Here is a 57,671-nt window from a genome sequence, read left to right on the forward strand (position 1 = left end):
TGTTTGCTTCAATTCTTTGCTGTAGTGAATATTCTTCTTGGCTTCTTCCAGGCCTTCAAGACCATCTCTTCGATAACGTATCATCCATCTTTTAATTGTAGCTTGATCGATTCCGTGCTGTCTTGCATAAGTAGCTCTGGAAAGACCTGACTGCTGGTAATTCTCAAGTAGGTTAAGCTTCTCAAGAGCCGTGAACTTAGATTTGGACATATAAAAATCCCTCCATAATCATCAAATGAATTATTGTATTTCATTTGACAACCATAAAGGGATTATCGCAAAATGGAGGACTTTTTTTAATATTTACAGAAAATGAAGAAAAAGTACCATCAAAATACTTTGACATCTAATACAAAAGTCATTGGCGGCTCGTTTTAGCTGACCCGATTTCGCAAGGGGTCGACTAGTTAATTAAGTATGAGATATGGTAGAATATAAAGGACGTAGAAAGAACGAAAGTACATGGGGGACAACTATTTTCTAGCTTAATTTAGGCTAGTTAATAGTGATTTGAAGACAAATCTGCAAACTAAAGTTGTAAAGAAGAGGAAGTTTATGAAAAAAAAGTTTATCGCAAGATTCGGTGTAATGCCGGAAATCTTTAAAAATGAACACTCCCGGTTGGTGGCTCTGTTATTGATCGCAATGGCAGTTGTTAGTGATGCCTTAGCTTTTACTTTTAACTGGATCTTCGGTATTGTTTTCTTGCTGATCTTAGTGTTAGTGATCATCGGAGCTTTTATTAGTTTAGCGGAAATTAAGGCGCAAACGAGCGACTATATTTCTGATCTGACCTACCGTATTCAGCGAGAAGAACAGGATGCCTTGATCCGGATGCCAATTGGGATCTTGTTGTTCAATAATGAGAAAGAAATTGCTTGGGTCAATCCTTACTTACAAAGTTATTTTGGTAAGGCTGATATTTTAGGACGCCCATTGGCTGAAGTTGACCCAGAGCTAACTCAACTGATTCAAGATAATTTGGAGAATAAGAAGAGTGTTGAAGTGCAATGGCACGAAAAATACTTCAATCTGTTGATCCAAAAGGAAATGAAGGCTGTTTACTTACTCGATATTACCCGTTACGCTGAGATCCAAAAGCAATTTGAAGATTCCCAGCTGGTTTTGGGACAGGTCTTTTTGGACAACTACGATGAGGTGACCAAGTCGTTAAACGATACGGAAATCTCTAATTTGGATAATTTTGTGGCCAATACTCTTTCAAACTGGGCCCAAAAATTTGGGATGTTTTTAAAGAAAGTCGATGAAGATCGCTACTTCATCCTGGCTTATACCGGGAGCCTAGCCGAAATCGAAAAAGAGAAGTTTAAGATCTTAGACGTGATCCGCGAAAAGACATCAAAGGGGAATTCACCACTGACTTTAAGTGTGGGGATCGCCTATGGTGACAGTGATTTGGCAGAACTTTCTGACCAGTCGCAAAATAACTTGGACCTAGCGTTAGGCCGAGGCGGCGACCAGGTCGTGGTCCGGCAAATCGACGGTCAGGCTCGTTTTTATGGCGGGACGACTGACCCGATGGCTAAACGTACCAGAGTTCGGGCTCGGATGATCTCGCAGGCTTTGCGCGATTTAATGGGACAATCCAAGCAGGTCTTTGTGATGGGGCACCAACGTCCAGATATGGATTCAATCGGAGCTTGTCTGGGGATCAGGCGAATTGCAGCCATGAATAAAAAGCAGTGCTGGATCGTGATCGATCAAGAAAATCTGCACTCTGACGTGGCTCGTTTGATGGAAGAATTGAAAAAAGACGACACCATTAGTGCAACGATCATTAGCTCAGAAGAGGCTGTGGCTAAGGCGACTCAAGAAGACCTCTTGATCATGGCAGACCATTCCAAACGGTCAATGGCAGCTAGTCCAGACTTATATGATCAGTTAGAGAATCGTTTGATGGTGATCGATCATCACCGGCGCGGAGAAGAATTCCCAGAAAATCCGATGTTGGTGTACATTGAACCTTATGCCAGTTCAACTTGTGAGCTGATCACCGAAATGTTTGAATACCAATCACGTGAAAGTGAACCGATCAACCGTGTGGAAGCTACAGCGATGTTGACAGGGATCGTGGTCGATACTCAATCATTCTCACAACACACAGGGACGCGGACATTTGATGCCGCTAGTTATTTGCGGGCCTTAGGTGCTGATCAATCCCTTTCCAGCTACTTTATGAAAGAAAATGTTGCTAGTTATATGAACCGGAGTCATTTGATCGACCGGGTCGAATTTATGGACGATGGCAATGCCATTTGTGCCGGAGAAAACGACCGGGATTATGATCCAGTCACGGCGGCTCAAGCAGCAGATTCGCTCTTGGATGTAAGCGGTGTTGAGGCCTCGTATGCAATCACACGGCGGTCTGAAGGAGTAGTTGGGATTTCTGCCCGGAGCAGCGGCAAACGTAACGTCCAGCTGATTATGGAACAGATGGGCGGAGGCGGTCATTTGGCAGTGGCAGCGACCCAGATCAAGGATACGACCGTTTCTGAAGTACGCAAACAGCTGCTGGAGCTCTTACAAGCTAAGACTGCAGAACGAGCAGAAGAAGAAAAAACAGAGTAAAATAACAAGTTAAGCTAGCTGCTTTCTCAAGACTAAATCTTGTGGTAAAGTGGTGGGTGAAGTGTCAGCAAAAAACGGCTGCAAACTTAACTTGTGGGGTGCTGGTAGAATTTAGCACCGCTAAAAACACTAAAGCGAAGTGAGACGTTTAATAGCTGGACGAAAGCTCTTATCTCACGCAGCTTAACTAACAATTTTCAGGAGGTAGAAATCGATGAAGGTTATTTTTACACAAGATGTTCGTAATAAAGGAAAACGTGGGGAAGTTAAAGAAATTCCTGATGGTTACGCCAACTTTTTAATTAAGAATAATAAGGCTAAGCAGGCCAATGCTGCGGCCATGAGCAAGCTTAAGGGTCAGCAACAGGCTGAAGCTAAAAAAGAAGCTGAAGAAGTCGCTGAAGCCAAGGTCCTCAAAGAAAAATTAGAGTCTGGCAAATATGTGGTAGAATTAAAAGCCAAGGCGGGCCAAGATGGCCGTTTATTTGGTTCGATCACATCTAAACAAATTGCCCAGGGCTTAGAAAAACAGTATGAGATCAAGATCGACAAGCGTAAAATGGAACTTAAAGAACCAATTCGCTCGATGGGCTATGTCAATGTGCCAGTTAAGCTGCACAATGATGTTTCGTCTAAGATCCGGGTGCATATTTCTGAAAAATAAAGACCAAGCTATAACTAGCTGGGAAGTTTGACGAGGAGGACTTAAGAGCGCAGTAATTTCTTAGGTCCTTTCTTTTCGTTTGAAAAAGTAAAGTGTTAGTAACAAGGAGCAGTAGAAAGGATCACAGTCATGGAAAATGACGCTTTGATGGATAATTTACCACCACAAAATATTGAGGCTGAACAAGCAGTGTTAGGGTCAGTTTTTTTAAGTGCGGATGCACTGGCTGATGCCATGGAATATGTTGAGCCGGATGATTTTTACCGACGGGCTCATCAGATCATGTTTCAAGCAATGATCGAACTTAATGATGCCAGTGAAGGAATCGATGTGGTGACGGTCAAAAACCGGCTAGAACAGGATAACCAGCTGGATGATGTTGGCGGCGTGGCTTATATTGCCGAACTTGCCTCGTCAGTGCCGACCGCAGCGAATGCCTCGTATTATGCACGCATCGTGGAAGAAAAGGCGATGTTACGGCGGTTGATTGCGGCAGCCACCAATATTATGACGGCGGCACAAAATCAGGAAGATGAAGTGCCAACGTTGTTGGATGATGCTGAACGGCAAATCATGGGTGTGTCCGAACGCCGGAATCGCAGCGGTTTTAAGCCGATCGACCAGGTGCTAAAAAATGCCTTAGAAGAAGTCGACAAACTCTCGCAAGAACATGAAGATATTACTGGTCTGCCAACTGGTTACCGTGATTTTGACCTGATGACTGCGGGATTACAGCCAGATAACTTGATTATTTTAGCGGCTCGGCCTGCCGTGGGGAAGACCGCTTTTGCGTTAAACATTGCGCAAAATGTTGGGACGGCGACAGACTCAAATGTGGCGATCTTTTCGTTGGAAATGAGTGCAGAATCGTTAGTTAACCGGATGTTGTGTGCGGAAGGCTCGATCAACGCCAATAACTTGCGGAACGGACAGTTAACGGATGAAGAATGGCAGAATCTGATCGTTGCGATGGGAGCTTTATCCAAGACTAATATCTATATTGATGACACACCGGGGATCAAAATGAGCGAGATCCGGGCGAAGTGTCGACGGTTAGCCAAGGAAAAAGACGGCTTGGATTTGATCGTGGTCGATTACTTGCAGCTGATTGAAGGCTCGAATAAAGAAAGTCGGCAACAAGAAGTGTCTGAAATTTCCCGGCAATTGAAGAAATTAGCCAAGGAATTATCAGTGCCGATCATTGCCTTGTCGCAGTTATCACGTGGCGTGGAACAGCGGCAAGATAAACGACCAGTGTTGTCTGATATTCGTGAATCAGGCTCAATTGAACAGGATGCTGATATCGTAATGTTCCTATACCGGGATGATTACTATGAACGGGAAGGCGACGATGATGACGATGGCGGCCAAGATGAAGAGAATCAAGATGTTGGGGAAGTTGAACTGATTATTGAAAAAAACCGTGCTGGTGCGCGTGGAACGGTTAAGTTAGTCTTTATCAAGTCCTACAACAAGTTTTCCAATATCGCTTATCAAGAAGAACAATAATAACAGAGCGGAGTGAAACGGTTAAGAGACGAGCATTATCGTGACCTGGCCTTTAATGCGTTTTAGGCATTGAAGGTTGGGTTGGGATAAGCGGAATCTCTTGTTTCACGCAGCTCGACTAAAAATCACAGAGTGGAGTGAAACGGGAGAAAGCGAGCACTATCGGAACCTGGGAGTTAATGCGATTTTGGCATTGACCCCAGGTTGGGATAGGCGGAACTTTCTGTTTCACGCAGCTCGACTAAGAAGAGGTCTCTCAAACTGAGGGCCTCTTTTTTTAATTCAGAATTGTGAGGGCTTGATTGATATTAAGGAGGAGTAAGTTCTTAGATTCTGTAGACACAGGTTTGGGAAAGTAACGTGTACAGGAAGTTCTGTAGACACAGGTTTGGAAAAGTAATGCGTACAGCGAGATCTGTAGACACAGGTTTGGAAAAGTAATGCGTACAGCGAGATCTGTAGACATAGGTTTGAGGAAGTAATGCGTACAGCGAGATCTGTACACATAAGTCTGAGAAAGTAACGTGTACAGGAAGTTCTGTACATAGTCTATCGAAGGGGCTGATAGTTATAATTGCTTTTAAAACACGAATAAGCAGTGGTAAAGCAGAATACGCGAGAATGTCTTTTGTTTCACAAAATCAGGACAATTTCACAAGAAAAGGATTACATTTGAACTAGTTTGCAAAAATTAGGAACTATCACTAGAAAAAAGTTTAAAAACATTCGTCTTTATTCTTGCAACAAGACTTACTTTTTGTTTATAATATGTCTTGGAGCTAGGAGGCTCTGGTACCATACCATATAAAACGGAGGGATTTAGTAATGAAGTTTTCTAAAAAAGCTGCGATCGTTGCTTCCAGTCTACTGTGCGCCATTAGTTTAGCTGCATGTGGAAATTCTAAGAGTTCTAAAGAATCAGATACATATACACCCAAGGAATTAACTGTCCAGTTTGTACCTTCATCAAACGCAACAACAATTGAAGCCAAGGCTAAACCATTGGAAGGTTTGCTGAAAAAGGAATTGGGTATTCCGGTTAAAGTTAGTGTTTCAACTGACTACAATACAATCGTTGAAGCGATGGGCTCTAAGAAAGTTGATGTTGGTTTCTTACCACCAGATGCTTACGTTTTAGCTCACAAACAAAACAATGCGAAGGTTATCTTACAAGCTCAACGTAACAACATGCTGGGTGACGATGATCATTATGGTAACAAGAAGGTTGACTTCTACCGTTCTCAAATCATTGTACGTAAAGATAGTGGTATCAAGAGCTTGAAAGATTTAAAGGGTAAGAAGATCGCTGTTCAAGATACAACTTCAACAGCCGGCTGGATCTACCCAGTAGTTGAAATGTACAAGAAGGGCGTTAATATTAACAAAGACGGTATTAAGACTGTCCAAGTTAAGGGTCATGACCAAGGTGTCTTGTCTGTTTACAACAAGAACACAGATGCTGCTTTCACTTTCCAAGGTGCCCGTAATTTAGTTAAAGGTGATGCACCTGATGTTAATGATAAAGTGATTTCAATTTACAAGACGAAAAAGATTCCAAATGACACGATCACAGTTCGTGGCGACATGAGTCCTAAGTGGCAAAAGAAGATTGCGACAGCGTTCAAGAAGATCGCTAAGACTAAGAAGGGTCACGACATTGTTTCGAAAGTCTACTCACATGAAGGCTACACAGATTCAAAAGACAGCAACTTTGATGTCATTCGTGAATACGACAAGACAGCAGAAAAACTGGATAAATAACACAGAGCGGAGCAAAGCGTTTAGCTCCCGAGCATATCGGAGCCTGGCCTTTAATGCGGTTTAGGCATTGAAGGTTGGGTTTGGATAGGCGCAAGGAGCTGCTTTGCGGAGCTCGACTAATAATCACAGAGCGGAGTGAAACGGTTAGAAAGTGAGCAGTATCGGAACGCAGGAGCTAATGCGGTTTCGGCATTAGTCCTGGGTTTGGATAGGCAGAGCTTTCTGTTTCATGGAGCTCGACTAAGAATCACAGCGGTTTAGAAGACGAACAATACCGTCGTTAAAACCAGCTTACTGCTAGTTTTTCCAGTACTTTTTTCTGAAGGTTTACAATAAAATTAAGGGGGCAGAAACAAGTAATTGTTGTTTCTGCTCTTAGTTATATCTAGCCACAAAAGGTGTGGTGAGAAGGGTGGATTTAAAATGAGCGACGAATCAGTTCTGATTGAGTTTGATAATGTACAAAAGGTGTATCCAAATGGGACCGTGGGGTTAAAGGATATTAATTTGAAAATTCATGAGGGGGAATTTGTAGCTGTGGTCGGTTTGTCTGGTGCAGGGAAGAGTACCTTGTTACGGACAATTAACCGGATGCATGATATTACTGGGGGAGACTTGAAAATCGATGGTGCTTCAATTACCGGCTATAAAGGGAAAGAATTACGGAACTTGCGCCGGAGTGTTGGGATGATCTTCCAGGACTTTAACCTGGTCAATCGTTCTAGTGTTCGTAGAAACGTGTTGTCAGGGCGGGTTGGTTATTACTCAACCTGGAAGAGTTCACTAGGCTTATTTTCTGCTGAAGACAAGCAACGGGCAGTTGACGCACTGAAACGGGTCAACATGTTAGAAAAACTGTATACTCGTGTCGACGAGCTGTCTGGTGGACAACAACAACGGGTCGCAATTGCTCGGGCACTAATGCAAGAACCCAAGATCATGTTAGCGGATGAACCGATTGCTTCGCTTGATCCATTGACCACTACCGCTGTGATGGATGATTTGTTAGGTTTGAATCAGGAACTGGGCATCACCGTGTTGGCTAACTTGCATTCAGTTTCATTAGCAATGAAATATGCGGACCGAATCATTGGTTTACGCGGTGGTCAGCTGGTCTATGACAAGCCGATTGCTGAAGTTTCAGCCGATGACTTTGACGGAATTTACAGTGAACAAGCTGAGATTAAGGGGGGCGCTGTTAATGGATAAGCAACAACTGCCACAGCGTCCATTTGCACAAAAATACCATGTGAAGGGAATTGGCGGGGCCTTGGTCTTCTTGGCCTTGTTATGGGGTTCTTCAGTGATGACTGGTGTTAACTGGGGCGAATTTTTTACTAACCTGGACCAGTTTTTCGATCTTTTAAGTCGAATGGCTCATCCGGCATGGGAATACACTAACATTGTGATCCAACCCATTTTAGAGACTATTCAAATGGCGCTGATCGGGACCACGATCGGGACTGTAATCGCTATCCCATTTTCAATTTTAGCTGCACGAAATTTGATCAAAAACTCAGTTGTGCGAGGCGTGATCCGGTTTATTTTAAACTTAGTCCGGACCTTACCAGATTTGCTGCTGGCCGCTTTATTTGTGGCGGTGGTCGGAATTGGTGCAACTGCCGGTGTTTGGACTTTAGCAGTCTTTTCTTTTGGGATGATCTCCAAGCTTTTTTACGAAACAATTGAAACGATCGACGAACGACCACTGGAAGCTTTACGGGCTGCCGGTGCGAATAACACACAAGTCGTGATCTTTGCGGTGGTCCCACAAGTGTTAAACAGTTTTGTGAGTTATTTTCTGTACACATTTGAAATTAATGTGCGTGCTTCAACCGTCCTCGGGTATTTAGGTGCCGGTGGGATCGGTGTGTACTTGCAACGCTCCTTGTCTTCATTTAGATATGACCAAACGGCTGTGATCGTGCTTGCCATCTTAGTGGTAGTGATCGTGATCGATGCAGTCAGCAACAATTTGAGGGAGAGATTGCAATGACAGAAAATGTGAAAAAACAAAATTTTTGGGCACGTTATAGTTGGATCATGTGGGCTGTGATCGTACTGGCCTTTTACGTCTGGTCGATCAATGGCCTACAGTTTAGCGGCTTGCAAGAATCAGCTGCTGAAGTCTCGAAGTCGATCATGCATGGCTTGTTTCACCCGGAATGGTCGTACTTTTACGATGGCAGCGGGGAAGATTTATTTAGTTTGATTTTTCAAACACTTGCGATTGCTTTTTTGGGGACGTTTGTTTCCGCAATTTTAAGTATTCCGTTTGCTTTTTGGGCAGCACGGGCACCACGTGAAAATAAATTCCACCTGCGCTCAACTAGTGGAAAGTTTATTTTAGTGTTTATTCGGACTTTCCCTGAATTAGTGTTAGCGATCATGTTTATAAAAGCAGTGGGACCCGGCTCTTTTGCGGGGGTCTTGGCGGTCTCGATCCATTCGATCGGGATGTTAGGGAAACTCTTTAGCGAGGCACTCGAAAATATGGACCGCGGTTCAGAAGAAGCAATTCAATCTGCGGGTGGTAGTAAGGCGGATATGTGGGTCTTAGCGACGATGCCGACAATCATGCCGGAATTTTTATCCTACACACTTTACCGGTTTGAAATTGCGGTACGTTCCGCTTCAATTCTAGGAATGGTTGGTGCCGGCGGGATCGGTACACCACTATTATTTGCCATTCAAACTAGAAACTGGTCTCGAGTTGGAATTATTCTGTTGGGAATCATTGTGATGGTCACGGCGATTGACTTTATCTCAGGCACAATCAGAAAGAAGTTGGTCTAATGAAAATTAGGATCTTATCAACTAGTGATGTGCACGGCTATTTTTATCCAACGGACTTCAGCAGTATTGACGACCGCCATGAACTAGGGTACCTGAAAGCTGCTAGTTTGATCAGAAAAATCAAAGCTCAGGAAGCTGCCGATGAAATCGTGCTCTACGTAGAAAATGGCGACATCATTGAGGGTTCGCCGATGGATGCCTATGCATATAACACCCGGGAAATAACTGACTATTCGCAAAAAATAACTGCGCTGGTTAATCAGCTTAGCCCGGATGCAGCAGTTTTGGGAAATCACGAGTTTAACTATGGCTTAGACTACTTGGCACAAACTTTGGCAGGCAGAAACTATCCGATCTTAGGTGCCAATATTAGTGGACCAGCTGCTAAAAAAATCGTGGATGCACCATATGAAATCCTGGAGAAAAAGGGCGTTAAGATTGGAATCGTGGGCTTAACGACACAGTTTATTCCACATTGGGAAGACCCAGCCAATATTGCAGGCTTACGTTTCCATTCAGTGGTAGAATCACTAAAACTACAAGTCGCTCAGTTACGCTCGCAAGTTGACGTTTTGATTGCTGCCTACCATGGCGGGTTCGAAGCAGACTTACAAACTGATCAGCCAACTGAAAAGCTAACTGGTGAAAATGAAGGCTCAGCGATTTTACGAGAAATTCCAGAAATTGATGCCTTGATCACTGGGCACCAACACCGGACAGAAGCTGCTATGGTCCATGGTACTCCGACGACGCAACCGGGTTATCGGGGCAGTCATGTGGGTGAAATTGTCTTGGAATTAGATGCCAAAAAGAAAGTGCAGCATTCATCAGCCCAACTACTGTCAGTGGCGGACCAGCCTTTACCAGACGATTTGCAAGCAATTGCTGAACCATGGCTGAAAGCGACACAGAAGTGGCTAGATCAGCCAGTAGCGATGATTAATGGGGACATGCGAATTACAGACCATATGGCTGCGCGTGCGCAGGGACATGCCTATTTGGCCCTAGTTAACCAGGTTCAAATGTCCGCAACTAGTGCGCCAATTTCAGGGACATCTCTCTTTAATGATGATGTCCAAGGCTTTGGGCATGAAGTTACGGTTCGGAATGTGATGAACAGCTATGTTTACCCCAATACTTTGGTCGTTGAAAAGGTTAGCGGAGCTGATTTGCGAGCAGCACTGGAACGCTGTGCATCATTTTTTGCGGTGAATAGCGATGGTTCCTTGGCAGTCTCGGCAGAATTTAGCCAGCCCAAAGTAGAATTGTATAACTATGATTATTACAGCGGAATCGACTATTCATTCGACTTAACGCAGCCAATCGGTCACCGAGTAGGACCAATTTATTTTGCGGGAGCACCTTTAGCGGAAGACCAGGAAGTGGAAGTTGTCTTAAACCAGTACCGTGGTGTTGGCGGTGGCGATTATCCAATGTTTTCTGCTGACAAAGTCGTGCGTGAGTATGCCGATGATATGCCAAAACTTATTATGGAATACTTACAGGATCATCCGGAAGTTGAAGCAAAACAACCGGAGAATCTGACGATTATCAAATAAGAAATAAAATAGCCGCTGTCATTGACGCGTATGGGTACGTCAATGACAGCGGCTATTTGTGTAGGAAAGTTGTTTCGAAGGGGAAAAGTTCAGTTGTCTATGGTAATGTTATTAAGTGAGTACTAGTAAAGCAAGCAGTTAGAATTGAGGTAAAAGTATGCGATTATATTTTGTGCGACACGGTGAAACAATTAACAATAAAAAACATGTTTTTAACGGTGGCTCGGTTGATCCAGTTTTAACTGAAGAAGGCCAGCAAGAGGCTAGACGACTTGGAAACTATTTATCTGAAATTAAGTTTGATGCCTGTTTTTCTTCACCATTAAAGAGGGCATATGAAACTGCACAAGCTGTGTTAGAAGAAAATGTCATGTCAACTCCTGAAATTAAAGTCATGCAAGATTTAACAGAAATGAATCTTGGTGATTGGGATGGAAAAGCAATTGCAGAATTACACGATGAAGAACAGATAAAAAACTATTTTGAAGAGCCGGCATATTTTGATGCAGCTACGATCCATGCAGAAAGCTATCGGGAAGTACAGCAAAGAGGGAACCAGGCTGTGAAAAAAATCTGTCAGCTGTCTGCCGGTCAGGAAAATATTTTGATTGCAAGTCACGGACTGTTTTTAAATACAGTTTTAAAGACTCTAGCCGGTGTTCCTTTAAATGAGATTAGAAGGGACGGACTACTTCCTACATCAAGTGTGACGATTTTTGACGTTAACGATCGGTGTGATTTTCAATTAGTTGAATGGGGAATAAAACCTGAATAGCGGTAATATGATAAGTAAATGTAGTTGTTTCAGTATTTTAATATTTGTTACGAACATGGAGTACATTGATAACTATGTTTGGACATGCAATTATAATTAGAAAAAGGCTAATACAGCGGGGGATGTTCCACACTGTATTAGCCTTTTTTAAACGAGTCTGTTTGACTATTTTTTGGAGTAATAGATGGTAGCTTGAATATCTTGGGGATGATTACCAAAATGTTGACCAAACAGAGTGACCCCACCATAAGTGTCCTTTTCTAGAGGCAAAACTGCTATTTTAAGCGAGATTCTTTTTTGTTTCTCTAAATTTAAATCACTGATTTTAACATTAGAGATACTGACACTATCAACTGCAGTATCTAGTTTACCAACACGAATGTGTTTTAATAAACCATACTGACTAAAGTCATCCGGCCACCATTCTGGGGTATAAGCTCCGCGGACATCTGAATAATTACCAGGAAGCTCAAAGGCACCGATAAAGATATCATTGAGCCAAAAGCCAAGTTTTGAATGCCAGTTGTTATTAGATAAAGGAAATTCACTGGAGAGCTCTAAATCAAATTCGAGTAGTTCAACTTTGCCATCGTCTGGCAAATCGTTGGGGATGATATATTCGATTGTTCCTCGGGTAAGCCACAGAAGTTGAGCTTTAAACCGTTCAGAAGAAAAGAAAACATTAGTATCATCCATGGTACCAATGACTTCATGTTTAGTAGCTAGCCCACATGATGGTTCAATGTTATCAATCGAAAAATAACTGCCAACAGGAATTGAGTAAGTGTGCTTGTAATATTGCGGAAAAATTTTCTTAGGAAAGTTAATAAAAATTTGTTCGACGTTCATCGTTGGAACAATAGCACGACCATCTTGGCCTTTTTCAAGACTAATGATATTAGCATTTTCTAAAATATGTAAATTTTTTGAAATAGCTGCTTTACTAACATTCATTTTTTTCGCGAGTTCTGTGGCAGTGATGGTTTCGTTAGAAATAATCTGGACGATTTCTAACCGGACGGCCGAGTCTAAAGCTTGAAAAATAGCAAGAGAGTTTTTACTGATATCGAGATCCATAGTTTTCGCTCCTTTTTAGTTAACTTATTAATTAACAATAATAGAACCTTTTAAGTAAAAAAGCAAGATGTTACTAAATAAGCCGAACTATGCATAACGCTTTGATAAAAGCGTTGACAGCGTTTTCTTTAAGAAGTATCATTTACTTTGTTAGAAAGACTGGCTAAAACAGTTAGCTAGATAGTGAACTATATCCTTAAGGAGGAGGATCTTTATGAAAAAGCTACACATTTTTTTAGTAATAGCTGCGACATTTTTCCTGTCTTTTTTTGTTACAGATGCATTTAATTCGCCGGTTCAAGCAAAATCGACCAAGGAAATTGTATTTTGGAATCCGTTTACGGGTCCTGATGGAACTAACATGCAAAAGTTGGTTAATCAGTACAACAAAACTAATCCAGAATATAAGGTTAAAAATGTGTCACTACAAGAAACAGAAATGTATTCGAAGATTCCAACTATTGTTAATTCAAGAAAGGGAATCCCAGATTTGCAGATCGTCCACGTCGAACGGATCAAAGACTACGTTCATAATGGCTTGTTAGACAGCTATAATCCATATCTCAGCAAGTTTCCTAAAATTAAAGGTGGAAACTATGTGGCTGAGGCTTGGAAAGATGGATATTATCAGGATAAGAGATATGGTATTCCACTAGATATCCATACTACATTTATGTATTACAACAAAGACTTACTTAAAAAGTACAGTCCACACGCTTTGGATGATAACATTGTAACTTTCAAAGAAATCGAAGAAGCTGGATTGAAGTCTAAAAAAGATGGAGTTGTTAGTCTAGGTTTAACATGGTGGAAACCTAACTTCTTATCTCTGTATGGTCAATTAGGTGGTAAGTTGACTAAGAATGGTAAAGATCCTTATTTTGACAATAAGACTTCTAAAAAAGCCATTAAGATTTATAAAGATTTACACGACGAAGGCGTAACTTCTCAAGATGGACAAGATCCAATGCAATTGTTCTTAACCAATAAAGAAATCTTCCATCCAGAAGGGATTTGGATGAACAACCAAATTAAAGAAGGAAATATTAATTATGGGGTTACTAACGCTCCACAACTTTCATCTGATCCAAAGAAAATGGTTAACTGGTCTTCAAGTCATCAGTTCGTTTTGTTAAAACAACCTAAGCGTGATAAAGCTAAAACAGTTGCTACTCTGAAATTTATCAACTGGGTCAGAACACATTCAGTTGAATGGGCTAAGGCTGGACAGAACCCAGCATCACTTGCTATTACTAAGAACAAGCAATACAACAAGATGCAACAGTCATTCTTACTTAAGAGTAAGACAGAACAAAATTCATTGAGGATTTTTGATTATCGTTACAATGGTTACTTAGCTGACTACTTGGACCGTTATGCTTACGATTCAATTTTTGGTAAGACAACTACTAAGAAGTACTTGCAGAAGATGCAAAAAACTGCCCAAGATCAAGTTAATGAACAAATGGACGATTAAAAATTCGTAGCTTTACGTAATAAATTGATGGGAGTGACATACTAATGGAAGACGTTCTTCAAAAGAATATGGATTTAAAGCCAAAAGAAATCATCAGTAAGAGCAAAAATACTAAAAGTCATCCAATACTTTATTTATTGCCTCACTTGATTATTTTTACGATTTTCTTCTTGATACCGTTAGTTTTCGGGATATATATATTGCATTTACTAAATGGGATTTAGTCAGAACACCAAGGTTTGTTGGTTTCGACAACTTTAAGACCTTACTATTTTCAAATTCCATTTTTCATGATCAGTTAGTTAGTGGGTTAGGACATACTTTTCTGTTTGTTTTGATCTCAGTTCCATTTTGTATTTTGGTACCACTGATTTTAGCGGTTGCACTGAATACAAAACCTGTTTTAGGCAAATTCTTCCAAGGATTATTTTATTTACCAAGTTTGTTTTCAATTTCTGCCGTAGTTATTGTGTGGTCATTGATCTTTAACCCTAACTATGGTCCTTTAAACACACTCTTCCACTTGAACCAAGTGTGGACAGGGACACAACCATGGGCATGGATGACAATTGTGATCTTGACTGTTTGGTGGACAATTGGTGGAAACATGATTATTTACCAAGCTGCCTTAAATGGAATTTCTAAGGATTATTACGAAGCTGCTGATATTGATGGAGCTTCTTCATGGCAAAAGTTTATCCACATTACTTTGCCAAGCATCCGAGGACAACTGTTATATACAATCGTTACTACAACAATTGCACAGTTTAACATTTACGGACAACCTTTGATGTTAACAAACGGTGGACCTAACGGATCAACTACTGTTTTGATGATGAACATTCAGCAAAATGCCTTTGGTTCAGGCCAATCATTAGCTGGTTTGTCATCAGCGATGGCCGTTATTTTGGGAATTTGTATCACGATTGTTTCGATGATTCAACTATTCCTATTACGTAGTAAAGATTAGATAAAGGAGTGAAGATTTGATGAAAAAGCAAAAGCAAGGCGTTTCACAATGGATTTCATTAGTTTTTCTGACAGTCTTGGGAATTATCTGGATAGTTCCATTACTGTATGGCGTAATGTCCTCCTTTAAGAGTAACATCGAAATGCAATCGGTTGGTTTTCGATTTTTACCAATTAACTGGATTTTAACTAATTACACACGCTTACTGCAAAACACAGCTAATACCCCAGTGTTCCGTTGGTTCTGGAACTCAATCGTGATTTCAGGTGGATCAACAATTTTAGTCTTAGTTGTAACTTCATTGTCAGCGTTCGCATTTTCAAGATTACGTTTCAAAGGCAAGGAACCATTATTTATTTTCTTGTTATCAACGATGATGTTCCCAGCAGTAATGAACATTATTCCGCTGTACAAGATTATGACTTTCTTAGGTTGGGCCAACACACCTTGGGCAATGATTTTCCCAGCTGCAACTGGTGCCTTTAACATTTTCTTAGTTCGACAATTTATGGACAATATTCCGATTGCTTATGATGAAGCAGCCCGAATCGATGGGGCTAGCGATTGGCAAATCTTTAGAATTGTGATTCTACCATTGATCAAGCCAGTCTTGTATGTGGTTGCACTGTTTACGTTTACAGCTACATGGAACGATTTCTTGTGGCCATCAATCGTATTCTCAGATATCAATAAGATGCCAATTACACCAGGTTTGAAATTATTACAAGGAATGTATGTTGCAGATATTCCAACGTTAATGGCCGGAGCAATTATTGCTATCATCCCAACATTTATTTTGTATTTAGTAGCACAAAAGTATTTCCTACAATCAATGTCACTATCAGTAGGTGTGAAAGGATAATGTATCATGCTAAACAAGAAGTGGGAGAAAGTTTTGTTAATTATCTGTGCTTCTTGGCAGTTTATTGACGGATTTTTAACAATCGCCTTAGGATTTATTAACTCAAGTAAGATTGCGGAACTAGACGCTTATTCAAAGATGGTTCCGATTAGCTCCTTCAATGGACTGATTGGTACGTTATTTATCTTAGCAGGAATGGTTAACTTGTTAATTGCTTTTTACTTTATGGGGCATGGAGAAATTAACCGGTGGATTATGCCAATCCTGATTATAGAAGCAATCTTCGCATACTTCTGTATGGACATTGTTGCTGTGGCTACTTTAGTCCCAGCTGCAATAATAATTAGTTTAAAGAAAAAGAAACAAAAACTGGCAAAGACAGAATAGAGAAAGCAGGGAAGATATATGTATAGAACGGAGTACCCTGAACCACAATTTCAGCGACAAAATTGGATAAATCTAAATGGATCATGGGATTTTTCTTTTGATGATCAGAATAGTGGAGTAAAAGAAAGTTGGTTTGCAAAACACGAGTGGGACCAAAAAATTGAAGTTCCATTCGCATATCAGACTAAGTTAAGTGGAATTGATGACCAGAGTGAACATGGAGTTGTCTGGTATCAACGCAAGTTTACTACGGAAATTTCTGATAGTGAAACAACTATTTTACATTTTGGTGCGGTTGATTTTACAACCGATGTTTGGCTAGATGGGCAGCATATTGGCAGTCATTCAGGTGGACATACTAGTTTTTCATTTGATATTAGTGAATATCTAGACCAGAAAGAGGAGCACGTTTTAACCGTTCGCGCTGAAGATCCTGTTCGTGACGAAGAGTTAACTCGGGGAAAACAGAACTGGACTGGCGAAAGTGCTGGAATCTGGTATACAAATACTACTGGGATTTGGCAAACGGTTTGGTTAGAAAGAAAACCAGTGACGAGATTAGCAAATGTTAAATATTTCCCAGATGTTGATCATGGTAGTATCAAGATTACTGGGGAAATTGATAACTTTGTTGCAGGTACTGAAGTTACAGCCACAATTAAGTTTGAAGGTAAACAAGTCGCTAAGCTTTCTGTTTATCCTGAAGAAAAATCTTTTGAAATAGGAGTTAATCTTTTAGGCAAGCATATCTTCCGGATTGGTTATCACAATGAAGGATGGTTGTGGTCACCAGAACATCCACACCTGTTTACAGTTGATTTTACGACAACTGCACCTGATGCAACACCAGATCAGGTCTCATCTTACTTTGGGATGCGTAAAATCCATACTGCTAAGGGAATGGTTTATTTAAATAACCGTCCATACTATCAAAAACTGGTCTTAGACCAGGGCTACTGGCCAGATAGTTTGTTAACGGCGCCAGAAGATGAAGCATTTAAAAAGGATATCAAATTAGCTAAGGAAATGGGCTTTAACGGTGCTAGATTGCATCAAAAAGTCGAAGATCCACGTTTCTTATACTGGGCTGATCAATTAGGGTTCATTACTTGGGGTGAATGTGCAGCAGCACCTGTCTTTACCAATAAAGCAGAAATCACCTTATATAAGGAATGGACAGAGATTGTTGAACGAGATTTTAATCACCCATCAATCGTAACTTGGGTACCAGTTAATGAAAGTTGGGGTGTACCACAGGTCCAAATCGACCGACAACAACAACACTTTACTCAAGCTTTGTATCATTTAGTTCATTCACTAGATCCAACTAGACTAGTACAGTCTAACGATGGTTGGGCACAGACAGAAACAGATATTTGTGCCGTTCATAATTATGCCCATGGGGCTAAGGACGACAAGGATACCTACGATTACTACACTGAGACATTGAGTTCTTGGGAGAAAATCATTCGTAATCCACCAGTTTGGGACATCTTTGCTGAAGGATTTTCATATCAAGGACAACCAATTCTCTTAACTGAATTTGGCGGCATTGGTTACAATAAGCAAGATGCAACTAAAGGCTGGGGATATACTGGGGCCCAAAGTGATGAAGAATACGTTAGTGAGTATCAAAGAATTATGGACGCAGTCAGTCAATCACATTGTTTGAACGGCATTGTCTATACCCAACTAGCTGATACTGAACAAGAAGTAAATGGTTTGTTAACTGTTGACCATGAACCTAAGGTTGATCCAAAACTGATTAAAAAGGCTAATGAGTTCTTTATCCGTTCATTTGTTGAAACACCTCAAAAAGACGTTGAAATTGAGGATATTTTGGATAACGAATTGGACCGATAATTTAAACACTTCAGAGATAAAAAATAGAAAGAACAGGGTGATTTTAAATGGCTGAAATTGAATTAAATCACATGTATAAACAATACGAAAACGCTACTGATTTTAATTTACATGTTAAAGATCGTGAATTTATTGTGTTTGTTGGTCCTTCTGGTTGTGGGAAATCAACTACTTTACGGATGATTGCCGGACTAGAAGACATTACTAAAGGTGAATTAAAAATCAATAACCAAGTAGTTAATGATACTTCTCCAAAAGATCGTGATATCGCCATGGTTTTCCAGAACTATGCGCTCTATCCACATATGTCAGTTTACGATAACATGGCATTTGGTTTGAAGTTGCGTAAATATGACAGTAATGAAATCGACAAAAAAGTTAAAGAAGCTGCCGAAATTCTAGGCTTAACTGAATACTTAAAACGTAAGCCAGCTGCTTTATCTGGTGGTCAAAGACAGCGTGTTGCCTTGGGACGTGCAATTGTGCGTGATGCACCAATTTTCTTAATGGATGAACCATTATCTAACTTGGATGCCAAGTTACGTGTTTCCATGCGTGCTGAAATTGCTAAACTTCACCAAAGATTAAAAACAACTACAATTTACGTTACCCATGATCAGACTGAAGCGATGACTATGGCTGACAGAATTGTTATTATGAAAGATGGTAAAGTTCAACAGATTGGTACACCACAAGAAGTTTATGATAACCCCGCAAATGTATTCGTTGGTGGATTCATTGGTTCTCCAGCTATGAACTTCTTTAAGGTAACATTGAATGGAAATTCAATCAAAGATGTTGATGGTGATTTTGATCTTGAAGTACCGGAAGGTTGCTTAAAGGTCTTGAATGACAAAGGCTATCAAGGAAAGCAACTTGTCTTTGGTATTCGCCCAGAAGATCTGCATATTGAAAATGCCTTCTTAGAAACATTCCCTAACGCTGTAGTTCCAGCAACAGTTGTTGTTTCAGAATTGTTGGGTGCTGATTCTCAATTATATAGTAAAATCGGCAGTACTGAAGTTGTTGCTCGAGTTGATGCGCGTGACTTTGCAGAAACAGGTGCGAAGGTCCAACTTGGCTTTGATCTGAACAATGCTCACTTCTTTGATTCAGAAACTGAATTGTCTGTGTACTAATTTATATTAAAAAACGTGTCTACCCTAAATTGTGAAATAAGGGAGACACGTTTTTTGCACTTACTAGTTTAGTGGTTTTAGTTCGATCAACTCACCAGAAACGCCGATTTGGGCGCCTTGTTCGATTTTGTCTGTGCGTGATTCATGTACGACTTGGAACTTGTTTTTCTTAACGATTCTTGGGTTAGTTGAGTGGAAGTTTTCTGGTAGCTCAGTATTGGAACCAGCTGGCAACATTACGATGATACTAAAGCCAGAATTATCAACCTTAATTGGACTGTAATGCAAGGTATCACTATAAAATTCAACTACTGTTCCACGTGGAACAAAGAATAATTCAGCTTCTTCTTTGGCATTAAAAGTTCCGTTTTCTTCCAGAACACTTCTTTTTCCGAGAACCATGATGACATCAGTTATCATTACGTTTAGTTCACTGCCTTGATGATATTCAACAGCAGTGAAGTTTGATGATTGACCAGTACATTCGCCGGCTTCAAAAGGCATACCAGCATAGATGTCTGTTCCAATTGTTTGCATCGAAGGAACTTGTTCTAAGGCATAGTTTGAAGGAACGTAGATATTACTATCTTTATCAATTTTAATTTGTTCGTCCATGTATTTAATAGCGTCGGTAACATCGTAGTTTGTATAGATCTTACCGTACTTGGTAAATGCTGGATCAGTAGTTTCTTTGATAGTGTAGGTGGGGTTTAACTGACACATTTCTTCGTATTTAGTCAAAATTATTCTTCTTTCTCTAAACTTAGTTTAATTTTTCAACTGAGACCTTAGCAAAATATTCATCAAACAATTCTGGGTCGATATGACCAGTTTCTTTTTCCATAGTGTTTAACATTCCAGTAGTCATAGCTGTCTTCAAAACATCAGGAATACTTTCGTGACGGTTGATGCCGACTGCTAAACCAGCAACGGTTGAGTCGCCAGAACCAACTGGGTTAACGACCTTGATCTTAGGAATGGCAACACGGTAAATTTCTTGACCGACTTTGGCTAAAGCACCATCTTTACCTAGCGAAACCACGATCCAGTCTAAGCCGTTAAAGACATCTTCATTTAGCAGAACATCTTGTAAATCAGCGAGGTCTGTTAATTCACGACCGGCTAATTGAGCAATTTCTTCCTGGTTAGGCTTGATCAAGAGCGGTTTAGCTTCACCAGAAATACCAGCAACTAATGAATCACCAGATGAATCTAAAATGACTTTAACATCTTTTTTTGCGGCTGCTTCAATCATTTGGGCATATAAGTCAGTTGTAAAGCCTTGTGGTAGACTGCCTGAAATTGTGACCAAACTAACTTCATCTAATAGGGAAGTAAAATGTTGCATGAATTCTGTTTGTTGTGTAGCAGTTAAGACAGGACCGCCTTCTAAGACTTCCGTTTGTTGGCCGTTATCATGCAAGATTGCGATACAGTTCCGTGATTCCTGTGGGATGTGTAAAAATTGTTCTTGTAAACCAACCGTATTTAGTTGTTGAGAAATAAAAGTACCGATCGTACCGCCTAAGACACCGCTGGTAGAGACTGGTTCATCAAGTTGATGGATAACGCGAGCAACATTCAATCCCTTGCCGCCAGCAGTTTTTGTGACGTTCGAGACACGGTTAACAGTGTCGATTTTTAGATGCTCAATTGGGTAAGAAATATCAACTGAAGGGTTCATTGTGATTGCTAAAATTTTATTTGACATGGAAACCATCCTTGTTTGTTAATGTTTTTAATTGTTTATTCACAGCTAAAACTATCATTATCACATAAATAAGTCAAGGTTAAATAGAAAAGTGAAAAATATTAATTACATAAATATAATTTAATGTAGTCGATTTCATCTTATTGGTATCAACATTTATACTTACTTTTGAGAACCGATAAAAAAAGCAATAAAAAAATTTTTTTGAAATTGTTTAATACTAATAAATGTTTTTTCTTGGGTGAAAAAAACCTTTATTTAAGCGGATTTCGTGACTATTTGTGGGAAAATTGTACACAACACAGTTGGAACCCTTTACAATTAGTGGTTGACATTCTACATTAAGCGCTTTAATATAAGCTTGTAAACATTATTGAACAAAAATAAACAAGAAGGGAGATCTAGACAAGTGCAGACAGAGAAAGAGGAGCCACTTTTTGTGGAGGACACCGTCTATATTTCTTCGAAGACAACGGCAGAAGAGGTCATCCAAGAAATTTCAGACAAACTGCTCGAAAAAGGACTAGTTAAACCTGATTTTTATCAAAATGTGATTGGTCGCGAAAAAGATTATCCAACAGGAATTGATTTGGGTGTTGTTAATGAAGCATTACCTAACATTGCAATTCCACATACAGAAGGAGAATTTGTGAATGTTCGTCGAGTAATTCCAGTTCACTTGGAAGAACCCGTTACATTTAAGAACATGATCGACCCAGACTCTAGTATGGAAGTTAAATTCTTGTTCATGATCTTAAACAATGATCCAGAAGGACAATCCAACATTTTGGCACAAATCATGAACTTTTGTACGACAACTTCAGTCAATGATCTTGAAGCATTTTTTAAGAGTACTGACAAGAGCGCGATTTATGAGTTTTTAAACCGGTCATTCGCTGACCAGGAATTATAAAAAAGTAAACAAATTTAAGGAGGAACTTATTATGATTAAAATTTTAGCAGCATGTGGTGCAGGCGTTAACTCAAGTCATCAGATCAAGGATGCATTGGAAAGAGAAATGGGCGATCGCGGTTACGATGTTAAATGTGACGCAGTGATGGTTAAAGACATTACAGAAGATATGATCAGCAAATATGATATCTTTACACCAATCGCAAAGACTGACTTAGGTTTCACACCTTCAATCCCAGTTGTTGACGCTGGCCCTATCTTGTATCGGATCGCAGCAATGGCAAAACCTGTTTATGACAAAGTTGAAGAAACAATCAAGTCAAACGGTTTGAAATAAGCCAGCGCTATTAAAATTTGGCATTAAAGCTTAACAGCAATAATAGTTTTTATTTATAAAAAGGAGTGAAAATTTAATGCATGCTATAATTGATATAGCTAACAAAGTGTTTAATCCAATTATTAACTTGGGGGCAGCCCCAATCATGTTGATTGTTTTGACATTGTTGGCTTTGCTTTTTGGAGTTAAATTCTCCCGTGCTTTGGAAGGTGGTATTCGTTTAGCTATCGCTTTGACAGCTATTGGCGATATCATCAACATGCTGACATCAGCATATCAAAAACCCCTGAATGACTTTGTTAAGTCAACTGGGATCCATCTTTCAATCACTGACGTTGGTTGGGCTCCATTGGGTACAATTACTTGGGGTTCTCCATATACCTTGTTCTTCTTAGTAATCATGATTTTACTGAACATCGTGATGTTAGTGTTGAACAAGACTAATACGTTGGATGTTGATATTTTCGATATTTGGCATATTTCCTTTACAGCATTGATGGCAATGTACTTCGGTGCTAACCTCTTTGTTGCTACGCTTTTGATCTTATACATTGGGGCTTTGAAGATCGTTAACTCTGATTTGATGAAGCCAACTTTCAATGATTTGTTAGATGCACCGGATGAAAACCCGATGACTACAACTCACTTGAACTATATGATGAACCCAATTATCATGGTGTTTGACAAGATTTTTGATAAACTTTTCCCTTGGTTGGACAAGTATGACTTTGACTCCGCTGAATTGAACAAAAAAATCGGTTTCTGGGGTAGTCATTTCGCCATTGGTGTTTACCTAGGTATCTTTATCGGTTTACTTTCAAAACAAGATGTACAAACAATCTTAACTTTGGCCTTCACAGGTGGTACATGTTTGGAACTGTTCAGTTTGATCGGTTCATGGTTTATCGCCGCTGTTGAACCATTGTCACAAGGTATTTCTGATTTTGCTACTAAGAGATTCCAAGGCCGTACATTTAACATCGGTCTTGACTGGCCATTTATCGCCGGCCGTGCCGAAGTTTGGGCTGCTGCTAACGTTTTAGCTCCAATCATGTTAGTTGAAGCATTGGTACTTCCTGGTAACCACATTATGCCTTTAGGTTCTATCATCGCCATGGGTGTTACACCTGCTTTGTTAGTTGTTACACGTGGTAAGATTATTCGGATGATCGTTATTGGTGCAATTGAAATGCCAATCTTCTTATGGGCTGGTACATTGTCAGCACCATTTATCACAAGTGTTGCCAAAAATGTTGGTGCATTCCCTGCTGGTGTTGGTTCCGGTACACAAATTGCCGAAGCTACAAAAGAAGGACCTATCGAACAATTCTTGGCTTACTTAGTTGGTAAGGCTTCAGAAGGACAAATTGAATTTATTATCTATGCTGCTTTGGCATTGATCGCATACGGTTTGATCTTCTGGTGGTACGCAAAACAAATGAAGAAACGTAATGCTGAATATGCAGCTGCTAAAGAAAGCAACTAATTATTAAGTAACTTACAATATGAATTAAGAGGTGAAAATCATGAAAAAAGCAACCGATGCAAAGTCTAAACGTACGCAGTTAATTTTCTGGGCAACACTTGTTATTATTTCAAGTATTCTAGCTAAGGCGTTTCCAAACGCGATCGTTGAAACAGCAGCAACTATTACTGCTCTGTATGCCCTGTATAAGACTGTGGGAGTACCTAAGTCTTATTACCGCCGGGTAGAACGTCGTAAAAAAGAACGTGAAGAATATAAGCAACAACAACAAGAAAATTAATGTTATCGGTCAATGCATTTTCCATGATTTTTTACTAAATCAGGTCATATGAATGGCTGATAAAGACACTACTGATCATTGGTAGTGTCTTTTTTGTTTACTAATTTGCGGTAAAATGAGCGTAAATGTTTATTTAATAAAAGCTTAAGATGAATCTGTTGGTAAATTGGTACAGCTAATTTCAATAGAAATCCTTGAATATACAACAAATGTGGGACATTTAAAGAAAAATAAAGAGAAAATAAAACTTTAAAATAAACAAACAAAAATACACAAAAGTCGTTGACTATGAGTTGATTAAGTGATATTTTATACATGTAAGGAACATTAACAAACAAAAACAACCATTAAAGGAGCTGTTGGCATGTTAAAAAGAGAACGGCTGATGTTGCTGCTGGACATGGTTAACCAAAACGGGATTATGACCGTTAAAGATCTGATCGAACAGCTTGGTGTTTCTGATATGACGATTCGTCGTGATTTAGACGAGTTGGCGGACAGCGGAAAGCTGGTTCGGATCCATGGCGGAGCCCAAAGTGTTGCGAGTAGTGATGCGACTGAGTTATCTCACGTTGAAAAAAAGGAGCTGCATCTTGAACAGAAACAACAAATTGCTCGACGTGCAGCTAAAATGATCAGCGAAGGCGATACGATTTATATCGGGCCAGGGACAACCCAGGAATTGATAGTTCATTACGTTGACGATATTGCTGATTTGAGAGTTGTCACTAATAGTTTGCCAGTCTTTGAAAGCTGGCAAAACAAGAATGTTGATTTAGTTCTAGTTGGTGGAAACTTTCGTGAACGGTCTGGTGCCTTTATTGGCGGTCTAGCCAGTGATACCTTAGGGGACTTAAAGTTTAACAAGTCTTTTGTGGGTGTCAATGGAATCCACAATGAAAGCATGATGACAGCTAATACTGAAGAAGGCAGTGCGCAAGCTGTTGCCATCAATAATAGTTTAACTAAGATCGTTTTGGCTGACCGTTTTAAGATAAATCGTGATGATTTTTATCAGTTTTATAACTTATATGACGTTGATTATTTGATTACTAACGTCGAATTGAGTGAAGAAACGATCACGCATTATCAGCAGTACACAAAGGTTATTTTAGCAGAGGATTAAATCGGGTGTGGGTAACGCGAAATTTCGCAATGCTCCCCCACTAAAAACAAGAGCGGGGCGACCTGCTTAAAAAATAAAGGAGATTTTATCATGAAAATTGCATTGGCATCTGACAAAGGCGGCTTTGATTTAAAGGAATACATCAAGAGTTATTTAGAAGGTTTGAACTACGATGTTGTTGACTTAACTGAAGAACCAGCAGCTGATTTTGTTGATTCTGCTGTCGCAGTTTCACGTGCAGTTTTGGATGGCAAAGCTGATCGTGGCGTAATGTTTGATGAATATGGTACAGGCTCAGCTATGGCTTCTAACAAGATCCATGGCATGGTTACAGCTAACGTTGCTGAAGAAAACACTTCACATATGACAACAGAACATAACGGTGCGAAAGCAATTGCTATTGGTGCAGGAATCGTTGGACCAAAGAAGGCTGAATCATTGGTTAACGAATATTTGGGTGTTAACTATGCCGGCGGTCGTCACCAGATTCGTTTGGATATGCTAGAGAAGTTATCTTAATAACTGATTAAAACTAAAAAGTTACTAGCTTGTTAAAAAGAGAATGTCTATTTTGAGGAGGAAATGCAATGATTATCGCATTAGGAAATGATCACATTGTTACAGGAACAAAAATTCAGATTTCAGACTTTATCAAGTCTTTAGGCCATGAAGTAATTGATGTCGGAACATACGACAATACTAGAACTCACTACCCAATTTATGGTTTGAAAGTTGCTGACTTAGTTCGTGATGGCAAAGCTGATTTAGGTGTTGTTTTATGTGGGACAGGTGTTGGGATCTCAACTGCTGCTGACAAAAACACTGGCATCAGAGCTGCTTTGGTTAACGATGTAACAACTGCTAAATATGCTAAAGAAGAATTAAACGCTAATGTGATCGGCTTTGGTGGTTCAGTTGTTGGGGAACATTTGGCTGAAGAAATCGTTAAGATCTTCTTGAACACCGAATATAAAGAAACTCCAGAAAACAAAAAGTTGATCGAAAAAATCGATGGGATCGAAAAAGACAACCCTGCTCAACATGATAACCCACACTTCTACGACGACGAAATGAAGTTATGGAACGAAGGCTACTACCACGATTAAGCAGTAATTATCACTGTTTAAGCGTTAAAAATCGGCACTGATGTTACTTTAAGACTGAAAAAGAGGAGAACAAACAGTATGTCCAATAAAATTGAAGCTTTAAAACGTATGTCCAACAAAGACGGTGTGATCGCCGCTTTAGCAATCGACCAACGCGGTTCTTTGAAGAAGATGTTAGCAGCTGCTGCTAACAAACCTGCTAACGAAGAAGATATTGTTGAATTCAAGAAAGTTATTTCTTCAGAATTAACAAAATATGCTTCAGCAATTTTACTTGACCCTGAATATGGTTTGCCAGCTGCTGCAGAACGCGATGCTAACTGTGGTTTGTTGACAGCTTATGAAAAGACAGGCTATGACACAACAGCTCCTGGCCGCATGCCAGACTTGTTAGCTGACTGGTCAGTTCGTCGCTTGAAAGAAGCAGGCGCAGACTCAATCAAGTTTATGCTGTACTATGATGTTGATGAAGGCGAAGAAATCAACCGTAAGAAACAAGCTTTTGTTGAACGGATCGGTGACGAATGTGTTGCTGAAGACATGCCATTCTTCTTGGAATTAATGTCATACGATGCCAACATTGATGACACTAAGAGTGCTGAATATGCCAAGGTAAAACCTCACAAGGTTAACACAATGGTCGAAGAATTTGCTAAAGACCGTTACAATGTTGACGTTTTGAAGGTTGAAGTTCCAGTTAACATGGACTATGTTGAAGGCTACAATGGCGACAACGAAGTGATCTTCAGTAAAGACGAAGCATTGAACTTCTTCAAGGAACAAGACAAAGCAACTGCTGGCGTACCATTTATCTTCTTGAGTGCCGGTGTTTCTGCTGAACTCTTCCAAGAAACTTTGAAGTTTGCTCATGAAGCAGGTTCAACCTTTAATGGTGTTCTGTGTGGCCGTGCCACATGGCGTCATTCAATCGAACCATTTGCTAAAGATGGTGAAGAAGCAGGCCGTGAATGGATGCGGACAACTGGCCGCAAGAACATCGAAGACTTAAACGAAGTTCTTGCAGTTACAGCTACATCTTGGGAAAGCAAAGTTAAATAAACAGTGATCAGAGTAAGTCGGTGTGACCTAAAAAGGCCCACCGGCTTATTTTTTTCGATTTTTGTGGCTTAAAAAACACTTACTGGAAAAATATTTAGATTGGTCAACCAGGACAGACCAATTTTAGTTAAATACGTTAAGTAGGCTTGAGGACAAAGGAGCGAGTTCAGCAGGTCTACCCGAACCAATTGTTTTTAATTGTTTGACTATGTTTAATTCTGATAAAAAATCGCTTTTTTTGTAAAAAAACCGTTTACAAGTTCTGTGAAAACGGTTATACTAACTATGGATACGAAATGGATTGTTACTATTTAATTAGGCATGACCATAGGAATCGGAGGGAGCCCAGTTGGACTGCCGGCTGTTCTTGTGGTCTTTTTTGTTCCAAATGTACGAAGGGGGGTATTTTCTTGCTAGGAATCGTCCAAGTTTTAAATAACAATTGTGCGATTGTAGATTTAGGGAAAGGTCGACAGGCATTAGTCAAAGGCCGGGGGGTTGCTTACCAGAAAAGGAAAGGCGACTTACTTGATTCTGAAAGGATCGAAAAGGTCATGTACCTGGCGACCAAGGAGTCTCAACAAAATTTGGCATTCTTGTTAAAGGATATTCCAATTAATATTGTGACAACGACGTATGAAATAATTGATAATGCGAAAAGCAAGTATAGTTACCAATTGGCTGACTTTGTGTACGTCACATTAGCCGATCATATCAACGGAATGTATAAACACCTGCAAAATAACACTTATCAACGTACACCGGTGCCAGATATGCAAGAACAGTACCCAACGGAGTACCAGATTGCTGCCGATGGTTTGAAGATAATCAATGCGAATTTAAAGGTTTATTTTCCAAAAGATGAGATCAAGAGTGTCGCGCTTCACTTTATCAACGGCCGTAGTGATAGCGAAGAAAACTCATCTGGAAATGAAACGTCGCAAATTACTTCTGACTTAAATGCGCTAGTTCAAAGCATCTTGCAAAAAAATATGTTGCTAAGAAACGGTGCCAATCAGAATTTTTATGACAGACTAATGATCCACTTAGGTTATCTAGCGGAACGTTTGTCGCAGCATCAATCGAGTAATGAGCGAACCATTAGTAAGATCGAAGAAGAAATGAAAGTTTCTTACCCACAGTCTTACGCAATCGCTCATGAAATCTATACTGCAATTTGTCAGGAATTAGATGCTGATTTAGGTGTAAATGAAGAATTATATTTATTGATCCACATTCAACGGATCACAAATGAAGAAGAGAAGAAAGCCGAATAAACAGGCTTAAAAGAGTTTGAGAAAATTGGAGGAATTACTAATGGCTACAAAAAATGATATTTCAATGGTTGGATTCGCAATTGTTGCTTACGCTGGAGACGCAAAATCAGATTTGATCGAAGCTTTAAACCAAGCACGTGACAAGAACTTTGCTAAGGCACGTGAATTAGTTGAATCTGCTAACAAAAACATCGTTGAAGCCCATAACGAACAAACTGGCCTCTTGACTCAAGAAGCTGGCGGCGCAGATATGGACGTAACCTTTATCATGGTCCATGGCCAAGATACTTTGATGACAACAATGATGTTGAAAGATCAAGTTGAGTACTTTATTAACGAATATGAAAGATTAGCAAAAATCGAGGAACGCTTAGATAAGGCAGGTCTTTAATTTATGAGCTTACTAAATAGAGTAAAAAGTTTACCACAAGGTTTTATCTGGGGTGGTGCTACAGCTGCTTATCAGGTAGAAGGTAGTACTAAGGTTGCTGGCAAAGGCAAGACGATGTGGGACGATTACTTGAAAGCTCAAGGTCGTTTTTCACCCGATCCTGCGAGTGATTTTTACAACCGTTATCCTGAAGATTTAGCATTATCTAAGAAATATGGTTTGAATTCGATTCGTGTTTCCATTGCGTGGACACGGATCTTCCCGAACGGCACTGAACAAGAACCCAACCAAGAAGGGGTTGCTTATTATCATCGTTTGTTCAAGGAATGCTTGGACCAAGGGATTGAACCATATGTCAGCTTGCATCATTTTGATAGTCCGCAGACCTTGTTTGAAGATGGTGACTGGTTGAACCGCAAGAACAGCGATTACTTTGTTGCTTATGCAGAATTTTGTTTCAAAGAATTTACGGAAGTTAAGAACTGGTTCACGATCAATGAACTGATCTCGTTAGCTTACTCCCAGTATATTCAAGGAAACTTCCCGCCAAACCATCATTTCGATGTAACTAGCGGAATTCAGGCTCAACACAATGAATTAGTGGCACATGCCCGCGTTGTGAACTTGTACAAGAAGTTGGGCTTGCCTGGACGAATCGGTTTGATCCATGTGATCCAACCAATTTATCCAATCGATGATGCTCCAGAAAATATCCATGCTGCTAAGCTGCAAGATGCCTTTATGAATAAGTTCTTGTTAGATGGAACTTTCTTAGGGTATTACTCAGATGACACCATGGAATCCATCAATGAAATCTTGCGTTTAAATGATGCACATTTGGAAATTGAAGACGGCGACTTAGACATTCTAGCTGAAGCTGCCCCACAAAATGATTTCTTTGGGATGAACTATTACCAAAACCAATTCATTAAAGCTTACAAGGGCGAAAGTACTAACAGCTTTAATGGAACTGGTGATAAGGGGACTTCATCTTTCAAGTTCAAGGGTGTTGGTGAAGCCGTGAAAAAGGAAGGCGTTCCAACGACCGATTGGGACTGGAACATTTATCCAGAAGGTCTCTATGATTCCTTGAAACGTGTTGCAGCAGATTATCCGAACTGTAAGACGATTTATATTACTGAGAATGGTTTGGGCTTGAAAGAAGACCAACCAGCTGAAAATGAGATTTTAGCAGATGACAAACGGATCGACTACATTGACCAACATATCGAAGCCATTTTACGGGCTAGAGATGAAGGCGTTGATGTTCAAGGTTACTTCGTTTGGTCATTACAAGACCAGTTCTCGTGGGCAAATGGTTATAACAAGCGCTATGGCCTGTTCTTCATTGATTTTGCTACACAAAAGCGGTACATCAAGAAGAGTGCTCTCTGGTTTAAAGAATTAGCAGACACAATGAAGTAAAGCAATTGAAAGCGAGCCTTAGCTGGCTTTCATAGCTTTCTGCAGCAGGGATGTGTTGCAGAGTGCTATGAAGGTTAGCTGAGCATAAGCTTACTAAGCTTTACTTGAAATGCTTAAATCACTGTGGTCTGCCGCCGCTTGATTTAAATGTTTTGCTTAATATACATCCCCTTTTGGCGGATCGTTACTATTCAATTAGGCGTGACCGTAGTTGGGAAGGTGCTGGAGCTTAAGAAAATTTTTTTCTTAAGACAGTGCTTTTTCGGTTACGGTTTTTAATTTGGCTTTAAACTTTAAAAACAATATTTTAAAAGGAGTGAAGATCTTTGAACGGTATTATCAAAGCAATAGAAAAGCACCAATCGACGTTTGAAAAGATTTCTCGCAATATCTATTTGCAAGCGATCAAAGATGGCTTTTTAGCAGCAATGCCTGTCATCTTGTTCTCAAGTATTTTCCTGTTGTGTTCCTCATTACCGAGCGTCTTTGGCGTAGATCTACCAGCTGGTTTGAACGACTGGCTTAACAAAATTTATAACTTTACGATGGGGATCGTTGGTTTACTAGTTTCTGCCACAACAGCTCGTTGTTTAGCGGGTTCGATGAACAGAAGTAAAATGCCAGCGGGCAAGGCAATCAGTGAAGTTTCTGTCATGATCGCTGCAGTCTGTGGTTTCTTATTACTAGCTGTTACTCAACAAAAAGACGGTTCATTCATTACTGGTAACATGGGAACAAACGGGATTTTGTCATCATTTGTTTCTGCTTTCTTAACAGTTAATGTTTATCGTTTCTGTATCATCAAAGATATTACGATCCATATGCCAAAAGAAGTTCCTGGGACTATCGCACAGAACTTCCGTGATATCTTCGCATATTCATTCTCAGTTTTAGGTTGTGCACTTATTGATTTTCTATCTCGTCAGTTTGTTAAAGTACCATTTGCTGAAGTTATTGCTAAGTTATTCCAGCCAATCTTCAACGGCGCCGAATCATACCTTGGAATGGCCTTTATCTGGTTCTTAATTCCATTGTTCTGGTTCGTTGGGGTCCATGGTCCTTCAGTTGTTAAACCAGCGATCGAAGCACCCTTGTTTGGTAACACAACTTTGAACTTGGCCTTACAAAAAGCTGGAGAGCATCCTTCTCATGCTTTGACAGAAAACTTTGGTAACTTTGTTGGTGAACTTGGTGGGACAGGTGCTACATTTGTTGTTCCATTCATCTTTATGATTGCCATGCATTCTAAGCAGTTACGTGCTGTGGGTAAGGCTTCATTTATTCCGGTCATGTTTGCGGTCAACGAACCACTCTTGTTCGCTGCTCCAATGATCTTGAACCCATACATGTTTGTGCCATTCCTCTTAGCTCCAGTAGCTAACGTGTTAATTGGTAAAGCATTCATTCAATTCCTTGGAATGAACGGGTTTATGTACGTCTTGCCATGGGCGACACCAGGTCCAATTGGGACGTTCCTGGCCACCGGCTTCCAGCCAATTTCACTGCTGTTCGTCGTAGTCTTATTGGCAGTCGATGTTTTGATTTACTTCCCATTCTGTCGTGCATACGATAAAGAACTATGTGATCAAGAAGCTGCTAAAATGGCAGAAGAAGGTCTTGCAACAGCCGGGCCTGCAGTTGAAACAGCTACAGCAGCACCAGAAGTTGCCGTAACAGAAGAAGTTCCAGCAGAACCAGAAACAACTATTGAAAATGTTAACAAAGATTCTGACGATCCAACTCGAGTTTTAGTTCTGTGCGCAGGTGCCGGAACTAGTGAATTATTAGCGAATGCCTTGAAAGAAGGGGCAGAAGAATACAACGTTAATTTGACGGCCAGAGCGGGTGCCTATGGCTCTCACTATGACATTTTGCCAAACTTCGATGTTGTTGTTTTAGCACCACAGGTTAAGACTTACTATAATGATCTTAAGAAAGATACTGACAAACTTGGTATCAAGCTGATCAAGACCCAAGGTAAGCAATATATTGATTTAACTCGTGCTCCTAAAGAAGCAATCAACTTCGTGATGAGCCAGTTAAACGAAGACGACGCAGAAGCCTAATACAAACTAAGCTTCGTTAAGCGTAGCAAAAAGCCAGCAGTAAGTGTGAAAAATCACTCGCTGCTGGCTTTTTGTGGATGGAGCAGTTAGTCACTGCTTTCACGATAGTTAATTTTTGTGCCGATAATCAGGCGTTCTGGAACTGAGAGACTGCCTTGGTTAATAATTCGGAGAATCATTTCTACCCCACGTTTGGCCATTAACGGGAGGTCAACCTTGACGGAAGTTAGTGGTGGCTCGGCATTTTCGGCGAGAACGGAGTCGTTGAAACTAACCAAGGAAACTCGCTCTGGTACGGCTAAATTGTGCTCTTTTAAGAAGTCTAAGGCACCTAAGGCTAAGATGTCACTGGCGGCAAATAAAGCAGTCGGAAAGTCTGTTTGAAGCTCATGATAGGCTTCCTGAGTCGCAAGGTAGCCGGCTTGACGGGAAACTTCACTTGTTACAAAAACATGATCTGCCTGATATAAGTGCTTAGAGCGCAGGTAGTGACGGTAGTCGACCAGACGCCGGTCATAGATTTTTTCAGTATCATCACTGGTGCGTCCCTCTGCGATTAAAATCCCAATATTTTGACGGTCGTGGGCAATAAAATCTTGTAAGACGCGTTGAACACCGACCTCATTATCACTGGCAACACAGCTAATATCGTTTTCAAGTGAATTATCACCAATAATCACGAGTTTAGGATTAAGCAACTGGAGTTGTTGTCTTTGAGCGGTGCTAAAACGTCCAATGGCAATCACACCGACACAACGCCTGACGTTAGTCCAAGCAGAGTCGCCAAAAATACGGGTGATTTTATAACCAGCAGCCTCAATTTCTGCTTCAACGGCTAGGCGCAAGGTTTGGTAATAAGGATCGTTTTGTTCTTGTTGTTCGGTGACCCAGGTGACAACACCTAATGTAGCATTGCGTGATTTGCGTTTACTGGGCCGATAGTTTAACTCTGTTGCAATTTTTTCAACACGTTCGCGCGTGTCAGCGCCAACAGAGAGGGTACTATCATGATTTAGAATGCGCGAAACAGTGGTGATCGAAACCCCTGCTTTGGTGGCAATATCTTTTAAACTCACTGGCGTAGTCTCCTTTATAACAGAGTAGAGTGAAACAGTAGGTAAGTCTCGCTATTTGAGGTAGCCTGTCTCAGATAATCGGGTGTGAACCACCCTTCGAATAGTTGGATAAAGTCAGGTGAAATTTGCTTGCTCTGATAATTATTTTGAATAATTTTTCAAGTAAAGTCAAATAATCTTTAGTTACTAAGCTACTGCTAAAAGCTACTTGGCACACAATATGAAAGCGATTGTTTTCCGATAAAAGTTGTCCTATAATAGAACTACAGTTCGAAATAGTGAGTAGCTCTCATTGTCTCAAACTTAGCAGGCAGCGTGACGTACCACTCCTCAACAATTCTTGACTATGGAGGTGAAGGTCATGCGACTAAGGATCAGACTGGAGGCGGGGATATCAACCTAGCGTTGATTATTATCGCGGCTGGGCAATTTGTGATTGCAATTGCCAAAGCTTACGCGCTAATAAAAAAAGCTAACCATGATTATGATTAGCTTACCCTCTAGTCACCTTGACTGTGTTTGGAGTTAGCGAGTCGCATTCGCTAGCTCCTTTTCACATTTAATAATAGCTTTTTTTGAAAATAATTTCAAGCAAAACTATCGGATACTAAACACATGGTAGCTTAACTAAAACATGGCAGACAAGGGTGGATGAACACTACTTGCCTGCCATGTTTTGATTGGTTAGTAATTTTAAGGGAAAAGGATGAAGACTAGTTTAATTCGCGACTTTCAGTGAGTTCCTTGAACCAATAAGCACTCTTTTTGGGAAGTCGTTCTTGTGTTTCGAAGTCAACGAAGAACAAACCATACCGCTTGGAGTAACCGTTAGTCCAGGAGAACATATCTTGTAAGGACCAAACGAAGTAGCCTTTAACGTTAATTCCGTCTTCGATTGCACGTAAGACTGCTTGTAAGTGCAACTTGATGTAATCGATCCGTTTTTGGTCGTCTAAGACTTCACCATCAGCTGGACGATTTTCCTTGAGACCTAAGCCATTTTCAGTGATATAAATGTCGTTCACTAATGGGTAGTTAGTATGGATCCGTTCAAGTTGGTCGTAGAGCCCCTGGGGATTGATTGGCCAATCCCAGTCAGTCATTTCGATGCCATCTGGCACACCTGATTCACCGATCCCTTGGAGACGGGAGATCGAAGAACCTTTTTTACCAGTACCATTATGGATCGTTTCAGAAATACCATGATATTCCTTCATGTATTTACTGAAGTAATAGTTAACACCGACAAAATCTAGTTGTTGAGCGGCTTGTTTCAGTTCAGCTAGTTCACTATCTTTGATCTCGATAGTTTCTTGTGAATTAGCAGCTAAGATTTCGTTCATCAAATTTAAAGTTTCCTGGCTATATTCACCACCTAAAGTTCCATCTAGGAAGAGGCGGTTGTCTAAGGTGTCTTGCAGTTTAGCGGCATGGACATCACCAGGCTTAGTTGGGTCAAAAGGATAAACCGTCTGTAAGGCATGAACAACGCCGATTTGACCACTGATTTTTAAGGTTCTAAAGGCATTGACGACCCGGGCATGAGCAAGGTTTAAGTTATGCTCAGCTTGGAAAGTCTTGTTAAAGTGATACTTTTCGCCAGGAGGGAAGGTCCCGGTGGTGTATTGTTGGACAGCCATAGAAGTTGGTTCGTTAATGGTGATCCAATAGTTGATCTCACTGAATTCTTGGAAACAGAATTTGGCGTAGTCAACATATTTAGTAATATTTTCAGGATTTAGCCAGTCACCAGTTTGATGCAGGGCTTCTGGTGTGTCAAAGTGATGCAAGGTAACAAAGGGTTCGACCCCTTGTTTGAAGCATTCCGCAAACATTTGATGGTAATAATCTACCCCAGCTTGTTCCGGCTCGCCACTGCCAGTTGGGAAGATCCGTGCCCAAGCAATGGAGATCCGGATTGAATTCAAACCGAAGTCGCTGGAAAGCTGAATGTCTTCTGGGTAGCGATGGTAGAAGTCACAGGCTGGTTCTGGGTTAAAACGCCCTTGTTTCTTTAAGAAGGGTTCCCATAAAACCTCGCCTTTGTTGCCTTCTTTAACTGCGCCTTCTGTTTGAAAAGCTGCAGTGGCACCGCCAAAATAAAAGTCTGTTGGAAATTTCATCATGAATCTTCCTCCTAATAATTCTTTCTCTGGTTAATTAAACTGTTCTTCTTATGCTTGTGCTCTTTCTGCTAGATGTTCGCTGACAAAGGCGAGAGCTTTATCGCCGTCACGAGTTAATTCAATATATTGTTTACCAGTTGTAGAAACCATGGTTACTCCATACTTGTCAGTGATCTTCTTTAGATTATCTTTCATACTGTCCATTTGTGGTGCTAAGATCACTAGATCCATGTCTTGAATTAAGTCCATGTCTTGACCATAAGCACGTGCAGCAGCTGAAAGACTTAAATCTCTTTCTTTAGCTAATTTGTTAAGTGCGTTTGCCAAGATCCCACTAGTTCCGCCGCCCGCACATAAGACGAGGACAGTACTATTTTCAGGGATAGCATTGTTGCCAGTTTGTAAGTTGTGATCTGCATCAGCAGTTACTACGACACCGTCGTTAGCTGTAGCAGGTGTTTCATCACCATTTTGTTCGATCACTGCTTCTTTAGCAATTTCATCTTCTAGCAAGGTCTTATCGTAAGCCTTAAAGAATGGCCAGTAAACTAAGATGTCCAAGACGATGATCAAAGCAACGTAAACAAATGATAATGGTGCGAAACCAGTTGAAACAGGAATTCCGATAAAGCCAGGCAATGTCCATGGCATGGTGTACATAATTGAATTCATACCTAAAACTTCAACGAAGAACTTGAACATGCAGACGTTCACGATTGGTGTCAAAATGAATGGTACAAGGAACATTGGGTTCATGATAATTGGAGTACCAAACAAGATCGGTTCGTTAACTGAGAAAGTTCCTGGAATAAAGGAAGCTGACCCAACAGCTTTTAACTGTTTAGACTTAGCGAAGATCATAAAGATGTAAGCTAAGACCAAAGTTGAACCTGTCCCACCAAAGTTCATAACGTAATCCATAGTGTTCATGGCTAAAACGTGGGAAGCTTGGTGGCCATTCTGGTACATTTGTAAGTTGGCAGCAGTGTTGGCAATCATAATTGGTACAACGGCTGGTTGCACGATTGAAGGTCCTTGAACCCCACAGAACCAGAAGAAAGCCATGGCACCGGCGATGATCGATAAACCAAGATAAGATTCACTCGCACTAAAGAGTGGTGAAAGCAATTTAATGATAAATGCTGGTAAGTTAGTACCAGTAAATTGTCTGAAGGCTAAGTCAACGGCCCAGAAAATTGTGACGGTTGAAGCCATTGGAATCACATCTTTAAAAGTTTGGGCGATGTTTTGTGGGACCTGTGGCGGTAACTTGATCGTCACATTGTTTTTGATGCAGACATAGTAGATATTCGGAGTGATCAAGCCGACGATATAAGCGGCAATCAAACCTTGAGTACCCATATAGGTGAAATCAACGCCAGCTTTCAGTGGAACGATGGCCAGAATGATGAAGGAAATTTCTGCGGCCATGATAACTGAGATCGGGTTGATCTGGTTAGTCTTTGGCAAATTCAAATTTTTTGAATCTGTCAGGTTTTTAGCAGTTGTTCCCGTAACGAACAAGGCTAAGAGACCCATAGAATAATTATAGGCTGTCAGTAAATTATTGGTGACACTGTCAGGCCAATAAAAACCCCAGGCGTTTGGAACGTAAGCAATCATTAAGAAGATACTTGAAAACAAAATGATTGGCATTGCAGCGATAAATCCATCACGGATCGCTGCAATATATTGATTAGAAGCAATTTTTTCGAATAATGGTTTAAACTTTTCCATTTTCTTGGCAATTCCAGCACTCATAATATAAAACCCTCCTTGAGAATAAACAAAGCGAAGTGAATTAGACCAGCGGGAGTCTGCATTCACGGAGCCTAACTAAAAATAACAAAATAAATCATTTTAAAACAGAATGCGTTTTCATCTAACAACCTTATTATATTTTTTATTTAGTAAAAGTCAACTACTTTTTTACTTTATTTTACCCATAAAAGTTTGTTTTAACGGTGATTAAAAATTATTTTTATCAAAAAATAGTCAAGTATTTATTATAATTAGTTGTGTGAGATTAAACTAAATAGGATAGATATTATGTATGGTAGAACATTTTCGAACTTTTTAAAGAATTAGGATTTCACACAAAAAATTAGATAAACAGGTTGAGAAATCGCAAAAGGCACAGGAGTGAGTATAAGTAGAATTAAGTAAAAAGATACATATTAAAAATACTTGACAGATTGAAGTTTAGTTCTTCGTCTGTCAAGTATTTTTAATATGTTTAGTTTTGATAGTCATCTAAAAGCTTGACCATAGAGAAATCCTCCTTGTAAAATTTATTCTTAAAGTTTTGATATACTAATATATTATTATCATTGACTATAATGTAACCGCATTCCAGCGGGATGTCAAGTACTGTAGGAAATGAAATTATACATTCTGAAGGTTTTGTTAGGCTATATTTACGAAACAAAGAGATTTCTGCTCAGTGAGATTAGTCGTTTCTCTTTTCAAAAAGGAATATAATGTACTTGATAACGCTTTAAAAACAGTTAGATATCACTGTACGGATATCATTGTGTTGGCTAAATAGAGATTAGATGCTAAGGTAACAGTATAGTCAGTTTATTTTAAATTTAAGAAGTTAGGTGGTTAAAAAGATGGCAGTTATTTCCACAATGAAAGATCAAATTTATCAAATTATCTTAAATAGAATTATCGGAATGGAATATTTACCGGGTGAGAAGATTTCAGAAAAAGAATTAGTTGAAGAATTGGAAGTAGGTAGGACCCCAATTAGAGAAGCACTTTTGCAACTTAGGCAAGAAGGCTTAATTAATGCTATTCCACAGTCTGGTACCTATATTTCAAAAATTAACTTACAGTTGGCCAAAGATGCCAGATTTGTCAGAGAGAGTATAGAAATGCGAGTGGTCAAAGAAGCGATTGATAAGTTAACGACTTATGACTATGTAATGCTGCAACAGATCATTGATAGACAAGGATTAATAGAAAAAGGGACCAATAAGAATCTGGAATTTTTTAAAGAGGATGAGGCATTTCATCATTACTTTTATAGTATTACAGATCATGAACAAGTTTGGATATGGTTGCAGTCTGTTAATATGCATCTGAATAGGTTCCGTTTTTTACGTTTGCAAAGTAAAAATCTGTCATGGAACTCACTAATCGATGAGCATAGACAATTATTAGAGTCTATTAAAAATAAAGATGCAGAAAAATCAGTAGATTGGGTCAAAGAACATCTACACAGAATGCTAGATGAGGAACCAACCTTATTACAGGCTTTTCCAGAATATTTTGAATAAAAGAATTATAACCCCCTTACTATAAAAAATGGTGAGGGGGGTTTGTTGTTAGAAGAAAATTAACAATGTTACTCGTCTTTGTGAAAAAAATTCAAAAAAGTGAAAAATAGCAGATTTTACTAAATGATTACTAAAAAATAAAAAACTTGTGATTGACTAGGCTTTGTTTTTAGTATATTATGTAAACGATTCATATACTAGTATATCAATTTTTAAAAAATAAAAAGTTTTAGAGGAAATCTCGCATATTTTTTTAAGATTTTTAGGTAGCGCTTTATCTTGAAAAGTGAATTTTTTCTTAAGAACAAGGTATTTGATTTTTTTACGAAACTGGAGGGATCAGAGTGGTTGAAAATTTTTTGATAAATGTAAATACAAAAGTTCATACAGATTTTACAAATGATGTTTTACGTAAGGCGGCTGAAATTTTACAAAGAGATATTCTGAAGAAAGTTACAGGTCAAGGCCCCGATAACGGCATTACTTTAAAATTGAATAATGATGATGACGGTAAAGACGAGTCATTTATAGTTACTCTTTTAGATGAGCTACACGTAGAAATTCAAGCAAATTCAGTACTTGGACTGATGTATGGCGCATTATCCGTTTCACGAGAAGTTTTACACATAGATAATTTTTGGTTTTGGCTTGATCAACAGATTGGCAAGGTTGATAGCATTACTTGGAATGATTTTAAAAAGGTTCGAATGCCGGAGTTCCATGTTAAGTACCGTGGTTGGTTTATTAATGATGAAGTGTTAATCAATGACTGGAAATACAATGAATCAAATGAGTATGTTTGGGAAATGATTTTTGAAACATTGCTACGTTGTGGTGGAAACATTGTTATTCCCGGAACAGATACAAATGCTCATACACATAGAGGATTAGCGGATAAGTTTGGTTTAATGATTGCTCATCACCATGCAGAACCTCTTGGAGCAGAAATGTTTTCACGTGTTTATCCGGAATTAAAGGCTTCTTATTTGCTTCATCCGGATTTGTTTAAAAAACTTTGGCAAGATAGCATTGATGAACAAAAGGATATGCATGTTCTTTGGAATTTAGGCTTTCGTGGCCAGGGTGATAGACCTTTCTGGGCGGATGATGACCATGAATATACTCAACAGGATAAAGCTGACGTCATTAATTCTGTATTACGAATACAATACGATATGGTTAAGAGAGTTGATCCAGAAGCAATGTGTTCAATGAATATATATGGGGAATTACCAGCTCTGTATAATGAGGGATTACTTGATATTCCTGAAGATGTTGTTCAAATCTGGGCAGATAATGGATACGGTAAAATGCTGTCACGTCGTCAAGGAATTGAGGATCCGCGAACTGAAGTATTGCAGAATGGTGATTCCAAATTGAAGCAAGGAATATATTATCATGTTGCTTTCCATGACTTACAAGCTTCAAATTTCTTAACTTTGTTGCAAATTGATCCACATGCAGTTGCTGAGGAAATTCAAAAGGTTCGCCAAGCCACGTTAGACGATTTGGTAATGGTGAATACAGGTAGTATTAAACCTCATATTTTTTATTTAAGATTACTAGCTGAATCTTGGAGAAGTGATTTTGAAGTTAAATCAAGTCTTGATTATATTAATCAGTATGTTGAAACATACTATGGTTCGTATCAAAAAGAAATAGCACAAGTATATCACAATTATTTTGAAGCTACTTTTAACTATAGAAGCTTTGTTGATCAGAAAGCTGGAGACGAGTTTTATATGTATGTGCTACGTAAGTTTGTTACTACTTGGCTAGCTAATAGGGATAAAATGCCTGAAATGGAATGGGTTACTGATAGTACTAGTTTGGAGGACCAAGCTAGAGATATTGTTAATTTATTGGTTAATAACGTTAAGCCTCTTGAAAAATTAAATTTAGAAGCTGATGAGGTTTTGGCTAAATTACCAGAGGAAGATGCGAAGAGATTTTATAATGATATCTGGAATAGTTGTAGTATTCATGGTCATTCGATTAAAGCTTTGAAGGAAACTTTTGACGCATATGACAAATGTAAAACTAATGATTTTCTGGGTGCGTTCTTAATGATTGATGATGCTAAAAAAGAATTAGAAAAGGTGATTGCTGCTTGGAATAATAATCCGGCTGAGAAATGGCGTGACTTTTATGATAATGATTGTTATACGAACATTTCCCTTTCAGTTCAGACTTTAGCAACTTTACAAAATGTACTTAGAATGGTTGGAGATGGTCCAGATGAGGACCAGTGGGAACGAGAATATTTAATGCAAGCCAGTGATGCTAAAGTCATGTTGCTATCAAATCTGCACAAAGCATATACAGATGATGAATTCTCAAGAAAGATAAGAGCAAAAGGATTTAAGTAGTTATGTAATATTATTTCAGTAAAGGAGCAACTTATGATGATGGATACAAATGATACTGGATCTGAGCGTGATAACGAATTTCAAGCTACAAATTTACACGATGGTTGGGACGAATATCAATCAAAGAAAATTTACCAACCTAGAAAAATAGGAGTGTTTAGATCACTTGGATTTGGAGTTTTTTCTTTTTTTAGTATTTCAATGCAGGGGTTAGTTGGAGCCTGGTTGCTATTCTTTTACACCACATTTTGTGGGTTAAGCGCAGGACAAGGGGCAACGATATTTTTAATTGGTCGTGTTGCTGATGCAATTGCTTCATTATTTATGGGTAACATGTCTGACAACATTTATAAATATAAGCTAGGTAGAATATTTGGTAGACGACATATTTTTATTTTGGCGGCTGCACCTGCAGTATTGTTTGCAATTACTCTGTGGGTCACAGGCATGAATTATTGGTACTACTTGATTACTTATTTAATTACCACGGTTCTTATGTCAGTTTTACAGATTCCTTGGGAAACATTGCCTAACGAAATGACAAAAGACTACAATTCACGCACTTTACTTTCTACTACAAGAATGGTAATTGCAGGTTTAGGTAATATGTTAGCTCAATTTGTACCTGCGCAATTGTTTAAATTTTATCCTCAAACGTCACCAATGCCATATCTGATCATGCAAGTTATGTTTTCTGTTGTAACATTTGTTTTAATCTTGGTTACTTACCATACAACCTGGGACATTTCGTGACAAAAGCAGAGGCTAAAAAATTAGAGGAAGAAGCTCTATTAGAAAATAATGGTAAAAGAAGTTCACTGAAATCACAATTAAAAAATTATTTTTCGACGTTTAAAATTAAAACCTTTAGAACTCATATGGGAATTTATTTGAGCTCATATTTTGGAACAATTTTGTTTTCAACAGTATTTGTGTATTATATTGTCTTTGCTTTAGGAAAAACGACAAGTGTTTCAGGCTTCCTACAATCTTTGAGTATCGTTTCTGTTCCAGTAACGATTATAGCTGGATGGTTAGTAACTAAGATTTCACCACGAACATTGTATGTTTTAGGTTACTCAATGATTTTGGTAAGTTGTGTTGACTGGGCTTTTGTTGCCTTGGTTAAGCCTAGTGCAATAATGGTATGGTTAACTGTTGGGATGATATTCTATGAAGTTGGCTTGTATATTTTGTATTTTCTACCATGGAACGTCTTTCCTTTTATTCCCGATGTGGATACATTAGTAACTGGTAAAAATCGTTCAGGATTATTTGCTTCGGTAATGGTCTTTATTAACCAAATTAGTCAAGGACTTGCTTCCGTAGTTGCAGGATATCTGCTTGATTTTGCTCACTTTAAGCAATCAGCAGGTGGAGCTGTAGCTCAACCTGATAGTGCGATCCATATGATTATTTTTATTGTTTCTGGTGGTGTGGGTATTATGATGTTACTTGCAATTTATTTTGCTTGTCACTTCCACTTGAGTAAAAAGACCATGGGCGTTTTGACAGAAGAGTTAAATCGCTTACAGAACGGTGGGAAGATGAGCGATGCTAACCCTGAGACAAAGAAAACTTGTGAACTATTAACAGGCGTTGATTATGATTCAATTGATTTTTGGAAAAAGAATGATGGAAAACCATTAGGTGCAGAGATTACTCAAAACTAAATATGGATTAATCATAGGAAAAAGTGATTCTAATTAGAATTAGTAGGCTTGTAAATAGTATAAAGTAAGTGGTTAAAAGTAATTACTATGATTATTTTTGACCACTTATTTGTTAGTAACGGTTAGGTGAAGAAAGGAGTAACAAAATGACTTTACTAAATAGAAACTTTTTATTAACTAATGACCCTGCAAAGAAGTTGTTTCATGAATTTACTGATAAGATGCCGATCATCGACTTTCATTGTCATTTAAGTCCACAGGAAATTTATGAGAATAAAAATTATCCTAATTTGACTAGAATTTGGATCAATGATGGTAGTATTGGTGATCATTATAAGTGGCGCTTGATGCGTGCTAATGGCGTTCCTGAAGACCTGATCACGGGTGATGGTGATGATTATCAAAAGATGGTTGCTTGGTCTAAAACAATTGAAAAAGCAATTGGTAATCCTTTGTATGAATGGACACACTTGGAATTACAACGTTTCTTTGGAATAACAGAAACATTTAGTAGTAAAAGTGTCAAAGAAATCTGGGATAAAGCAAATGAAATGCTGGCAACCGATGATTTTAAGCCACGTAGTTTGATTAAGAATTCTAATGTAAAAGTTGTTTGCACGACTGATGATCCAGCTTCTGATTTACATTATCACGAGCTATTAGCACAGGAAGAACAAGAAAACGGTTTTCAAGTTTTACCAGCAATGCGTCCAGACAAGGCTTTTGCACTTGAAGAAGAAACCTATGGTAGTTACTTAAAAGAACTTGGTTCAGCAGCTAATGTTGATATCGTCGATTTTGATAGCTTAGTTGTAGCATTTGAACAAAGATTTAAATTCTTCAAGGAACATGGTGGTCGTTTATCTGATCACGGGTTAAATACCTTCCATTTTGTCAAAACTGATGCTATTGAATTGAACCAAATTGTTTCTAAAGCAATCGCTAACAAAGAATTAACGCAACGCGAAGTTGATGCTTATAGTACAGGTTTGGTCGAGGCCTTGATGAAACTTAACAAGAAATTTAATTGGACAATGCAGTATCATATCAATGCTATTCGCAATGCTAATAAGCCAATGCTTGCTAAAGTTGGAGCCGATGCAGGATTTGATTCGATGGGAACCCAACCTGATATAGCTGGACAAATAATGAGTCTACTGACAGATGCACAAAATGACGACATTATTCCAAAGACAATCTTGTATTCTTTGAATCCTAATGACTGGATGCAATTGGCAACTGGGATGGGTGATTTTTACCAAGGTAGCGTTCAAAAAATGCAATTAGGCTGTGGCTGGTGGTTTAATGACACGAGAGAAGGCATGATTAATCAGTTGACTACAATGGCACAACAAAGTCTTTTAGCAAACTTTGTTGGAATGCTGACAGATTCACGTAGTTTCTTGTCTTATCCACGTCATGAGTATTTCCGGAGAGTACTATGTAACTTAATTGGCGAATGGGTAGAACGCGGGCAAGTTCCAGAAGATTATGAGTTTCTTGGTCAAATTGTAGAGGATATTTCCTACAATAATGCAAAAAACTATTTTGGATTTTTAAAGTGATAGTATTTATTGTTGTGGTCAAGTAATCATTGCATTAATACTGTAAGTAGTATGTAAGAACACTAAATTAAAATAAGGCTTAGCCATAATGAGACCTATTTTCGGTATTTAACCGGAGATGGGTCTTTTGTTTTGTCTACGTTTAAAAAGTGGGTAAATGATACTAATGAAGTGTGTTTATGACATTGCGAAAGCCCTTACTTAACACTTAAAATAACAAGTGAGATAAAGTAATCGTTTACAAAAAAGTAAACGGTGAGATTTAAGGGGATGAGAGAATGTCAAAGACATACGTTGCGGTAGATATCGGTGCTTCCAGTGGACGACTGATGTTGGGCTATTCAACAGAAGGCAAACTACAGTTAAAAGAAGTCCATCGCTTCAAAAATGGTTTTGCTAAAAAAGAGGGCTATGATTGTTGGGATATTGACCACATCTTACAAGAGATTTTTACAGGACTTGAAAAAGTCAAAAAATTAGGTTTCCAAGATGTTGTACTAGGTATTGATACCTGTGCAGTTGACTATGTCTTAGTTGGTAAAGATGGTCAGCGTTTGAAGGATCCAGTTTCATATCGTGATGCACGGACGAAGGATTCAATAGCTAAGTTAACATCTGATTTATCCAAAGATTACATTTATGAAAAAACGGGGATCCAATTTTTGGATTTCAACACATTGTATCAGTTGTTTGAAGAAGATAAAGATTTATTGGCGAAAACAGACAAAATTTTGATGATTCCAGATTATATTGGGTATGTTTTGACTGGAAAGGCAGTGACAGAAGTTACTAACGCATCAACCACCCAGATGTTAAGTCTGCGTGAAGGCCTGTTTGACCAGCATTTGTTAGATAAGGTCAATGTAACCCATGACCAGTTTCCAAAGCTTGTTGATCCTGGTACCAATTTGGGAGCAGTGAGTGATCAATGGTATGAAAAATATGATTTACCAAGAAAAGTGAATGTAATTACGGTGGCAACACATGATACAGCTTCAGCTGTTGTTGGAACTCCTGCTACTGGCCAACGTTGGGCTTACTTGAGCTCAGGAACTTGGTCATTGATTGGAACGGAGCTAAACGTTCCAGAAAATGGTGAGAAAGCTTTTAAACATAATTATACCAATGAATGGGGTGCATATGGCACCTATCGTTTCTTGAAAAATATTATGGGACTATGGATCATTCAAAATGTTAAAGAAGAGTTGGATGATGACTATAGTTTTGCCGAGCTAGCAGAACTTGCAAGCCATGAGGAACCGTTCCAGCAATTGATCGATGTCAATGATGATCGTTTCCAAAATCCAGCTAATATGATTCAAGAAATTCAGGCGTATTGCCAGGAAACAAACCAAGAGATTCCACAGACACCTGGAGAAATCGCAATGGCCGTTTATTCTAATTTGTCCCTATACTATGCCAATGAACTGGCAGTGTTAGGGGATATTCTAGGCTATAAGATCGACGATTTGAATATTGTTGGCGGTGGTTCAAACGTTGCTTTGATGAATCAATTAACGGCAACAATCGCTGGAGTAAATGTCTACGCAGGACCTTCAGAAGCGACAGCAATTGGTAATATCATTGTCCAAATGATTGCTCAGGGAGATATTTTGAATGTTTACTTGGCTAGAAGAATCATTGCTGATTCATTCCCAATTAAAAAGTACACTCCAGGACAAGAACCATTCGCGGCTAAATTAACTGAGTATCAGGATTTTTTAAAGAAAACTAAGGAAAAAACTGTTGAAGGAGGAATGTTAGCATGACAGTTAGACTAGCACAACTGATGCATGTTTATCCGGATCAATATGATGAATACGAACGGCGTCATAATAACTTGTTCCCAGAGATGCGCCAGGCTTTGAAAGATGCAGGTGCACATAATTATTCGATTTATTTGGACAAAAAAACTGGTAATTTATTTGCCTATCTCGAAGTAGATGACTTGGAAAAGTACAACCAAATTTCTGAAATGGATGCTTGTAAAAAATGGTAGGCATACATGGAACCAATTATGGATACTAACCCGGATCAAAGTCCAGTTGCAATTGATTTGCACGAAGTATTTCACTTAGATTAAAAATTCAAGGAGATGTTTTTGTATTATGGTTAAATCTGAAACAGTTGAAAAAGCATATGAAGCAGCTAAAGAACGTTACGCTGAATTAGGTGTTGATACAGAACAAGCAATGGAACAATTAAAGAAAGTTAAACTTTCAGTTCATTGCTGGCAAGGAGACGATATTCATGGTTTCGTTAATCCTGAAGCTGAATTAACTGGTGGAATTGGTGTTAGTGGTGATTATCCTGGGATGGCTCGGATACCTGATGAATTAACAGGTGATTTGCATGAAGCTTTGTCATTGATTCCTGGTAGCCATAAAGTTGCTTTGCATACATTGTATGCTGTAACTAACAAGAAGAAGGACTTCGATGAAATTGGACCAGAAGACTTCAAATATTGGGTTGACTGGGCTAAACAAGAAGGCATTGGTTTGGATATGAACCCAACTTTCTTCTCACATCCGAAGCTCAAACAAAACTTTACCTTGGCTAGTCCAGAAAAAGATATTCGTGATTTCTGGGTTCGTGTGGGTAAACAATCACGTGCAATTGCCAACTACTTTGGTGAAGAATTAGGCCAACAGTCAGTCAATAACTTTTGGATGCCAGATGGCTTTAAAGACAATCCAATTGATAAATTGACACCTCGTTTGCGGATGATCGATGCTTTGGACGAAATCATCAATGATGGCGAATATGACGAAAAGAACACGATTGAAGCTTTTGAAGGTAAGTTATTTGGAACCGGAGTAGAATCCTACACAGTTGGTTCCCATGAATTTTATGATAACTATGCTTTAACACGTAACAAGTTATGGACAATTGATGCTGGGCACTTCCATCCAACAGAGGATGTTTCTGACAAATTTACAGCCTTCTTACCATTTGGTGGTAAAGGTTTGATGTTACACGTTTCTCGTCCAGTTCGTTGGGATAGTGATCACGTTGTTATTTTTGACGAAGCATTGCAACGAATCACTCGTTCATTGGTTCGTGACAATCTCTTAGACAAGACTAATATTGGACTAGATTTCTTCGATGCAACAATCAACCGGACATCTGCTTGGGTCGTTGGGGCTCGTGCAACGCAAAAGGCCTTATTACAAGCAATGTTGGCACCAATTGATGATTTGAAAGAAGCCGAATTACACTATGACTTTACTAAACGTTTGGCAGTTACTGAAGAATTGAAATCATATCCATTTGGTGCTGTTTGGGATGAATTCTGTCTTAGAAATGATGTACCAGTTGGTACTGATTGGTTAGGCAACATTCGTCAATACGAAAAAGACGTGCAATTTAAGCGAATTTAAGTCATAGATTATCCTGAAAATTTATAGGAGGAACAGAGAATATGAGTAGTTTCAAAGATTCAAAGTATGTTAAAAAGGTTTGCAGTATTACACAGGCATCATATCAGCATGGCTGGGATGAACGAAACGGCGGCAACGTTTCTCTTCGATTAACCGATGAAGATTTAACTGACTTCGACGATATTTCAGAAGTTAAGCGCACCATTGATTTAGGTTTTGATGCGTCAACATTAGCTGGCAACTATTTCTTGGTTACAGCAACTGGCCGGTATTTTAGAAATGTGATTTCACAACCAGAACTTGATTTAGGTTTAGTTAAAATCAAGGAAGACGGTCAACACGCTGACTTGTTGTGGGGCTACGAAGATGGTGCAGCACCAACTTCAGAATTTCCTAGCCACTTAATGTCTCATATTGAACGTCTAAAAGTGGACGCTAATCAAAGAGTTGTAATGCATTGTCATCCAACCAACGTGATTGCATTGTCATTCACGCAGGATTTAGATGAACGCAGCATTACTCGCTTATTGTGGAAGATGCAAGCTGAATCATTGGTTGTGTTCCCTGAAGGAATTGGTATCATTCCTTACATGACTCCAGGTACGAATGAAATTGGACAAGCAACTTCTGAAAAAATGGCAGATTTCAGAACTGTGATCTGGCCACATCACGGAATCTTTGGCACTGGTGATGATTTGGATGAAGCATTTGGATTGATTGAAACAGTTGAAAAGCAGCGACGATTTATTCACAAATTTGTGCCCAGGGTGGAAAAATTAAACAAGAAATTACTGATGAACAGTTACGTGAATTGGCTAAGGCATTTGGTGTAACAGCTAATCCGAAGTATTTACCTGAAACGGTTGTACGTTAAGTTTTGACAACAAAAGCGGTGATGCAGGAAATGCATGATCGCTTTTTGTTTAGGAAGGAGAAAATCATGCAGACAGAAAAAGAAAAATTTTTAGCTGGTAAGCCGTATTATATTATGGATTCACAGTTAGCTGCCGATGAAACAAACGCACGGAGATTGTGTAAGCAAATTAATGAACTAGATGATCAACAAGTCTTGGAAAAAGATTGTTTAGTTAGAAAACTGTTTGGTTCTGTCGGTAAAAGTCCTTACGTCCAACCTAATTTCCGGTGCGATTTTGGCTATAACATTCATGTTGGCGATTATTTTCTGTGCAATTATGATTGTGTGATCCTAGATATTGCGCCAGTCACGATTGGGAATCATTGTTTTATGGGACCTAAAGCACAGATTTATGCAGCTGATCACCCACTTGATCCAGTTTTACGGGGCAACTTCATTGGAACTAGTCAGCCAGTCATGATTGGAGATAATGTTTGGCTAGGTGCCAGCTCTGTTGTTTTACCGGGGGTTACACTGGGGAACAACGTGGTAGTTGGTGCTAACTCTACTGTGACTGAATCTTTTGGAGACGACGTCATTATCGCTGGATCTCCAGCAAGAGTGATAGGAAAACGACCAGCCACAGGCTATGAGACTGGGCAAATTGTAGCTAATCATCTTTTTAGCGACTAAGTCAATACTTCAAGGGAGAGAGTGTAAATGGCGGTTTTTGGACAGGTAATGTTACCAGTTTTGCTCATCTTTTTAGTAGGATTTATTTTCCAGAAAATCTTTACTTTGGAAATCAAGCCACTGTCGACACTGGCGCTTTACTTGTTATTGCCGTTTCTAGTCTTTAAAACTTTTTATGAAGCACGACTTAATCAGGGCTTTTTAAATGTTATTTGGGCCTCACTACTGATTATGCTAGGGTTACTGGTATTGGGAATAGCGATTGGTAAAGTGTTTAAATTTGACCGGCAAAAGCTATGTAGTTTTTTGTTAGCAACAGTTTTTCCAAATAGTGGTAACTATGGTCTGCCAATCATTATGTTTGCTTTTGGTCAGAAAAGTGTTGACTATGCGATGGCAATTATGGTTTTCCATAACATCTTAATGGGCGTGGTAGGTGTTTACATTGCAGCTGCGGCAAATCAGAGCGGTAAGCATGGACTTAAAGCAGCGGGAATGGCGATTTTGAAACAGCCGATGAATTATGTGATCTTGCCGGCAATTTGGTTGAATTATTATCAAATTAAAGTCCCCGTTAATTTGATGAAGAGTGTGGGCATGATTGGCAATATCACGATTCCTTTGATTATGTTGTTTTTAGGGATGCAACTAGCCGGTGTAACGGTCAAAAATGTGTCGTTTAGTGATGTTAGTGTGGCACTGGTTGTTCGTTTGCTAGTGTCTCCATTGTTAGCGTACGGGATTTGTTTGATGTTTGGCTTGAGTCCAATTATCACAGCGGTGATTGTGGTTATGTCAGCAATGCCTGGCGCTGCTAATACAACAATGTATGCTATTCAATATGATGCACAACCTGATTTTGTGGCAACATGTACCTTAATTAGTACTCTGTGCAGTGTGGTTACACTGACAGTCTTACTGAATATATTTTAGTAAAAAAAGGCGGTAAATTCTGTTCCGGAAATTTTTTAATTGACCTTACTCATTTTGAATAGGTTCAGCATCAATTAGCATTAATCCAAGTTTGTTTGAAATTGTTTCTTTGTCCATTATTCAGGAAAATATTTTTTTATAATGTCGATATTTTTTCCTTTTTTTAAGAGTTTTAAACCTCCGTAATGCCTAATGTGATAGCGTTTTCTTAGATCCTATAAATATTACTTATACCGATGTTAATTCGGATTAAGTTGTTAAACATATAAAACCAGGATAAACTAAAAATCGTTGAAAGCGTTAACAACAGTATCCGTTCAAATCAAAAATAATGGAGGCAATACAGATGGCTGATAAGAAACAAGAAATTTTAAAGGAATTGTATCCTGAAGATATTTACTCATATGCAAGCAAGTTGACTTTAGGTGAAGCTGAAGTTTTGCAACAAACACGTCAAATTATTGAAAAAGAATTACGACCAGTGATCAATGAGTATTGGGAAAAAGCAGAATTTCCGTTTGAACAATTTTATAAATTAGCTGATGCTGGTATTATGAATAACCCTAAGTTATTTGAGGGTAGAGAAAATGCACAAAAACCAAGAGAGATCTACAATGCATTCCTCTATTATGAATTAGCACGTTTTGATTCTTCTGTTGCTACGTTCTATACTGTTCATGGTGGTCTTGGTTACAACACGATTCTTTTAGGTGGAGATGAACGCCAAGTAAAAGAATTTGCACCAAAAGTTGCTAACTTTGAATGGCAAACATGTTTTGCACTGACTGAACCAGACCACGGTTCAGATGTTGCTGGCGGTTTAGCTACAACTGCTAAGCGTGAAGGAGATCATTGGGTTTTGAATGGGGAAAAACGTTGGATCGGTGGAGCAGATACCGCTGATATTATCCCTGTCTTTGCCCGTGACGTTGAAGATCACAAAATCAAATGTTTTGTTGTTCGTAAAGGGGCTAAAGGTTACAATGCAGTTCCTGTTCCACGTAAAGTATCATTGCGTGCAATACAAAATGCACATATTACGCTTGAAGATGTTGTAGTTCCTGAAGAGGATCGATTACAAAACATTAACGGATTTAAAGATGTGGCCAATATTTTGATTCATACTCGCGCTGATGTTGCTCATATTGCAACAGGTATGACAGGTGGGGCTTATGCAGCTACTGTTAAAGTTGCTAAAGAAAGAGATCAATTTGGTAAGAAAGTTGGACATTTCCAGATTACACAAGAAAAATTGGCACGGATGTTGGCTAATGTTACTTCAGCACTTTCATTCTCAGTACGTATCTCAGAATTGATGGATGAGGGACAATATGAAATGGTTAATTCAGCTTTAGCTAAAATGAATAATGCTTTGGTAATGAGAGATACAGTCGCTTTGGGTCGTGGCATTGTTGGTGGTAATGGTATTACTTTGGATACTGATATTGGTCGTTTCTTTGCTGATGCAGAAGCAATTTATACTTATGAAGGAACTCATGAAGTTAATGCTTTGATTGTTGGTCGTGAAATTGTAGGTAAAGGTGCATTTGTTTAAGCTTAACGAACATAAGCATGTATATTAACTAGAATAATGTTCATATAAAAAGGATCTGAAAATTTCAGGTCCTTTTTTCTATGTTTAAATTTTAGAGTGGCTGGTAAAAATGGTCGATAATATCATTGAAGACGTAGTTTTCGATTGCGCTATATTTGTTTTTTATCGGTCTGCAAAGGTGAAAGTTAAACGGAATATAATTTTTGAATTTTTTACAGGAAAAATAATCTTTATCAATATATTTTTCTACAGGTCGTGGAATAATAGATACGACATCTGTTGCTTTAGTTATATCAATTAAATAATCCCATGAAGATGAAGTGAAAGTTATTTGATTTTTTAAATTATTTGCCGCTAATTCATCTTCCAGTAAAGAATAGGTCATGAAATCCTTATTGAATGTTCCAAGTGGATATTTTTTAAGATCTTTCCAGCTTATTACGTCTTTTTGAGCAAGAGGATGATTTTTATCCATAAAAGCTGACATTTCATCAATTTGTATGACATGTTGTTCATAATTTTTAGTGTCTAAGTTAGTTGGTTCAATTAAGATGGCAATGTCAATTTCATCATTGATTAACTTTCGACGTATCCCATTACTTCCTCCTTCAGTGATTTCTAACTGGGCCTCTGGTCTTTTTTTTAGCAATGTTGGAAAAAATTTAGAAAAATAGACGCGGAGGATTAAGGAAGGGATACCTATTCTGATAGTTCCTTTTTGTTTTAAGGATTCGATTCGAACCATTTCTTCCATCTTTTCATATTGAGCGATGATTCTTAAACCGTATTCATAAATTTTTTCACCAGCACGAGTGAGGGAAGATAAACGTCCTTTTTTCCTATGAAATAAAAGAATATCGTTATCATATTCAAAATTGGAAATAAATTGGCTGAGAGCAGATTGACTAATATGGATTTTTTTAGAAGCAAGCGATAAATTATAATCGCATTCAACTATGTTTATAAAATAACCTAATTGGATAATGTCCATGTTGTTGCCTCCTGTTTTAATAATATAGTTTTATTTTAGCTTATTTTTGTTTTTTTTCATAACTCGTATTAGAGATATGAAGCATATTTTCTTTAAAAATATCATAATTTCAGAAGCCTATAAGTTTTTCTAATACCTCCAATAAGTTGTTATAACGGCAAAGAGAGCGATTTCTGTTTATTTCCTGAGTAAAAGTTAGTAAAATAAAAGCGTGTTAAGTTAACGCTTACTTTTAAACATTTTTGAACGGATGCTATAAATATAGTGATTAACTTAGGAGGAAATATTTTGACAGAAGTTGTAATTGTTTCTGCTTTAAGATCTGCAGTTGGTAAATTTGGAGGAGCATTTAAAAATGTATCAGCAGTAGATTTAGGAGCAAAAGTTCTTAAAGAATCGTATGAAAGATTAAATTTGGACCCGAAAGAATTTGATGAAGTTATCTTAGGAAATGTTTTGAGTGGCGGGTTAGGACAAAATGTTGCTCGTCAGATTTCAATGCATGCAGGATTGCCTAAAGAAGTCCCAGCATTTTCAGTTAACCAAGTTTGTGGATCTGGTGCTAAAACAGTCATGTTAGGTGTCCAGTCTATCATGGCCGGAGATAATGAAGTAGTGGCCGTTGGTGGTGCAGAAAATATGAGCCAATCACCATATGTTTTGAGAGATTATCGGTGGGGTGGCCGAATGGGTCATGGTGAAACAATCGATACATTGATCAATGATGGGTTATCAGATGCTTTTTACAAATACCACATGGGGATCACAGCAGAAAATATTTCTGAGAAATTTGGAATTTCACGTGAAACACAAGATGAATTTGCATGTCAAAGCCAACATCGAGCAGAAGCAGCGATCAAAGCAGGAAAATTTAAAGATGAAATTGTTCCAATCAGTGTACCACAGCGTAAGGGCGACGATTTGATAGTTGACCAGGATGAAGGTCCAAGATTCGGTCAAACAATGGAATCCTTACAAAAATTACGGCCAGCATTTAAAAAAGATGGTGGGACTGTGACAGCTGGTAATTCATCCGGCATTAACGATGCTGCTGCCATTCTGATTTTGATGTCAAAAGAAAAGGCTGAGAAACTAGGATTAAAACCTCTTGCGACGGTTGCATCATATGCGACTGCTGGTGTTGATCCTAGAATTATGGGTACAGGTCCAATTCCAGCAACGAGAAAGGCTTTAAAGAAAGCTAATTTGACAGTTGCTGATTTAGACTTAATTGAATCAAACGAAGCATTTGCAGCTGAAGCTGTTTGTGTTAATCAAGAATTAGGGTTGAATACAGATATTGTTAATGTTAATGGTGGTGCGATCGCATTAGGACATCCAATTGGTGCTAGTGGTGCAAGAATCATTGTTACTTTACTTCATGAAATGGAAAAAAGAAATGTTAAGACTGGTCTAGCAACGCTATGCATTGGTGGTGGACAAGGAAACTCAATCATTGTCAAACGCTAATTTAATGATTTTAACCCATCACTATGTGGAAAGGTACCTATAAAATGAAAACTTTTGATGAATTATTTGATACTAAGAAAAGAGCGTTAATTAATCAGGTCGTTGCATATACTAATGACAAATTAACGAAAGAAGCAAAATATTTTGATGAAACAGGAGAATTCCCTCAAGAATTTCTGTCACCTCTCCTTGAACAAAACGTTTTTTCTTTCTTGCTTTCTAATGACAAGCTTGATTTGGCAGTGTTTTTAGAAATTATCCGGATCATTTCAAAAAAATTTGCTTCACTTGCTAGTATTTTATTAACACAGGGTTTTTATGCGATTCATCCTCTAAACAAGTTTGGCACTAAAGAGCAAAAGGAAAAATATTTAGGAGAACTTGTTAGCGGAAAGAAAATTGGAGCATTTGGTCTATCTGAAGAATCAGATGACAGTCACTTTAATCCAGAACTAAAAACAATTGCCTGGGAAACAGATGATGGTTGGGAAATTAGTGGTAGAAAAAAGTATCTTTCTGATGCCCCTATTGCTGATGTGTTTTTTATCGTTGCTAAAGTTCAACGGTTAAACAACAGTGTAGATACGGGAATCTTTATTATAGATAGAAACCAAGAAGGATTGGTTGTCAATGAACCGATGAATAAAATGGGGGTCAGGTCTTTACCAGTCGCTTCTGTTGATTTAAATAAGGTTAAACTTGATAGAAATAGTTTATTAGGCGGAGTTACTAAAGGTTCGCATCAGGTAAAAAGTGTGCTTAACTTGATGAAATTAGCAGTGTCCCTTCAAGCATTAGGCATTTCTCAAGGTTCTTTTGAAAAAGGGATGGATTATTTATGCTTGGTAAGGAAGTTTGGCAATCGTTTAATAGATAATCAAGATATTCAGTATAAAATGGCTGATCTTAGAGCAAGTATTTATTCTGCAGAGGCTTTTACACGACAAATTATTTTAACAGATCCACAAAACACTGTTGATGTTGCCATGGCGAAATTATTAACTGCTAATGTTGCTATAGAGACCACAGAAACAGTGATACAGCTGACCGGTGGTTATGGTTACATGAAGGATAGTGAGATTGAAAGATATGTGCGTGATGCAAAAATAACTGCAATTTATGGTGGCTCTTCAAGATCACAAAAGGAAACAATTGCTAAACATTGGATTGATAATAGAGGAGAAAAGTACAGTGGAAATTAAAAATGTAATGGTTGTTGGTGCAGGTCAAATGGGCGGCGGAATCGCTCAAGCATTTGCCGAAGCAGGCTATAATGTAAAATTAAACGATATTAAACAAGAATTTGTTGACAACAGACTAGAAATTATTTCTAAAGGTTTACAACATCAAGTTGAAAAAGGCCGATTGGAGCAACAAGAATTTGAAGAAATTATGACACATTTAACGCCATCAGTTTCTTATGATGATGCTGCAGATATTGATCTTGTTGTTGAAGCAGCTACAGAAAATGAAAAAATTAAATTAAGCATCTTTAAAGAATTAGACGAAGTCGCACCTAAAGAAGCAATTTTAGCATCGAATACTTCTTCAATATCTATTACTAAAATTGCTGGTGCAACAAAACGTCATACACAAGTTATTGGATTGCATTTCTTTAATCCGGTACATGCAATGAAATTGATTGAGTTAAATATTGGTTTGACCACTTCACAAGAAACTATTCAAGTTGTTCAAAAAGTTGGGGAGTCTTTGGATAAAACGGTTATTATGGCAAAAGATTCTGCTGGTTTCGTGGTTAACAGAATTTTGATTCCAATGATTAATGAGGGTATTTGTGTATTGGAAGAAGGCATTGCAAGTGCAGAACAAGTCGATGAAGCTATGAGATTAGGGTCAAATGTTCCAATGGGACCATTAGAGTTAGCAGATTTTATTGGACTTGATGTGGTACTGTCAATTATGCAAACGCTATCAGCTAATTTTGGCGATACTAAATATCGTCCCGCACCATTGTTAGTTAAACATGTTGAGGCGGGAATGCTTGGCCGTAAAACAGGTCATGGTTTTTATAATTATGAATAAACAAGATTAGGAGTGCTGAAAATGGCAGATTACCAAACCATTTTGTTAGGAATAAAAAATAATGTTGCCACACTTATAATTAACCGTCCCAAAGCGATGAACGCTCTGAATACAAAGGTACTGCAAGAAATTGATCAAGCACTTGATGAAATTATTGCCAGCCAGGATGCACAAGTTGTTGTGATAACTGGTGCGGGAGATAAAGCTTTCGTTGCTGGTGCGGATATTAAAGAAATGGCTAGTAAAAATGCCGTTCAAGGTCAAGAATTTTCGAAATTAGGGAATGAGATTTTTATCAAATTATCAAAGTTGAAACAACCTGTTATTGCGGCTGTTAATGGATATGCTTTAGGAGGCGGATTAGAGCTGGCTTTGGCTTGCGATATTCGTATTGCCTCAACCAATGCAAAAATCGGGCAACCTGAAGTTGGGTTAGGGATTATTCCTGGATTTGGTGCTACGCAAAGATTATCGCGAGCAATAGGTCCAGCTAAAGCTAAAGAATATATTTTAACCGCTAGAAACGTCAAGGTTGATGAAGCTTTACGTGTTGGCTTATTCAATAAGGTTGTTGAACCTAATCACTTACTTGAAGAGACTTATAAGATGGCTGAACGTATTATCGGAAATGCTCCTTTAGCTGTTCAGAATGCTAAGTCTGTTATTAATGAAGGTGCTGAAATTTCACTTGATCAGGCTATCAAACTTGAGGAAAATACTTTTGGTTTATTATTTGCCACAGAAGATCAAAAAGAAGGCATGCAGGCTTTCTCAGAAAAGAGAAAAGCTGTATTTCAGAATAAGTAGTATTTTCAGCCTTTACTTTTGAATTAAATGTAAGCGTTTCGCTGAACGTGATTGTATTAAATGAATATCACTAATAATGATATTGTTTTTTGTTAACGGTTATAGTTGAATTGTAAAATTTAAATTGTAAAAGTTGAGTAAAAAAGAAACGGGGAAATAAAATGGCTACAGAATTTGAAGAACTTTATAAACAAAAACTTACTACTGCTGATGAAGCTGTTAAAGAAATTGAACCCGGTGATGGC

The 57,671-nt window shown here is 38.7% G+C and carries 50 protein-coding genes and 3 pseudogenes (1 of these 53 running past the window's edge); 45 read left to right on the forward strand and 8 right to left on the reverse strand.

Translation table 11 applies throughout. The features are described 5' to 3' along the window. Window positions 1-210 (reverse strand): IS66 family insertion sequence element accessory protein TnpA (gene tnpA, locus LPAF129_RS05110; protein ID WP_244055087.1); only part of this gene is annotated, 210 nt, incomplete at its 3' end. A 345-nt stretch (window positions 211-555) separates the two neighbouring features. Here tnpA and LPAF129_RS05115 point away from each other — a divergent pair. The 9 genes from LPAF129_RS05115 to LPAF129_RS05155 all read left to right on the forward strand — a co-directional run bounded on the left by LPAF129_RS05115 (window position 556) and on the right by LPAF129_RS05155 (window position 11,653). After that, window positions 556-2,589, forward strand: coding sequence for a DHH family phosphoesterase (locus tag LPAF129_RS05115; RefSeq protein WP_244055088.1), 2,034 nt, complete (start codon window positions 556-558; stop codon window positions 2,587-2,589). A gap of 214 nt (window positions 2,590-2,803) precedes the next feature. Next, window positions 2,804-3,253, forward strand: a complete 450-nt coding sequence (rplI, locus tag LPAF129_RS05120) for a 50S ribosomal protein L9 (protein WP_244055089.1) — start codon at window positions 2,804-2,806, stop codon at window positions 3,251-3,253. 129 nt (window positions 3,254-3,382) lie between these two features. Further along, window positions 3,383-4,762, forward strand: coding sequence for a replicative DNA helicase (gene dnaB, locus LPAF129_RS05125; protein WP_244055090.1), 1,380 nt, complete (start codon window positions 3,383-3,385; stop codon window positions 4,760-4,762). Window positions 4,763-5,587: 825 nt separating this feature from the next. Continuing rightward, window positions 5,588-6,523: a phosphate/phosphite/phosphonate ABC transporter substrate-binding protein gene (locus LPAF129_RS05130; protein ID WP_244055091.1), complete on the forward strand. Its 936-nt coding sequence runs from the start codon at window positions 5,588-5,590 to the stop codon at window positions 6,521-6,523. Between the two features lie 423 nt (window positions 6,524-6,946). After that, window positions 6,947-7,732: a phosphonate ABC transporter ATP-binding protein gene (phnC, locus tag LPAF129_RS05135; protein WP_244055092.1), complete on the forward strand. Its 786-nt coding sequence runs from the start codon at window positions 6,947-6,949 to the stop codon at window positions 7,730-7,732. Beyond that, entirely contained in the window at window positions 7,725-8,519 is a 795-nt protein-coding gene (gene phnE / locus LPAF129_RS05140) for a phosphonate ABC transporter, permease protein PhnE (protein WP_244055093.1), read from the forward strand. The genes phnC and phnE (LPAF129_RS05140) overlap by 8 nt, the downstream gene beginning before the upstream one ends. Beyond that, complete coding sequence (phnE, locus tag LPAF129_RS05145; protein WP_244055094.1) at window positions 8,516-9,319, forward strand: phosphonate ABC transporter, permease protein PhnE; 804 nt, start codon at window positions 8,516-8,518, stop codon at window positions 9,317-9,319. The genes phnE (LPAF129_RS05140) and phnE (LPAF129_RS05145) overlap by 4 nt, the downstream gene beginning before the upstream one ends. After that, window positions 9,319-10,878: a bifunctional metallophosphatase/5'-nucleotidase gene (locus LPAF129_RS05150; RefSeq protein ID WP_244055095.1), complete on the forward strand. Its 1,560-nt coding sequence runs from the start codon at window positions 9,319-9,321 to the stop codon at window positions 10,876-10,878. The genes phnE (LPAF129_RS05145) and LPAF129_RS05150 overlap by 1 nt, the downstream gene beginning before the upstream one ends. Window positions 10,879-11,035: 157 nt before the next feature. Further along, window positions 11,036-11,653 (forward strand): histidine phosphatase family protein, encoded by a 618-nt coding sequence (locus LPAF129_RS05155; RefSeq protein WP_244055096.1) that lies wholly within the window; start codon window positions 11,036-11,038, stop codon window positions 11,651-11,653. Between the two features lie 165 nt (window positions 11,654-11,818). Here LPAF129_RS05155 and LPAF129_RS05160 read toward each other — a convergent pair whose 3' ends face one another. Beyond that, window positions 11,819-12,730, reverse strand: coding sequence for an ArsR/SmtB family transcription factor (locus LPAF129_RS05160; RefSeq protein WP_244055097.1), 912 nt, complete (start codon window positions 12,728-12,730; stop codon window positions 11,819-11,821). A 214-nt stretch (window positions 12,731-12,944) separates the two neighbouring features. On the opposite strand from LPAF129_RS05160, the gene LPAF129_RS05165 reads away from it, so the two are divergent. From LPAF129_RS05165 to LPAF129_RS05190, 6 genes and pseudogenes are all read left to right on the forward strand, one after another. Then, complete coding sequence (locus tag LPAF129_RS05165; RefSeq protein ID WP_244055098.1) at window positions 12,945-14,207, forward strand: extracellular solute-binding protein; 1,263 nt, start codon at window positions 12,945-12,947, stop codon at window positions 14,205-14,207. Between the two features lie 68 nt (window positions 14,208-14,275). Then, window positions 14,276-15,177: pseudogene (locus LPAF129_RS05170) on the forward strand (carbohydrate ABC transporter permease). Window positions 15,178-15,196: 19 nt separating this feature from the next. Further along, complete coding sequence (locus LPAF129_RS05175; protein WP_244055099.1) at window positions 15,197-16,039, forward strand: carbohydrate ABC transporter permease; 843 nt, start codon at window positions 15,197-15,199, stop codon at window positions 16,037-16,039. Window positions 16,040-16,045: 6 nt separating this feature from the next. Then, window positions 16,046-16,426, forward strand: coding sequence for a hypothetical protein (locus LPAF129_RS05180; protein WP_244055100.1), 381 nt, complete (start codon window positions 16,046-16,048; stop codon window positions 16,424-16,426). An 18-nt stretch (window positions 16,427-16,444) separates the two neighbouring features. Continuing rightward, a complete protein-coding gene (locus LPAF129_RS05185) occupies window positions 16,445-18,289 on the forward strand; it encodes a glycoside hydrolase family 2 TIM barrel-domain containing protein (RefSeq protein ID WP_244055101.1) in 1,845 nt (614 codons plus the stop codon). Between the two features lie 47 nt (window positions 18,290-18,336). After that, window positions 18,337-19,428, forward strand: a complete 1,092-nt coding sequence (locus LPAF129_RS05190) for an ABC transporter ATP-binding protein (RefSeq protein ID WP_244055102.1) — start codon at window positions 18,337-18,339, stop codon at window positions 19,426-19,428. A 63-nt stretch (window positions 19,429-19,491) separates the two neighbouring features. On the opposite strand, the gene LPAF129_RS05195 is transcribed toward LPAF129_RS05190, so the two are convergent. Together LPAF129_RS05195 and LPAF129_RS05200 are read right to left on the reverse strand one after the other, a co-directional pair. Beyond that, the gene (locus tag LPAF129_RS05195; RefSeq protein WP_244055103.1) at window positions 19,492-20,169 is read right to left on the reverse strand and encodes a DUF4867 family protein; all 678 of its coding nucleotides are present in this window, start codon (window positions 20,167-20,169) and stop codon (window positions 19,492-19,494) included. 22 nt (window positions 20,170-20,191) lie between these two features. After that, entirely contained in the window at window positions 20,192-21,139 is a 948-nt protein-coding gene (locus LPAF129_RS05200; RefSeq protein ID WP_244055104.1) for a hexose kinase, read from the reverse strand. Between the two features lie 409 nt (window positions 21,140-21,548). Here LPAF129_RS05200 and LPAF129_RS05205 point away from each other — a divergent pair, with 409 nt between their 5' ends. The 12 genes from LPAF129_RS05205 to LPAF129_RS05260 all read left to right on the forward strand — a co-directional run bounded on the left by LPAF129_RS05205 (window position 21,549) and on the right by LPAF129_RS05260 (window position 32,605). Then, window positions 21,549-22,052: a PTS sugar transporter subunit IIA gene (locus LPAF129_RS05205; protein ID WP_244055105.1), complete on the forward strand. Its 504-nt coding sequence runs from the start codon at window positions 21,549-21,551 to the stop codon at window positions 22,050-22,052. 31 nt (window positions 22,053-22,083) lie between these two features. After that, window positions 22,084-22,389, forward strand: coding sequence for a PTS sugar transporter subunit IIB (locus tag LPAF129_RS05210; RefSeq protein ID WP_244055106.1), 306 nt, complete (start codon window positions 22,084-22,086; stop codon window positions 22,387-22,389). Window positions 22,390-22,465: 76 nt separating this feature from the next. Further along, on the forward strand, window positions 22,466-23,875 hold the full coding sequence (locus tag LPAF129_RS05215) for a PTS galactitol transporter subunit IIC (protein ID WP_244055107.1): 1,410 nt from the start codon (window positions 22,466-22,468) through the stop codon (window positions 23,873-23,875). Between the two features lie 40 nt (window positions 23,876-23,915). Continuing rightward, entirely contained in the window at window positions 23,916-24,155 is a 240-nt protein-coding gene (locus LPAF129_RS05220) for a hypothetical protein (RefSeq protein ID WP_244055108.1), read from the forward strand. A 364-nt stretch (window positions 24,156-24,519) separates the two neighbouring features. Further along, window positions 24,520-25,281, forward strand: a complete 762-nt coding sequence (locus LPAF129_RS05225) for a DeoR/GlpR family DNA-binding transcription regulator (RefSeq protein ID WP_244055109.1) — start codon at window positions 24,520-24,522, stop codon at window positions 25,279-25,281. A gap of 90 nt (window positions 25,282-25,371) precedes the next feature. Then, on the forward strand, window positions 25,372-25,800 hold the full coding sequence (gene lacA / locus LPAF129_RS05230) for a galactose-6-phosphate isomerase subunit LacA (protein ID WP_244055110.1): 429 nt from the start codon (window positions 25,372-25,374) through the stop codon (window positions 25,798-25,800). A gap of 68 nt (window positions 25,801-25,868) precedes the next feature. Continuing rightward, the gene (gene lacB, locus LPAF129_RS05235; RefSeq protein ID WP_244055111.1) at window positions 25,869-26,387 is read left to right on the forward strand and encodes a galactose-6-phosphate isomerase subunit LacB; all 519 of its coding nucleotides are present in this window, start codon (window positions 25,869-25,871) and stop codon (window positions 26,385-26,387) included. Window positions 26,388-26,465: 78 nt separating this feature from the next. After that, window positions 26,466-27,446, forward strand: coding sequence for a tagatose-bisphosphate aldolase (gene lacD, locus LPAF129_RS05240; RefSeq protein ID WP_244055112.1), 981 nt, complete (start codon window positions 26,466-26,468; stop codon window positions 27,444-27,446). Between the two features lie 410 nt (window positions 27,447-27,856). Further along, window positions 27,857-28,723 carry a PRD domain-containing protein gene (locus tag LPAF129_RS05245; RefSeq protein WP_244055113.1) on the forward strand — a complete coding sequence of 289 codons (867 nt, stop codon included), beginning with the start codon at window positions 27,857-27,859 and terminating at the stop codon, window positions 28,721-28,723. Between the two features lie 40 nt (window positions 28,724-28,763). After that, complete coding sequence (locus LPAF129_RS05250; protein ID WP_244055114.1) at window positions 28,764-29,114, forward strand: PTS sugar transporter subunit IIA; 351 nt, start codon at window positions 28,764-28,766, stop codon at window positions 29,112-29,114. Between the two features lie 3 nt (window positions 29,115-29,117). Next, window positions 29,118-30,539 (forward strand): 6-phospho-beta-galactosidase, encoded by a 1,422-nt coding sequence (gene lacG, locus LPAF129_RS05255; protein WP_244055115.1) that lies wholly within the window; start codon window positions 29,118-29,120, stop codon window positions 30,537-30,539. 326 nt (window positions 30,540-30,865) lie between these two features. Next, a complete protein-coding gene (locus tag LPAF129_RS05260) occupies window positions 30,866-32,605 on the forward strand; it encodes a PTS lactose transporter subunit IIBC (RefSeq protein ID WP_244055116.1) in 1,740 nt (579 codons plus the stop codon). 86 nt (window positions 32,606-32,691) lie between these two features. Here LPAF129_RS05260 and LPAF129_RS05265 read toward each other — a convergent pair whose 3' ends face one another. Beyond that, complete coding sequence (locus LPAF129_RS05265; RefSeq protein WP_244055117.1) at window positions 32,692-33,681, reverse strand: LacI family DNA-binding transcriptional regulator; 990 nt, start codon at window positions 33,679-33,681, stop codon at window positions 32,692-32,694. Between the two features lie 315 nt (window positions 33,682-33,996). Here LPAF129_RS05265 and LPAF129_RS05270 point away from each other — a divergent pair, with 315 nt between their 5' ends. Beyond that, window positions 33,997-34,173 carry a DUF485 domain-containing protein gene (locus tag LPAF129_RS05270; protein ID WP_244055118.1) on the forward strand — a complete coding sequence of 59 codons (177 nt, stop codon included), beginning with the start codon at window positions 33,997-33,999 and terminating at the stop codon, window positions 34,171-34,173. Between the two features lie 221 nt (window positions 34,174-34,394). Here the strand turns inward: LPAF129_RS05270 and lacG (LPAF129_RS05275) are convergent, their stop codons facing one another. Together lacG (LPAF129_RS05275) and LPAF129_RS05280 are read right to left on the reverse strand one after the other, a co-directional pair. Then, on the reverse strand, window positions 34,395-35,804 hold the full coding sequence (lacG, locus tag LPAF129_RS05275) for a 6-phospho-beta-galactosidase (RefSeq protein ID WP_244055168.1): 1,410 nt from the start codon (window positions 35,802-35,804) through the stop codon (window positions 34,395-34,397). A gap of 51 nt (window positions 35,805-35,855) precedes the next feature. Then, window positions 35,856-37,568 (reverse strand): lactose-specific PTS transporter subunit EIIC, encoded by a 1,713-nt coding sequence (locus LPAF129_RS05280; RefSeq protein ID WP_244055119.1) that lies wholly within the window; start codon window positions 37,566-37,568, stop codon window positions 35,856-35,858. An 854-nt stretch (window positions 37,569-38,422) separates the two neighbouring features. Here LPAF129_RS05280 and LPAF129_RS05285 point away from each other — a divergent pair. The 12 genes and pseudogenes from LPAF129_RS05285 to fadE all read left to right on the forward strand — a co-directional run bounded on the left by LPAF129_RS05285 (window position 38,423) and on the right by fadE (window position 52,115). Further along, window positions 38,423-39,091, forward strand: a complete 669-nt coding sequence (locus LPAF129_RS05285) for a GntR family transcriptional regulator (RefSeq protein ID WP_244055120.1) — start codon at window positions 38,423-38,425, stop codon at window positions 39,089-39,091. A gap of 344 nt (window positions 39,092-39,435) precedes the next feature. After that, on the forward strand, window positions 39,436-41,460 hold the full coding sequence (locus tag LPAF129_RS05290) for a glycosyl hydrolase 115 family protein (RefSeq protein ID WP_244055121.1): 2,025 nt from the start codon (window positions 39,436-39,438) through the stop codon (window positions 41,458-41,460). 39 nt (window positions 41,461-41,499) lie between these two features. Continuing rightward, complete coding sequence (locus tag LPAF129_RS11210; protein WP_265747239.1) at window positions 41,500-42,213, forward strand: MFS transporter; 714 nt, start codon at window positions 41,500-41,502, stop codon at window positions 42,211-42,213. Further along, window positions 42,210-43,133, forward strand: a complete 924-nt coding sequence (locus LPAF129_RS11215) for an MFS transporter (RefSeq protein WP_265747241.1) — start codon at window positions 42,210-42,212, stop codon at window positions 43,131-43,133. The genes LPAF129_RS11210 and LPAF129_RS11215 overlap by 4 nt, the downstream gene beginning before the upstream one ends. A gap of 146 nt (window positions 43,134-43,279) precedes the next feature. Then, window positions 43,280-44,698 carry a glucuronate isomerase gene (gene uxaC, locus LPAF129_RS05300; RefSeq protein ID WP_244055122.1) on the forward strand — a complete coding sequence of 473 codons (1,419 nt, stop codon included), beginning with the start codon at window positions 43,280-43,282 and terminating at the stop codon, window positions 44,696-44,698. A 278-nt stretch (window positions 44,699-44,976) separates the two neighbouring features. After that, window positions 44,977-46,467 carry a rhamnulokinase gene (rhaB, locus tag LPAF129_RS05305; protein WP_244055123.1) on the forward strand — a complete coding sequence of 497 codons (1,491 nt, stop codon included), beginning with the start codon at window positions 44,977-44,979 and terminating at the stop codon, window positions 46,465-46,467. Further along, a pseudogene (rhaM, locus tag LPAF129_RS05310) lies at window positions 46,464-46,781 on the forward strand (L-rhamnose mutarotase). Before rhaB ends, rhaM begins: the two are co-directional and overlap by 4 nt. Before the next feature lie 25 nt (window positions 46,782-46,806). After that, on the forward strand, window positions 46,807-48,078 hold the full coding sequence (locus LPAF129_RS05315) for an L-rhamnose isomerase (RefSeq protein WP_244055124.1): 1,272 nt from the start codon (window positions 46,807-46,809) through the stop codon (window positions 48,076-48,078). A gap of 41 nt (window positions 48,079-48,119) precedes the next feature. Further along, a pseudogene (gene rhaD / locus LPAF129_RS05320) lies at window positions 48,120-48,952 on the forward strand (rhamnulose-1-phosphate aldolase). Between the two features lie 66 nt (window positions 48,953-49,018). After that, window positions 49,019-49,627 carry a sugar O-acetyltransferase gene (locus tag LPAF129_RS05325; protein ID WP_244055125.1) on the forward strand — a complete coding sequence of 203 codons (609 nt, stop codon included), beginning with the start codon at window positions 49,019-49,021 and terminating at the stop codon, window positions 49,625-49,627. A gap of 27 nt (window positions 49,628-49,654) precedes the next feature. Continuing rightward, window positions 49,655-50,560 carry an AEC family transporter gene (locus LPAF129_RS05330; RefSeq protein WP_244055126.1) on the forward strand — a complete coding sequence of 302 codons (906 nt, stop codon included), beginning with the start codon at window positions 49,655-49,657 and terminating at the stop codon, window positions 50,558-50,560. Between the two features lie 346 nt (window positions 50,561-50,906). Next, complete coding sequence (gene fadE, locus LPAF129_RS05335) at window positions 50,907-52,115, forward strand: acyl-CoA dehydrogenase FadE (protein WP_244055127.1); 1,209 nt, start codon at window positions 50,907-50,909, stop codon at window positions 52,113-52,115. Window positions 52,116-52,206: 91 nt separating this feature from the next. Here the strand turns inward: fadE and LPAF129_RS05340 are convergent, their stop codons facing one another. After that, the gene (locus tag LPAF129_RS05340) at window positions 52,207-53,106 is read right to left on the reverse strand and encodes a LysR family transcriptional regulator (RefSeq protein WP_244055128.1); all 900 of its coding nucleotides are present in this window, start codon (window positions 53,104-53,106) and stop codon (window positions 52,207-52,209) included. Window positions 53,107-53,394: 288 nt separating this feature from the next. Between LPAF129_RS05340 and LPAF129_RS05345 the strand changes: the two genes are divergently transcribed. The 5 genes from LPAF129_RS05345 to LPAF129_RS05365 all read left to right on the forward strand — a co-directional run. Continuing rightward, window positions 53,395-54,576 (forward strand): acetyl-CoA C-acetyltransferase, encoded by a 1,182-nt coding sequence (locus tag LPAF129_RS05345; RefSeq protein ID WP_244055129.1) that lies wholly within the window; start codon window positions 53,395-53,397, stop codon window positions 54,574-54,576. A gap of 44 nt (window positions 54,577-54,620) precedes the next feature. Beyond that, a complete protein-coding gene (locus LPAF129_RS05350; RefSeq protein WP_244055130.1) occupies window positions 54,621-55,778 on the forward strand; it encodes an acyl-CoA dehydrogenase family protein in 1,158 nt (385 codons plus the stop codon). Beyond that, complete coding sequence (locus LPAF129_RS05355; RefSeq protein ID WP_244055131.1) at window positions 55,768-56,619, forward strand: 3-hydroxyacyl-CoA dehydrogenase NAD-binding domain-containing protein; 852 nt, start codon at window positions 55,768-55,770, stop codon at window positions 56,617-56,619. The genes LPAF129_RS05350 and LPAF129_RS05355 overlap by 11 nt, the downstream gene beginning before the upstream one ends. 21 nt (window positions 56,620-56,640) lie before the next feature. Next, complete coding sequence (locus LPAF129_RS05360) at window positions 56,641-57,426, forward strand: enoyl-CoA hydratase-related protein (RefSeq protein WP_244055132.1); 786 nt, start codon at window positions 56,641-56,643, stop codon at window positions 57,424-57,426. Window positions 57,427-57,587: 161 nt separating this feature from the next. Next, window positions 57,588-57,671, forward strand: the 5' portion of a protein-coding gene (locus LPAF129_RS05365) for an acetyl-CoA hydrolase/transferase family protein (RefSeq protein WP_244055133.1). 1,248 nt of this gene lie beyond the right edge of the window; only the first 84 of its 1,332 coding nucleotides appear in the window; it begins with the start codon at window positions 57,588-57,590; the stop codon falls past the right edge of the window.

It is taken from the genome of Ligilactobacillus pabuli (genome assembly GCF_022836475.1).
Classification (GTDB): domain Bacteria; phylum Bacillota; class Bacilli; order Lactobacillales; family Lactobacillaceae; genus Ligilactobacillus; species Ligilactobacillus pabuli.

Coding starts and splice junctions, on each gene's coding strand:
- LPAF129_RS05325 (WP_244055125.1), top strand. CDS start 49,019: ATGCAGACAGAAAAAGAAAAATTTTTAGCTGGTAAGCCGTATTATATT.
- LPAF129_RS05340 (WP_244055128.1), bottom strand. CDS start 53,106: ATGGACATTATCCAATTAGGTTATTTTATAAACATAGTTGAATGCGAT.
- lacB (WP_244055111.1), top strand. CDS start 25,869: ATGATTATCGCATTAGGAAATGATCACATTGTTACAGGAACAAAAATT.
- phnE (WP_244055093.1), top strand. CDS start 7,725: ATGGATAAGCAACAACTGCCACAGCGTCCATTTGCACAAAAATACCAT.
- rhaB (WP_244055123.1), top strand. CDS start 44,977: ATGTCAAAGACATACGTTGCGGTAGATATCGGTGCTTCCAGTGGACGA.
- LPAF129_RS05280 (WP_244055119.1), bottom strand. CDS start 37,568: ATGAGTGCTGGAATTGCCAAGAAAATGGAAAAGTTTAAACCATTATTC.
- LPAF129_RS05150 (WP_244055095.1), top strand. CDS start 9,319: ATGAAAATTAGGATCTTATCAACTAGTGATGTGCACGGCTATTTTTAT.
- uxaC (WP_244055122.1), top strand. CDS start 43,280: ATGACTTTACTAAATAGAAACTTTTTATTAACTAATGACCCTGCAAAG.
- fadE (WP_244055127.1), top strand. CDS start 50,907: ATGGCTGATAAGAAACAAGAAATTTTAAAGGAATTGTATCCTGAAGAT.
- LPAF129_RS05360 (WP_244055132.1), top strand. CDS start 56,641: ATGGCAGATTACCAAACCATTTTGTTAGGAATAAAAAATAATGTTGCC.
- LPAF129_RS05160 (WP_244055097.1), bottom strand. CDS start 12,730: ATGGATCTCGATATCAGTAAAAACTCTCTTGCTATTTTTCAAGCTTTA.
- LPAF129_RS05330 (WP_244055126.1), top strand. CDS start 49,655: ATGGCGGTTTTTGGACAGGTAATGTTACCAGTTTTGCTCATCTTTTTA.
- phnC (WP_244055092.1), top strand. CDS start 6,947: ATGAGCGACGAATCAGTTCTGATTGAGTTTGATAATGTACAAAAGGTG.
- LPAF129_RS05210 (WP_244055106.1), top strand. CDS start 22,084: ATGATTAAAATTTTAGCAGCATGTGGTGCAGGCGTTAACTCAAGTCAT.
- lacA (WP_244055110.1), top strand. CDS start 25,372: ATGAAAATTGCATTGGCATCTGACAAAGGCGGCTTTGATTTAAAGGAA.
- LPAF129_RS05175 (WP_244055099.1), top strand. CDS start 15,197: ATGAAAAAGCAAAAGCAAGGCGTTTCACAATGGATTTCATTAGTTTTT.
- LPAF129_RS05250 (WP_244055114.1), top strand. CDS start 28,764: ATGGCTACAAAAAATGATATTTCAATGGTTGGATTCGCAATTGTTGCT.
- dnaB (WP_244055090.1), top strand. CDS start 3,383: ATGGAAAATGACGCTTTGATGGATAATTTACCACCACAAAATATTGAG.
- lacG (WP_244055168.1), bottom strand. CDS start 35,804: ATGAAATTTCCAACAGACTTTTATTTTGGCGGTGCCACTGCAGCTTTT.
- LPAF129_RS05165 (WP_244055098.1), top strand. CDS start 12,945: ATGAAAAAGCTACACATTTTTTTAGTAATAGCTGCGACATTTTTCCTG.
- LPAF129_RS05185 (WP_244055101.1), top strand. CDS start 16,445: ATGTATAGAACGGAGTACCCTGAACCACAATTTCAGCGACAAAATTGG.
- LPAF129_RS05115 (WP_244055088.1), top strand. CDS start 556: ATGAAAAAAAAGTTTATCGCAAGATTCGGTGTAATGCCGGAAATCTTT.
- LPAF129_RS05350 (WP_244055130.1), top strand. CDS start 54,621: ATGAAAACTTTTGATGAATTATTTGATACTAAGAAAAGAGCGTTAATT.
- LPAF129_RS05180 (WP_244055100.1), top strand. CDS start 16,046: ATGCTAAACAAGAAGTGGGAGAAAGTTTTGTTAATTATCTGTGCTTCT.
- rplI (WP_244055089.1), top strand. CDS start 2,804: ATGAAGGTTATTTTTACACAAGATGTTCGTAATAAAGGAAAACGTGGG.
- LPAF129_RS05315 (WP_244055124.1), top strand. CDS start 46,807: ATGGTTAAATCTGAAACAGTTGAAAAAGCATATGAAGCAGCTAAAGAA.
- LPAF129_RS05130 (WP_244055091.1), top strand. CDS start 5,588: ATGAAGTTTTCTAAAAAAGCTGCGATCGTTGCTTCCAGTCTACTGTGC.
- phnE (WP_244055094.1), top strand. CDS start 8,516: ATGACAGAAAATGTGAAAAAACAAAATTTTTGGGCACGTTATAGTTGG.
- LPAF129_RS05225 (WP_244055109.1), top strand. CDS start 24,520: ATGTTAAAAAGAGAACGGCTGATGTTGCTGCTGGACATGGTTAACCAA.
- lacG (WP_244055115.1), top strand. CDS start 29,118: ATGAGCTTACTAAATAGAGTAAAAAGTTTACCACAAGGTTTTATCTGG.
- LPAF129_RS05215 (WP_244055107.1), top strand. CDS start 22,466: ATGCATGCTATAATTGATATAGCTAACAAAGTGTTTAATCCAATTATT.
- LPAF129_RS05200 (WP_244055104.1), bottom strand. CDS start 21,139: ATGTCAAATAAAATTTTAGCAATCACAATGAACCCTTCAGTTGATATT.
- LPAF129_RS05155 (WP_244055096.1), top strand. CDS start 11,036: ATGCGATTATATTTTGTGCGACACGGTGAAACAATTAACAATAAAAAA.
- LPAF129_RS05285 (WP_244055120.1), top strand. CDS start 38,423: ATGGCAGTTATTTCCACAATGAAAGATCAAATTTATCAAATTATCTTA.
- lacD (WP_244055112.1), top strand. CDS start 26,466: ATGTCCAATAAAATTGAAGCTTTAAAACGTATGTCCAACAAAGACGGT.
- LPAF129_RS05220 (WP_244055108.1), top strand. CDS start 23,916: ATGAAAAAAGCAACCGATGCAAAGTCTAAACGTACGCAGTTAATTTTC.
- LPAF129_RS05190 (WP_244055102.1), top strand. CDS start 18,337: ATGGCTGAAATTGAATTAAATCACATGTATAAACAATACGAAAACGCT.
- LPAF129_RS11210 (WP_265747239.1), top strand. CDS start 41,500: ATGGATACAAATGATACTGGATCTGAGCGTGATAACGAATTTCAAGCT.